This is a genomic window from uncultured Corynebacterium sp., from assembly GCF_946998835.1.
Lineage (GTDB): Bacteria > Actinomycetota > Actinomycetes > Mycobacteriales > Mycobacteriaceae > Corynebacterium.
Map to the genome: position 1 here is coordinate 56,050 of NZ_CAMQAZ010000006.1, position 53,112 is coordinate 109,161.

At 57.8% G+C, this 53,112-nt stretch carries 74 protein-coding genes (2 of these 74 cut by a window edge); 8 read left to right on the forward strand and 66 right to left on the reverse strand.

The genetic code is table 11. The features are described from left to right. The 16 genes from Q0U90_RS03310 to Q0U90_RS03380 form a co-directional block, all read right to left on the reverse strand. On the reverse strand, positions 1–235 hold the 5' portion of the coding sequence (locus Q0U90_RS03310) for a hypothetical protein (RefSeq protein ID WP_297451743.1). The gene continues 233 nt to the left of window position 1, outside the view; 235 of the gene's 468 nt are visible here — the first part of the coding sequence; it begins with the start codon at positions 233–235; its stop codon lies beyond the left edge, outside the window. A 10-nt stretch (positions 236–245) separates the two neighbouring features. Then, positions 246–533, reverse strand: a complete 288-nt coding sequence (locus Q0U90_RS03315) for a hypothetical protein (protein ID WP_297451746.1) — start codon at positions 531–533, stop codon at positions 246–248. Positions 534–603: 70 nt separating this feature from the next. Further along, positions 604–1,023 carry a single-stranded DNA-binding protein gene (gene ssb, locus Q0U90_RS03320; RefSeq protein ID WP_297451750.1) on the reverse strand — a complete coding sequence of 140 codons (420 nt, stop codon included), beginning with the start codon at positions 1,021–1,023 and terminating at the stop codon, positions 604–606. A 154-nt stretch (positions 1,024–1,177) separates the two neighbouring features. Next, positions 1,178–1,471: a hypothetical protein gene (locus Q0U90_RS03325; RefSeq protein WP_297451752.1), complete on the reverse strand. Its 294-nt coding sequence runs from the start codon at positions 1,469–1,471 to the stop codon at positions 1,178–1,180. Continuing rightward, complete coding sequence (locus Q0U90_RS03330) at positions 1,464–1,769, reverse strand: hypothetical protein (protein ID WP_297451754.1); 306 nt, start codon at positions 1,767–1,769, stop codon at positions 1,464–1,466. The genes Q0U90_RS03325 and Q0U90_RS03330 overlap by 8 nt, the downstream gene beginning before the upstream one ends. 14 nt (positions 1,770–1,783) lie before the next feature. After that, positions 1,784–2,086: a hypothetical protein gene (locus Q0U90_RS03335; protein ID WP_297451757.1), complete on the reverse strand. Its 303-nt coding sequence runs from the start codon at positions 2,084–2,086 to the stop codon at positions 1,784–1,786. 102 nt (positions 2,087–2,188) lie between these two features. After that, on the reverse strand, positions 2,189–2,503 hold the full coding sequence (locus Q0U90_RS03340; RefSeq protein ID WP_297451760.1) for a hypothetical protein: 315 nt from the start codon (positions 2,501–2,503) through the stop codon (positions 2,189–2,191). Further along, entirely contained in the window at positions 2,503–2,964 is a 462-nt protein-coding gene (locus Q0U90_RS03345; protein WP_297451763.1) for a hypothetical protein, read from the reverse strand. Before Q0U90_RS03345 ends, Q0U90_RS03340 begins: the two co-directional genes overlap by 1 nt. Beyond that, entirely contained in the window at positions 2,965–4,248 is a 1,284-nt protein-coding gene (locus tag Q0U90_RS03350) for a DNA methyltransferase (RefSeq protein ID WP_297451765.1), read from the reverse strand. It abuts the gene before it with no gap. 43 nt (positions 4,249–4,291) lie between these two features. Further along, entirely contained in the window at positions 4,292–4,672 is a 381-nt protein-coding gene (locus tag Q0U90_RS03355) for a hypothetical protein (RefSeq protein WP_297451768.1), read from the reverse strand. Continuing rightward, positions 4,669–5,052, reverse strand: coding sequence for a hypothetical protein (locus tag Q0U90_RS03360; RefSeq protein ID WP_297451769.1), 384 nt, complete (start codon positions 5,050–5,052; stop codon positions 4,669–4,671). The genes Q0U90_RS03355 and Q0U90_RS03360 overlap by 4 nt, the downstream gene beginning before the upstream one ends. Beyond that, the gene (locus Q0U90_RS03365; RefSeq protein WP_297451772.1) at positions 5,040–5,870 is read right to left on the reverse strand and encodes a helix-turn-helix domain-containing protein; all 831 of its coding nucleotides are present in this window, start codon (positions 5,868–5,870) and stop codon (positions 5,040–5,042) included. The genes Q0U90_RS03360 and Q0U90_RS03365 overlap by 13 nt, the downstream gene beginning before the upstream one ends. Continuing rightward, positions 5,860–6,171, reverse strand: a complete 312-nt coding sequence (locus Q0U90_RS11605; RefSeq protein WP_366516620.1) for a WhiB family transcriptional regulator — start codon at positions 6,169–6,171, stop codon at positions 5,860–5,862. The genes Q0U90_RS03365 and Q0U90_RS11605 overlap by 11 nt, the downstream gene beginning before the upstream one ends. Next, complete coding sequence (gene recT, locus Q0U90_RS03370; protein WP_297451776.1) at positions 6,168–6,998, reverse strand: recombination protein RecT; 831 nt, start codon at positions 6,996–6,998, stop codon at positions 6,168–6,170. The genes Q0U90_RS11605 and recT (Q0U90_RS03370) overlap by 4 nt, the downstream gene beginning before the upstream one ends. A 2-nt stretch (positions 6,999–7,000) precedes the next feature. Next, positions 7,001–7,996, reverse strand: a complete 996-nt coding sequence (locus tag Q0U90_RS03375) for a lambda-exonuclease family protein (RefSeq protein WP_297451779.1) — start codon at positions 7,994–7,996, stop codon at positions 7,001–7,003. Continuing rightward, entirely contained in the window at positions 7,996–8,247 is a 252-nt protein-coding gene (locus Q0U90_RS03380; RefSeq protein WP_297451782.1) for a helix-turn-helix domain-containing protein, read from the reverse strand. Before Q0U90_RS03380 ends, Q0U90_RS03375 begins: the two co-directional genes overlap by 1 nt. 169 nt (positions 8,248–8,416) lie before the next feature. On the opposite strand from Q0U90_RS03380, the gene Q0U90_RS03385 reads away from it, so the two are divergent. Genes Q0U90_RS03385 through Q0U90_RS03395 form a run of 3 tightly spaced genes read left to right on the forward strand, consistent with a single transcriptional unit; the run spans position 8,417 to position 10,514 of the window. Next, positions 8,417–8,878: a helix-turn-helix transcriptional regulator gene (locus tag Q0U90_RS03385; protein ID WP_297451785.1), complete on the forward strand. Its 462-nt coding sequence runs from the start codon at positions 8,417–8,419 to the stop codon at positions 8,876–8,878. Between the two features lie 59 nt (positions 8,879–8,937). Beyond that, positions 8,938–9,336: an ImmA/IrrE family metallo-endopeptidase gene (locus Q0U90_RS03390; RefSeq protein ID WP_297451788.1), complete on the forward strand. Its 399-nt coding sequence runs from the start codon at positions 8,938–8,940 to the stop codon at positions 9,334–9,336. Beyond that, positions 9,333–10,514: a tyrosine-type recombinase/integrase gene (locus tag Q0U90_RS03395; protein WP_297451791.1), complete on the forward strand. Its 1,182-nt coding sequence runs from the start codon at positions 9,333–9,335 to the stop codon at positions 10,512–10,514. The genes Q0U90_RS03390 and Q0U90_RS03395 overlap by 4 nt, the downstream gene beginning before the upstream one ends. Positions 10,515–11,362: 848 nt before the next feature. Here the strand turns inward: Q0U90_RS03395 and Q0U90_RS03400 are convergent. The 11 genes from Q0U90_RS03400 to Q0U90_RS03450 all read right to left on the reverse strand — a co-directional run bounded on the left by Q0U90_RS03400 (position 11,363) and on the right by Q0U90_RS03450 (position 25,910). Beyond that, complete coding sequence (locus tag Q0U90_RS03400) at positions 11,363–11,767, reverse strand: hypothetical protein (RefSeq protein ID WP_297451641.1); 405 nt, start codon at positions 11,765–11,767, stop codon at positions 11,363–11,365. Positions 11,768–11,778: 11 nt separating this feature from the next. Beyond that, positions 11,779–12,183, reverse strand: a complete 405-nt coding sequence (locus Q0U90_RS03405) for a hypothetical protein (protein ID WP_297451643.1) — start codon at positions 12,181–12,183, stop codon at positions 11,779–11,781. Continuing rightward, positions 12,180–13,745, reverse strand: coding sequence for a glycoside hydrolase domain-containing protein (locus Q0U90_RS03410; RefSeq protein ID WP_297451644.1), 1,566 nt, complete (start codon positions 13,743–13,745; stop codon positions 12,180–12,182). Before Q0U90_RS03410 ends, Q0U90_RS03405 begins: the two co-directional genes overlap by 4 nt. Positions 13,746–13,776: 31 nt before the next feature. Further along, complete coding sequence (locus Q0U90_RS03415; RefSeq protein WP_297451646.1) at positions 13,777–14,454, reverse strand: LamG domain-containing protein; 678 nt, start codon at positions 14,452–14,454, stop codon at positions 13,777–13,779. Position 14,455: 1 nt separating this feature from the next. Beyond that, positions 14,456–15,043, reverse strand: coding sequence for a hypothetical protein (locus Q0U90_RS03420; RefSeq protein WP_297451648.1), 588 nt, complete (start codon positions 15,041–15,043; stop codon positions 14,456–14,458). A gap of 15 nt (positions 15,044–15,058) precedes the next feature. Continuing rightward, complete coding sequence (locus tag Q0U90_RS03425) at positions 15,059–16,972, reverse strand: hypothetical protein (RefSeq protein WP_297451650.1); 1,914 nt, start codon at positions 16,970–16,972, stop codon at positions 15,059–15,061. A gap of 60 nt (positions 16,973–17,032) precedes the next feature. Further along, entirely contained in the window at positions 17,033–17,686 is a 654-nt protein-coding gene (locus tag Q0U90_RS03430; protein ID WP_297451652.1) for a hypothetical protein, read from the reverse strand. Next, the gene (locus tag Q0U90_RS03435; protein ID WP_297451654.1) at positions 17,686–17,904 is read right to left on the reverse strand and encodes a hypothetical protein; all 219 of its coding nucleotides are present in this window, start codon (positions 17,902–17,904) and stop codon (positions 17,686–17,688) included. The genes Q0U90_RS03430 and Q0U90_RS03435 overlap by 1 nt, the downstream gene beginning before the upstream one ends. Beyond that, a complete protein-coding gene (locus tag Q0U90_RS03440; RefSeq protein ID WP_297451656.1) occupies positions 17,901–19,046 on the reverse strand; it encodes a hypothetical protein in 1,146 nt (381 codons plus the stop codon). The genes Q0U90_RS03435 and Q0U90_RS03440 overlap by 4 nt, the downstream gene beginning before the upstream one ends. Further along, the gene (locus tag Q0U90_RS03445) at positions 19,046–20,278 is read right to left on the reverse strand and encodes a hypothetical protein (protein ID WP_297451659.1); all 1,233 of its coding nucleotides are present in this window, start codon (positions 20,276–20,278) and stop codon (positions 19,046–19,048) included. The genes Q0U90_RS03440 and Q0U90_RS03445 overlap by 1 nt, the downstream gene beginning before the upstream one ends. A 79-nt stretch (positions 20,279–20,357) precedes the next feature. Next, entirely contained in the window at positions 20,358–25,910 is a 5,553-nt protein-coding gene (locus Q0U90_RS03450; RefSeq protein WP_297451662.1) for a tape measure protein, read from the reverse strand. Between the two features lie 74 nt (positions 25,911–25,984). On the opposite strand from Q0U90_RS03450, the gene Q0U90_RS03455 reads away from it, so the two are divergent. From Q0U90_RS03455 to Q0U90_RS03465, 3 genes are all read left to right on the forward strand, one after another. After that, entirely contained in the window at positions 25,985–26,530 is a 546-nt protein-coding gene (locus Q0U90_RS03455) for a hypothetical protein (RefSeq protein ID WP_297451665.1), read from the forward strand. Positions 26,531–26,533: 3 nt separating this feature from the next. Then, positions 26,534–26,971: a hypothetical protein gene (locus Q0U90_RS03460; RefSeq protein WP_297451668.1), complete on the forward strand. Its 438-nt coding sequence runs from the start codon at positions 26,534–26,536 to the stop codon at positions 26,969–26,971. A 300-nt stretch (positions 26,972–27,271) separates the two neighbouring features. Further along, positions 27,272–28,030, forward strand: coding sequence for a phage antirepressor KilAC domain-containing protein (locus tag Q0U90_RS03465; protein WP_297451670.1), 759 nt, complete (start codon positions 27,272–27,274; stop codon positions 28,028–28,030). Positions 28,031–28,211: 181 nt separating this feature from the next. Here Q0U90_RS03465 and Q0U90_RS03470 read toward each other — a convergent pair whose 3' ends face one another. From Q0U90_RS03470 to Q0U90_RS03540, 15 genes are all read right to left on the reverse strand, one after another. Continuing rightward, positions 28,212–28,727, reverse strand: a complete 516-nt coding sequence (locus Q0U90_RS03470; protein WP_297451672.1) for a hypothetical protein — start codon at positions 28,725–28,727, stop codon at positions 28,212–28,214. A gap of 3 nt (positions 28,728–28,730) precedes the next feature. After that, positions 28,731–29,207 (reverse strand): hypothetical protein, encoded by a 477-nt coding sequence (locus Q0U90_RS03475; RefSeq protein ID WP_297451674.1) that lies wholly within the window; start codon positions 29,205–29,207, stop codon positions 28,731–28,733. A gap of 42 nt (positions 29,208–29,249) precedes the next feature. Next, positions 29,250–29,663 carry a hypothetical protein gene (locus tag Q0U90_RS03480; RefSeq protein WP_297451676.1) on the reverse strand — a complete coding sequence of 138 codons (414 nt, stop codon included), beginning with the start codon at positions 29,661–29,663 and terminating at the stop codon, positions 29,250–29,252. Positions 29,664–29,666: 3 nt separating this feature from the next. Beyond that, positions 29,667–29,828 carry a hypothetical protein gene (locus Q0U90_RS03485; RefSeq protein ID WP_297451679.1) on the reverse strand — a complete coding sequence of 54 codons (162 nt, stop codon included), beginning with the start codon at positions 29,826–29,828 and terminating at the stop codon, positions 29,667–29,669. An 11-nt stretch (positions 29,829–29,839) separates the two neighbouring features. Then, entirely contained in the window at positions 29,840–30,358 is a 519-nt protein-coding gene (locus Q0U90_RS03490; protein ID WP_297451683.1) for a hypothetical protein, read from the reverse strand. A gap of 7 nt (positions 30,359–30,365) precedes the next feature. Next, positions 30,366–31,046, reverse strand: coding sequence for a hypothetical protein (locus Q0U90_RS03495; protein ID WP_297451686.1), 681 nt, complete (start codon positions 31,044–31,046; stop codon positions 30,366–30,368). Positions 31,047–31,255: 209 nt separating this feature from the next. Further along, a complete protein-coding gene (locus tag Q0U90_RS03500; protein ID WP_297451690.1) occupies positions 31,256–32,032 on the reverse strand; it encodes a hypothetical protein in 777 nt (258 codons plus the stop codon). Between the two features lie 83 nt (positions 32,033–32,115). Continuing rightward, complete coding sequence (locus tag Q0U90_RS03505) at positions 32,116–32,331, reverse strand: hypothetical protein (protein ID WP_297451693.1); 216 nt, start codon at positions 32,329–32,331, stop codon at positions 32,116–32,118. Between the two features lie 2 nt (positions 32,332–32,333). Next, a complete protein-coding gene (locus tag Q0U90_RS03510; RefSeq protein ID WP_297451695.1) occupies positions 32,334–33,059 on the reverse strand; it encodes a hypothetical protein in 726 nt (241 codons plus the stop codon). An 81-nt stretch (positions 33,060–33,140) separates the two neighbouring features. Next, positions 33,141–34,790, reverse strand: a complete 1,650-nt coding sequence (locus Q0U90_RS03515) for a major capsid protein (RefSeq protein WP_297451698.1) — start codon at positions 34,788–34,790, stop codon at positions 33,141–33,143. An 85-nt stretch (positions 34,791–34,875) separates the two neighbouring features. Continuing rightward, positions 34,876–35,031, reverse strand: coding sequence for a hypothetical protein (locus Q0U90_RS03520; RefSeq protein ID WP_297451700.1), 156 nt, complete (start codon positions 35,029–35,031; stop codon positions 34,876–34,878). After that, positions 35,032–35,280: a glutaredoxin family protein gene (locus tag Q0U90_RS03525; RefSeq protein WP_297451703.1), complete on the reverse strand. Its 249-nt coding sequence runs from the start codon at positions 35,278–35,280 to the stop codon at positions 35,032–35,034. It lies immediately after the preceding gene. After that, complete coding sequence (locus tag Q0U90_RS03530; RefSeq protein ID WP_297451706.1) at positions 35,277–37,541, reverse strand: phage minor head protein; 2,265 nt, start codon at positions 37,539–37,541, stop codon at positions 35,277–35,279. Before Q0U90_RS03530 ends, Q0U90_RS03525 begins: the two co-directional genes overlap by 4 nt. Then, complete coding sequence (locus Q0U90_RS03535) at positions 37,538–39,031, reverse strand: hypothetical protein (protein ID WP_297451709.1); 1,494 nt, start codon at positions 39,029–39,031, stop codon at positions 37,538–37,540. Before Q0U90_RS03535 ends, Q0U90_RS03530 begins: the two co-directional genes overlap by 4 nt. Continuing rightward, a complete protein-coding gene (locus Q0U90_RS03540) occupies positions 39,032–39,349 on the reverse strand; it encodes a hypothetical protein (RefSeq protein WP_297451712.1) in 318 nt (105 codons plus the stop codon). It lies immediately after the preceding gene. A gap of 284 nt (positions 39,350–39,633) precedes the next feature. Here Q0U90_RS03540 and Q0U90_RS03545 point away from each other — a divergent pair, with 284 nt between their 5' ends. Next, positions 39,634–39,777 carry a hypothetical protein gene (locus tag Q0U90_RS03545; protein WP_297451715.1) on the forward strand — a complete coding sequence of 48 codons (144 nt, stop codon included), beginning with the start codon at positions 39,634–39,636 and terminating at the stop codon, positions 39,775–39,777. A 195-nt stretch (positions 39,778–39,972) separates the two neighbouring features. On the opposite strand, the gene Q0U90_RS03550 is transcribed toward Q0U90_RS03545, so the two are convergent. From Q0U90_RS03550 to Q0U90_RS03660, 24 genes are all read right to left on the reverse strand, one after another. Further along, a complete protein-coding gene (locus tag Q0U90_RS03550; protein WP_297451718.1) occupies positions 39,973–41,685 on the reverse strand; it encodes a terminase family protein in 1,713 nt (570 codons plus the stop codon). A 313-nt stretch (positions 41,686–41,998) separates the two neighbouring features. Beyond that, entirely contained in the window at positions 41,999–42,358 is a 360-nt protein-coding gene (locus tag Q0U90_RS03555) for a hypothetical protein (RefSeq protein WP_297451721.1), read from the reverse strand. Between the two features lie 57 nt (positions 42,359–42,415). Beyond that, a complete protein-coding gene (locus tag Q0U90_RS03560) occupies positions 42,416–42,688 on the reverse strand; it encodes a hypothetical protein (RefSeq protein ID WP_297451724.1) in 273 nt (90 codons plus the stop codon). Continuing rightward, a complete protein-coding gene (locus tag Q0U90_RS03565; RefSeq protein ID WP_297451727.1) occupies positions 42,675–42,926 on the reverse strand; it encodes a hypothetical protein in 252 nt (83 codons plus the stop codon). Before Q0U90_RS03565 ends, Q0U90_RS03560 begins: the two co-directional genes overlap by 14 nt. After that, positions 42,923–43,387, reverse strand: a complete 465-nt coding sequence (locus Q0U90_RS03570; protein WP_297451730.1) for a hypothetical protein — start codon at positions 43,385–43,387, stop codon at positions 42,923–42,925. Before Q0U90_RS03570 ends, Q0U90_RS03565 begins: the two co-directional genes overlap by 4 nt. Next, the gene (locus tag Q0U90_RS03575) at positions 43,371–43,739 is read right to left on the reverse strand and encodes a hypothetical protein (RefSeq protein ID WP_297451733.1); all 369 of its coding nucleotides are present in this window, start codon (positions 43,737–43,739) and stop codon (positions 43,371–43,373) included. Before Q0U90_RS03575 ends, Q0U90_RS03570 begins: the two co-directional genes overlap by 17 nt. Further along, entirely contained in the window at positions 43,736–43,885 is a 150-nt protein-coding gene (locus Q0U90_RS03580) for a hypothetical protein (protein WP_297451736.1), read from the reverse strand. Before Q0U90_RS03580 ends, Q0U90_RS03575 begins: the two co-directional genes overlap by 4 nt. Next, positions 43,872–44,363 (reverse strand): class I SAM-dependent methyltransferase, encoded by a 492-nt coding sequence (locus Q0U90_RS03585; protein WP_297451739.1) that lies wholly within the window; start codon positions 44,361–44,363, stop codon positions 43,872–43,874. The genes Q0U90_RS03580 and Q0U90_RS03585 overlap by 14 nt, the downstream gene beginning before the upstream one ends. Further along, a complete protein-coding gene (locus Q0U90_RS03590; protein ID WP_297451743.1) occupies positions 44,360–44,827 on the reverse strand; it encodes a hypothetical protein in 468 nt (155 codons plus the stop codon). Before Q0U90_RS03590 ends, Q0U90_RS03585 begins: the two co-directional genes overlap by 4 nt. Before the next feature lie 10 nt (positions 44,828–44,837). Then, on the reverse strand, positions 44,838–45,125 hold the full coding sequence (locus tag Q0U90_RS03595; protein ID WP_297451746.1) for a hypothetical protein: 288 nt from the start codon (positions 45,123–45,125) through the stop codon (positions 44,838–44,840). A 70-nt stretch (positions 45,126–45,195) separates the two neighbouring features. Further along, positions 45,196–45,615, reverse strand: a complete 420-nt coding sequence (gene ssb / locus Q0U90_RS03600; RefSeq protein WP_297451750.1) for a single-stranded DNA-binding protein — start codon at positions 45,613–45,615, stop codon at positions 45,196–45,198. Positions 45,616–45,769: 154 nt separating this feature from the next. Continuing rightward, positions 45,770–46,063, reverse strand: a complete 294-nt coding sequence (locus Q0U90_RS03605) for a hypothetical protein (RefSeq protein ID WP_297451752.1) — start codon at positions 46,061–46,063, stop codon at positions 45,770–45,772. Beyond that, entirely contained in the window at positions 46,056–46,361 is a 306-nt protein-coding gene (locus Q0U90_RS03610) for a hypothetical protein (protein WP_297451754.1), read from the reverse strand. The genes Q0U90_RS03605 and Q0U90_RS03610 overlap by 8 nt, the downstream gene beginning before the upstream one ends. Before the next feature lie 14 nt (positions 46,362–46,375). Then, on the reverse strand, positions 46,376–46,678 hold the full coding sequence (locus tag Q0U90_RS03615; RefSeq protein WP_297451757.1) for a hypothetical protein: 303 nt from the start codon (positions 46,676–46,678) through the stop codon (positions 46,376–46,378). Positions 46,679–46,780: 102 nt separating this feature from the next. Next, positions 46,781–47,095: a hypothetical protein gene (locus Q0U90_RS03620; protein ID WP_297451760.1), complete on the reverse strand. Its 315-nt coding sequence runs from the start codon at positions 47,093–47,095 to the stop codon at positions 46,781–46,783. Next, on the reverse strand, positions 47,095–47,556 hold the full coding sequence (locus Q0U90_RS03625; RefSeq protein WP_297451763.1) for a hypothetical protein: 462 nt from the start codon (positions 47,554–47,556) through the stop codon (positions 47,095–47,097). Before Q0U90_RS03625 ends, Q0U90_RS03620 begins: the two co-directional genes overlap by 1 nt. Beyond that, positions 47,557–48,840, reverse strand: a complete 1,284-nt coding sequence (locus tag Q0U90_RS03630; protein WP_297451765.1) for a DNA methyltransferase — start codon at positions 48,838–48,840, stop codon at positions 47,557–47,559. A 43-nt stretch (positions 48,841–48,883) separates the two neighbouring features. Further along, positions 48,884–49,264, reverse strand: coding sequence for a hypothetical protein (locus Q0U90_RS03635; protein WP_297451768.1), 381 nt, complete (start codon positions 49,262–49,264; stop codon positions 48,884–48,886). After that, the gene (locus Q0U90_RS03640) at positions 49,261–49,644 is read right to left on the reverse strand and encodes a hypothetical protein (protein WP_297451769.1); all 384 of its coding nucleotides are present in this window, start codon (positions 49,642–49,644) and stop codon (positions 49,261–49,263) included. The genes Q0U90_RS03635 and Q0U90_RS03640 overlap by 4 nt, the downstream gene beginning before the upstream one ends. After that, positions 49,632–50,462 carry a helix-turn-helix domain-containing protein gene (locus Q0U90_RS03645; RefSeq protein WP_297451772.1) on the reverse strand — a complete coding sequence of 277 codons (831 nt, stop codon included), beginning with the start codon at positions 50,460–50,462 and terminating at the stop codon, positions 49,632–49,634. Before Q0U90_RS03645 ends, Q0U90_RS03640 begins: the two co-directional genes overlap by 13 nt. Beyond that, entirely contained in the window at positions 50,452–50,763 is a 312-nt protein-coding gene (locus tag Q0U90_RS11610; protein ID WP_366516620.1) for a WhiB family transcriptional regulator, read from the reverse strand. Before Q0U90_RS11610 ends, Q0U90_RS03645 begins: the two co-directional genes overlap by 11 nt. Then, positions 50,760–51,590 (reverse strand): recombination protein RecT, encoded by an 831-nt coding sequence (gene recT / locus Q0U90_RS03650; protein WP_297451776.1) that lies wholly within the window; start codon positions 51,588–51,590, stop codon positions 50,760–50,762. The genes Q0U90_RS11610 and recT (Q0U90_RS03650) overlap by 4 nt, the downstream gene beginning before the upstream one ends. Positions 51,591–51,592: 2 nt before the next feature. Further along, on the reverse strand, positions 51,593–52,588 hold the full coding sequence (locus Q0U90_RS03655; protein WP_297451779.1) for a lambda-exonuclease family protein: 996 nt from the start codon (positions 52,586–52,588) through the stop codon (positions 51,593–51,595). Then, positions 52,588–52,839, reverse strand: a complete 252-nt coding sequence (locus Q0U90_RS03660) for a helix-turn-helix domain-containing protein (RefSeq protein WP_297451782.1) — start codon at positions 52,837–52,839, stop codon at positions 52,588–52,590. Before Q0U90_RS03660 ends, Q0U90_RS03655 begins: the two co-directional genes overlap by 1 nt. A gap of 169 nt (positions 52,840–53,008) precedes the next feature. Here Q0U90_RS03660 and Q0U90_RS03665 point away from each other — a divergent pair, with 169 nt between their 5' ends. After that, positions 53,009–53,112: the start of a helix-turn-helix transcriptional regulator gene (locus Q0U90_RS03665; protein WP_297451785.1), read on the forward strand. Its footprint extends 358 nt past the window's final position; the window shows 104 of its 462 coding nt (coding positions 1–104); it begins with the start codon at positions 53,009–53,011; its stop codon lies off the right edge, out of view.

The window sequence follows — 53,112 nt, forward strand, 5'->3', positions numbered from 1 at the left end:
CGCCCATCTCCCCGATGTAGTCAAGGTCTTCGAATGGAAACTCCCCTTCGTGGTAGTCGAACCTGCAAATGCTAGCGGGGGCGTGTTCGCCGACCCAATAGGTGACAGCGAGGGTAGAAACTTCGCTGTACTGCTGTTCATAGCCAGATGTGCCGCCTTCCTGGCATTCGTGATTAGCCTCCCGCGGGCCGGGTGTGGTGCCTTCGAGTAGTTTCCTGGCTTGTTCTGGTGTCATTGGTGTTCTCCTAGTCGTCGTGTTCTTCTGGGGTTTCCCAGGGGCCGCAGCAGTTCTGTGACCATCGGTTGCAGGTGAGACATGGCCAATCGTCATTGATGGCTTTTTTGATGGCGTCGACTGCGGCCTGGCTTTTTTGCTTCATGTCGGAGCAGTAGATGACGGGGGCTGATTCTTTCTTGTAGCCGTTGGCAGCGAGCTTGGCACCAATTTTTTCCCACCTAGCGGCATCGGCTTCCATGGTCTCGACGACATGGTCCGCGGTCTCGATGTTGAGAGGGACTGTAATGGGGCTCATTTTGAGTTCTCCTTTTTATGAGGTGCCTATAGTGCACTATTCAGTGTGATGGGTGTACGTGGGTGCGCCGCTAGAAGGGCGGCTCGTCGCTCTTAGTTGCTGCAGGCGAGGCTGCATTCCATGGGTCGGAGGATTCCTGGCGTGGCGCTGTTTTACGCGCCCAGCGATATGAAGGGCCAATGTCGTCGACGAGCAGTTCGATGGTGTATCGCTTTTCGCCGGTCTTGGTTTCGTACTGGCGCTGCTTTAATGCACCGTGGGCGATTACCCGGTCACCTTTGCGGAGCTTATCTTCGACTTCCTCTGCCTGCTCACGCCATACAGTGCACGGCAGGAAAATGGTGTCTCCGTCTTCCCAGCGTCCGTCGCGGTAGACGCGCTCGGCTTGCGCGATGCGGAAGTTTGCCACTGGGGTGCCGTTTTTGGTGTAGCTGAGTTCCGGGTCGCCGACTAGGTTGCCGATAATTGTTGTTTTGAGTTCTCCAGCCATGGGTGTTGTCCTTTTTCTCTAGAGTCGTGGTTTTTGCCGTGCTCTACAGCAGGGCGCAGATAGTAATCAGCATGAGGATTGCGCCACAGAAGATTGCATATGTACCGCATCCGAGCACTGGGGCATCGTCCGGGATGTGATTCGGGTCGGTCATCTACTTGCCTCCGCTAATCATCAGCGCAATGTCATGGGCCTGCGTGGCCATGCCCATTGACACTGCGGACACGATGATTGCTGCGGCTGAGATGGCCGAGGTGATGCGAGCTTCGGTGGCGCTGATCGCTGGCGGGCCCGCCGGGCGGGATGCCCTGCGTCGAGGGTTGCGCTTGACCGGCTTCTTGTGTGGTGGGATGTAGCGCGGTTCGCGGTTTCGTGGGCGCGGCTTGGCGTCGATAACTCCGACGGCGTAGGCGAGATCAAGAGCGTCATGGGGGAGTCGGTTAGACATTGTTGAATTCCTTAGTGGTCAAGTGTGTGCGGGGATTGGCGATGATGGCCTTGATGACGGTTGAGGAAATGCCGGCGGTTTCAGCAACTGCGATGGCTTCCCGAAGTTTTGCTTGAGCCTTGAGCGCGATATCGGCCCTTTCTCTGATGGTGAGGGGCTTGGTGTCAGTGTCGGGGATTTCTCCTCGGATGATGGCCATCCAGTGGGTGGAGAGTTCGTCGTCGAGTCGGATTAGGGCGTCGGTGTGGTCTGCGGAGGCTTTCCATAGGTTCGAGATAGCTGCTTGTGGGGTGCTCATGGTCTTGTGGTTTTCTATTCGGTTTCTTCCGCGATGATGGTGACCGTGATGGTGTTTACTGGCTCGCCTTCGTTGTAGACGTCGGTGATGTGTCCTGAGATAGTGATTTCAACGTAGCCGTCGTTTTCTGTCTCGCTGGATACTTCGAAGTCGTGGTGGGAGCCTTCGGCTTCGTTCCAGAATTCGATGGCATCGTCGATTACTTCTTGGAGGGTGTGTCCGTTGGTGTCGAAGCTGAGGCTGTAGTCGATGCCGTTGATGTCGTATCCGGCATGAATTTTGTGCGTATCGGCGCTGATTGTGGTGTAGGTGTTCATGTTGCCCTTTCTTTTAGTGTTCTATAGGTGACTATCTGGTTCCTCGTTTGCATGGCTCCAATAATCCCTAAAGAAGACTATAGGGCACTATAGTGCACTATGTCAATTCTTTTCCATCACCCTGTACGCAACCCGCAGTGCCTCCGCCTCACGAGCCTGAGCTTGCATGCGCGCCACCCGCTCAGCGGCGAATGCAATCATCACCTGCACCTCAATCCGTGCCCGAATTCTTTTCACGTGACGCCTCGTGCATCCCAGCATCGCGCCGATGATGTCCGATGAATACCCGCGCGCAGTCAAATCCGCGACCACCCACTGCGCCTCAACTCGCTCCAACCCCGATAAAACCCGACGCCCCGACAAAACCTCTTCCGTGAGCGCCGGGTCGGGCTCCCATCTCGCTTCGTAGTCAACCACTAGCTACCGCCATTAATCTCGGCTTGCGCATCCTGAAGGGCCTGCGCTCGGGCAAGCTCCATGATCTTCGCTGCCGTCCCGTCAAGGTCCACGTCCATCGTTGAGGCGACCTCTAGCTGCTGCGGCGCATCTAAACCGAGCAGCTTCGCGCGCCGGTCGATGATTTTCACGGACCGGTCGATCGCAGCTAGGTCGCCAGCCAGTGCCGCCGTCCAGCATGAACGCTGCAGGCGGTCGAGACGTGCAACTTCGATTGAGCGCAGCTGGCTGCGCTCCTCAGCACAAATGTCACTCAATGCGCTTCGGATGCGCATTCGTGCTGCGCTTGTTCCGCAGCCCATTGCTTCGCCAATCTCGGCGTATGTCGCTCCGGCAAGGCGCAGCTGCAACGCCTTTTTTCGCTCCTCTTCGCGCTCCATCTGCTTACGCGTTTTTAACGGGTCGAAAACCATCTCAACCACCTATTCTTTTTCGCAAAAATCAATCTTCTGACCATCACGAACTGGCAACTCGCCAGTTAGATGCTGCCAACGACGGCAAATAACATCCACGTATCGTGGATCAAGTTCCACAAGGCGTGCCGCCCCCCCCAGTTTCTCTGCAGCAACAAGCGTCGACCCAGAACCTCCGAAGATATCCAAAACAATTCCGTGTTTAGGGAGGGAATTCCGCAGCATGGCAGTAATCAGCTCGATTGGCTTCATGGTCGGATGGTCACCATTTCTGGCGGGCTTATCAACTTCGAAAACAGTCGTCTGAGAATCGTCCCCAAACCACCTTTCACCGCCTCGTCCAAGGCGACCTTCGCCGTCGGGTGTGAACCCATACAGAATTGGCTCATGCCTGTAGTGGTAATCCGACCGGCCAAGCACCAGTGTCGGCTTTACCCAGACAAGATTCTGGCGAACAATCAGCCCTGCATCCCGCATTGACTGTTCAAAAGTTATTCTTTCTGTGTCGGCGTGCGCTATATAGACGGGTGCTCCATGTTTACTCGCCTCAACTAATGTCTGGAATGCATCGTGCAGTAATGCACTCAACCCCTTTGAGCCGTCATTTTGGATTGTTAGTGCATCTTTCGTTTTTCCCACGTAGCTAACGCCATAAGGTGGATCTGTCCAAATGCAGTCCGCGAGCCCATCGTAGACAAGTCTGTCTATTATCTGTTGTGAGTCAGTTGAGTCGCCACACAGGACGCGATGATGCCCGAGCTCGAAAACATCTCCAAGTCGTGAAATCGGAGGGGTTGACTCGTCAGGTGTCGCGTCGAAATCCTCCTCGACAAAGCTTTCCGAAGCGCTCATGGAATCGAGTTCTCCAGCCAACTCGGCTAGGTCGTCGTAGCCATAGCCAGTTCCATCAAGGTCATGGTCGATTGATTCTAGGAGGTCGAACAACGTTTGATTGTCATAGTCGCCGAGGTCAGCCGTGCGGTTATCTGCGAGAACAATGCGGTTCGCCCGGTCGTTATCAACATCCACGATCCAGCAGTCAACCTGCCGGTACTCTGCACTATCTGGGTTCTGCTCTGTCAACAATCGCATCGCCTTTAGCGTGTGATTCCCGGCGAGAACCTCCATCGGCCGATTCGTGTACGTGCCGCGATTGACTACGATTGGCTTATATAGCCCATTCGCAGCGATACTAGCTGCGATTTCTGTTACGTTTCCGCGCCGTGGGTTCTTGTGAAAGTTATTGAGTTTGTCGATACGGATTGTCTCTGGTGTTCCGATTCCAGCTGTCATTATGTCGTCCAATCTGTAGTGCTCTATAGGTAACTATAGGTTTTTATGGTGAAACGGCTTCGATGGATACTCGCAGGCGAGCGTCAGTTTCATTCAAAGGCTCCTTGTGGGGCGTAATCGTCGGCATCCATTCAGTGACAAACGGCGGGCAATCGTCCGGTACGACACCCGCATCGACCAAGCCGTCCACGACCGCTTTTTGCGTCGGCATGAGGTTCGACGGGTCGCGCCGTCGCCTATCTCTCGGCAGGTACTCCATGCGTACGACGATTCGCTCTAGCGGGGGTATCTTCGCTGACTTGGCTAGCAGGAATGCGTCGCGTCTTATTTGCCGCGTAATCCGCGCCTTCTGCGCCCAATGCAGACGTTGATTCGCCGATAATGGCGGCTTCGAATAGGGCAGTACCAGTGTCCATGTCGTCACAGGTAGTCCTCTCGTTCTGGCTTGCGTGGGTAGTGGTCGCCCTCCGCCTCTGCGATGGCGCAGTCTTGCTCCCACCGGCGCATAGCGCGACGGAACTCGCCCTCTGGCCCTGACTCCTCCGCTCGACGCTTCCGCGCCCATTTTGCGCCTTCTAGAATCAGCCCTGGGGTGGGGGTTCGCCCGAATGTGTCAGTAGCGAAGAACTCGAGGACTCCTGCTTCCAGCTCCTCCCAGGTGTATCCGCGTCCATCGAATACGAGGAACCATCCTGTTGCCATCATGTCGCTGGGGACAGGGAACCGTGGGTCGATGGTGTGGCACTGGCTGAGGATGCGGCGGACATGCGCTAGGTCCTCTGGAGTGATGCTTATGTGAGGCATGGTTTTTCCCCTCTCTCCGCCACGCTGTCGGCCTGTGGCGGTTCATGTGAGTAGATGACTATAGGTAACTCTTCTGTGGTGTGTGCGTGGCGTACAGGCGTGTTTGCGCCCCATGGGTCATATTCTCCATGGCTGTCGGTGATGTCCTGCGGCGCGTCGCCCCAGGCTTCTTCGTAGACACGGTCTCGTTCTCGCTCATCTTCGGCAAGGAACCGCAACGCGTTCGGGTGGCGTATGTCAGATCGGTGGTGCCACTGCGCGGCAGCCCGCTGGATCTGCGACTCGGTGAACCCCTCTGCCGCGAGTCGCGTAGCGACCGTGGCGAGGGTTGTGGATGATTCTTCTCGCGCGCGCTGCATGCTTTTCTTTTTAGGTTTATTTTTTATCTTTTCTTTTTGTGTGCAACCGTTGCACCCCAAGGTGGAAATAGTTGCACCCCTGGGCATGCAATCATTGCACCCCTGGGACTTGCTAGAGGTGGCCTCATTGCACCCCTGGGCCGAGTTATCCACAGCCTCAGACTCCGGAGAATCAACCGGGATTCGCCACACAACTGGACGCCGGTTCGCTGGGATCGCAGACGCATACGCCTGCTCTCCGCGAATCAATAGACCACGGGCCTCCAGCTTCTTGATCACTGTCGCAACCGTCCGCGCTGACACGCATGCGTGGCCCGCAATTGTCGCCTTCGACACCCACACGCTGTGGTCGGCATCCGGGTTCGCGCGCCAGCACAGAAACTGAAACACTGCTACCTCCGATGGCGTTTCCAGCAAATGCACACGCTCCTGCATCCACGCCATTGCCTCAAAGCTCACTCGTCTTCCTTCTTTTCCGTGTCTCTTGACCTGCGATGAAAACCAGCTTTGCGCGATTATGGGCTGCGTTTTTCCCATCCCGCAGGACAACGCCCGCTCGAATCACGCCGACGTCCTGGTATTCGATTGCGTCAAGGGCGCATTCTCGTTTTACCGGGCAGCCAGAGCACACGTGTGTCGCGTGGGTCTCAGCCAGCCGCGGAAAAAGTTTTCTGTTAGTGAACCGCTCGGCTGCGAGCCAATCAAGATCCCATTCCCGCGGGTCACAACCGACACACTGTGCTCGCTCTACCCATGTCACTGGTCGGCATCACCTTCAGGGCTGTCAGCATCAATGACCGGCGGCTCTGCGGCTTCACCGTCCTCGTGTGAGGGGTAGTCAATTGCAGAGGGAGACAAATCGACTCGGACGCTGTTATCGGCATTGATGCCCTGGGCGAATTCGGTTGCCTTCGGCATCCACTTAGATAGCTGTCGAATCACGGTTTTGTGCGCCATCGCTTCGAAGTGATCAGCCCATGGGCCGACTACCCGGCCGTCACGGGTTTTCGCCATCGCGTTACGATCGCGGTAGGACAGCATTTCCTGCTGATTCATCACGTAGAATGCATGGCCTCCGCCAATGAGCTTGACGACCGCGTAGTAAGCGATTGGGGCGCCCTTGTCGCCGAAGATTGTCGGCTTGTGGATTAAGTTGTCGGAGAGCCCGTAGTCCACGTCGAATGTGTCATTTTCGTAGACCGTGCGGGCGCTGATTGACTGAATGGACCCGGAGCGGTGGGCCAGCTCGATGAGGCCCTGGTAGCCGATGACTAGCTGAGCTTCCATTTGCCCGCTCTTGTAGTTCTTAAATGGCAGCAGCCATGCGTGCCCGAGAACTCCCGGGCGCAGTCCTAGCTGTGCGCAGGTCATCAGGGCGCCGAGAACGCTTTGGGGGCTGCAGTTTGCCAGCCCCGGAGTTTGCCGAAGAAGTGTCAGTGCGTCGCGCACAAGTTGTGCAGCTTCCGCGCCGCGTGGCATAGCCAGCTGGAACTGGTTCTCCATCATCTTGATCTGGTCCATCAGTGTTGGAGAGGACGCGCGTGCTGGGGCTTTGTTTTCCAGACGCTGTTCGAGATTTTTAGCCATGGTTAGAGTCCTTTCGATATCTGCGGGCGAATGCTCACAGTTTGAAATTGGGTGTATAGGTCGGCCTGTTCTTCCTTGAAGCGCTCAAGGTCAAAAGCCGGTTTTGTCGTCATGTACTGCTCCACCAAGTCTGGGTGCGCACCGCGCAACTTGGACAGGCTGAGCTGCCCGCGCTGGGCTCGAGCGAGCAGTCGCTTGCCGTCCATGAGCCGGTCATGCCCTTCCATGAGCATCCCGATGTGCGCGGCGGCTTTTGTTTTCCTGGCCTTTGCGTCTGCTTCTTCCTGTTTTGCGTTGAGCCATTCGATGAGCCATGGCTCTACTTCGCTGGCCGCGATTTCTTTGGCTCCGGGGTGGTGCGCCCATTCTCGGGTGAGGGATTCCATGGTTCGCACGTGTCCGTCGAGCGGTGGGGGAGTGTCCTTTTCGACGTGCTCCCAGAATGCGGCTTCGGCTTCGGTGATGATGTCGACGACGTTGGGGTTGATGTCGATTTCGTGGATTGACAGTTCATTGCCGCCAATCAGTCCGGTGACGATCGCTCGATGCATTCCCGTTACTGCGGCGCCGTGATGTACTTGGATTTCTGCGTGGTCTGGGATTTGCCCATTCCACTCGGCAGTTTTGCGCCAGTGGACATTTTTTGCTTCGAAGATGCGCCCATCGCTGGTGATGCCGTCTGGGTTGAAGTGCTGCCAGGGGCGCTCGGTGCTTGCTAGGGCCACATCGTCTTTGGTGATGCTGATGCCGAGCTTCTGTGCGGTCAGGTCACGGATAACCGGCTCCATTGCATGGCCCATGTCGCGCAGCTCTTGCTGCCGGTCGCTGACTGGCGGGTCGAGTGGCGCGCGTCCAGTTTTGATCTCCCACAGCGAGTAGGGGCTTTGGTAGGGGGATAGTCCCATGATCGTTGATGCATCCGAGGAGCCGATACCTGTGTTGCGTTGTAGCAGCCAGTCGTATTCGGTCTCGGTTTTGGGCAGTTGGGTGTATGTCATTAGTTGACCTCGTTTTCCATCCACTCTTCGAGTGCTGCGATGGTGTAGAAGATTGGCCGGCCGAGTCGGTAGTGCTTGGGGCCGACACCGTCTCGTCGCCAGCGCTGCAGCGTCGAGTGGGGAACGCCGATGAATTTGGCGGCGTCCTTCTCGTTAAGGCTCATGGGCTGGCTTTGGTCGGTCTGATGTGCGCGTCCGAGTTCTTCTCGGACGACATGGCGGATGTCCTCAAGGGTGATGGGTGCTGTCATTTTCCTCACTTTTCCTGATGCGGGACTTACGGAACCTAAACACAATAGGTGTCTATAGGTACCTATAGTACACTATGGGTAGTGGGGTTCAAATAATCCGCGTTGCAAAATAGTGTTAATTAGTTACCTATAGAGTCCAATAAGGCGCGGTAGTCGCTACTATCGAGGTATGGACAACACCCACAATCTTCCACGCCCAGAAGAGTCGGAGCTTATTGAACGCGCTAGAAAGAGAATCATCCCCACCGTCTCTATCACGGAGGCTGCCAAGCGCGTCGGTCTGTCTCGAAACCGCTACTCGGACCTAGAAAAAGGCTTTAGATGGCTAGCTGCGGGGGAAATCGTTGAAAATGTCGCGCCAGCAGAAACGCTGGCCCGCATCGCCTCGGGTCTCGACATCTCCCCAAAGGAGCTCATCGCCGTAGGTCGCGCTGACGCTGCCAAAATCCGCAAGGCTGAGATTGAGTTCTTGGAAGCGAATCAAAAAATCTACGATGACATCACGGACATTCCAACTAGCGACCTCCTGGAAGAAATTAGACGCCGCATCGACGGCGACGCGCCAGCTAGTGCCGTTCCCCTTGTTGCGAGGACCGTGGATCGGCGTGACTCGTCCACATTCGAACAATAACGCACCCTTGTTCGAATAAAGTGAAATGCCAATCGAAACCATGTGCTACAAATACGGTCATGGACAACACAATCATTGACACCCCGCTTCCGGACGGAATCGCCGGACTCACCGACGGAAAAACAGTCTGGCTCAATAGCAAACTCACACCCCAAGGCCGCCGCTGCACACTGGCCCACGAACTCGCCCACATCAAACGCGGCATCATCCCCAACCTCCCCGCATACCTCTACGCCCGCGAAGAAAAGAAAGTCGACGAAGAAGCCGCCCGAAACCTCGTACCACTCGAACAACTCGTCGATGCCATCATCTGGGAAGGCTGCGACACAAAACACGCAGCCCTTGCCGAAGTCCTCGACATCGACCGCGACACTCTCACAGCACGACTTACCACCGCATCACCAGCTGAAGCCGCCATCATCTGCCGTGCCCTCCTCGATCTCCCACAGGTGCCATGATGACTGGCCGACCACGAACCCCAATCGGAACCTGGGGCGACATCGCCGTCATCGACATCAAGGGGAGGAAAGAAGCCCGCGCCCGGTTCCGCTTCGCCGATGGCAAACTCCGCCTCGTCTCCGCGCGCGGCGCTACAACAAACAAAGCGAAAGCGGCGCTCCGCGAACGACTCGCGACACTCAGCGCATCCGTGACGGCAGAAAACGGCATCACACGAACCACCACTATTAGCGAACTCACCGAGTACTGGCTAGAGCGGAAAACCGGTGTCGAGCCACAAACCATTGACGATTACCGCCAAACGATAAATGCCAGCATCAACCCAGTAATAGGAGAAATACGGCTAGAAGAAATCACGCCGGGCCGGATATCCACTGTCCTCGAGGGCATGAAACCCAGCGTGCGAATCCGCGCCAGCTCGATACTCCACCAGTCATTCGCCGCAGCAGTCGCGCACGATGCCATCTCAACGAACCCTGTCGCTAGCCTTCCGAAACCACGGCCACAGCGGAAACCCGTCGAGGTCATCACCATTGCTCAACTCGTCCACCTTCGCAAAATTGTCGAAGAATGGGCAGCCGGGCGTATCGATGACGCGGGGAATCCGAAGAAACCGGACGCACGCAGTGAGGGCAGAGCACACGACCTCCTGCAGTTCTTCGACCTGCTTTTGGCTACAGGATGCCGAACAGGGGAGCTAGCGGCGGTGAGGTGGTGTGACGTAGATATGCTCGCGCCGGCTCCCACGATGCTCATTGCTGCGACGATGGTGCGCCGCTCCGGCGAAGGTCTTGTGCGTCAGGCGTATACCAAGACGAAGAACCAGCGTGTGCTTACCCTGCCACCGTATGCAGTGCAGATCCTGGCAGTAATGCAACGGCAGCAAATCCACGCCAGCCCACTGTCGCCTATCTTCCCTTCGTCGAAGGGGACTTTCCGCGAACCAACGAACATCAATAAGCAGTGGCGGAGGGCACGCCACGCGGCGGGAATGGATAGTGTTCAGTTCCGTACTCTGCGGCGCACCGTGGCGACCTTAATTGACCGTGAAATCGGCGATGAGGAAGCGGCGGCACAGCTGGGGCACTCGAGCGTGTCAATGACTCGGAAGCACTACATTGCGGCGCGGGCTGCGCAGGCGCCAGACCTGACATCAGTGCTAGAGAAATTTGCCTAGATATAGCGAAACGCGGCCAGTGGTTACGCCAGCCGCGTTTCTTGGACAAAATGAGCGGTACACCCAACCGCACTTGAGCTCGAAAGGGAACTCGCTTTTAAATATACGCTGGTTGTCAAACTGATGGATAAATGATGTTTTTCGACTTTCAGGTCGCTTACCCATCGTTTGAACTGTTGTATACGTGCAGCGTATGCGGTGTTTTTAGCGCCCCAGAGAGGAATCGAACCTCCGACACCGGCTTTAGTGCGCAGCTGGGCGTGTAATGCACTATAGGGGAATATAGTGTTATAAATAACCCGTAAATGCGCACCATATAACACTATATTACACTGCGTCACACTCCATAACACTAAAAAAGCGCTACAAAGTGATGGATAAATGATGTGCTCCACACACAAGGCATGTACTCACAACAGCTACCGCTCACTGTCATCCACTACCCCCGGAGGATTACGGGCCGTCGGAGCTAAATACGACGACCTCAATACCTGAGCCAACCCGTCTACATCTGGAGTCGGCGGCGAAGAATGACGATCAGACCTAGCCCACTCAACGAAATCCTTTAGCGCCTCTAACGCCTCACGGAGAGCCAACCGCAATGAGTGCGATCGGTCCTCCTCGGCAAGCAGCAAGGCCCGCGTTTCCTGCAAGGAACTTTCGACGTCCTCCAACCTCGATTCCAACTTGTCTATCCGCGCAGCCTGTCCCTTTATTAAATTCTCATTCAGAGTGACACGTGAATTTTCCTTAGTCCCCTTAAACGTCACCCAGCCAGTGATTGACGCAACAATAACGGCAGGGACAGCCACCAGAAGGGAATTGACGTCGATGTTCACAACTTCCTCCTACGGCTGGTGGCGGCCCGCAACCCACGCAGACACCATCGACGCCAGCGCAAGAAATAAATAGTTCTTCCCAGAAATCCAGCCGCGTGAGCCGTCCACTACAGAATCCATGAAGTAGCTCAGTGACCACATCGTCAATATCAATGTCACAGAAATGATTCCAGCAGCCCGCAACAAACCTCCGCAGCGGTTAACAGCCCTGTTCCCACTAGGGACGGCCGCTCCAACGAGCAGGAATACTGCTGCTACCATCCACGCGAATGCGAGGCTCTCAGCAGGCATGATTTCTTCAATCGGAGTCAGTGCGGAAATACTTTTCCCGACATACCCATAGGCGGTTACAGCCGAAAAAATACCCCACACGGCTGCAACTATGCGTGGCGTGAGAATCCGTTGAATCAACATGACCTCACCTTTCACGATTGCGAATCGTCTCGTAGCGCGGCATCAAGCGGCGTTCCTGTAGACGATGGGGTAGTAACAGGCGCAGGTGCGCGGTTAATGACTTCTCGCGTGTTCTTCTCAATCTCCTGCGTCAAGTCGGTGAGATACCGTGTGGCTTCTCGGATATTTGCGGCGTGGCCGGCGACGTCCTCAGCAGGCACCACGACAGGGGCGTTATCAGATGCTGGGCCAGTCTTAACCGTCGCGAGACCAGATGCAATGGCCGTTACGATTCCAGCGAGCTGGTCCAGGTAATGCCCCCATCCGTCGACTGTCTCTGCGTCAGACTTTCCTGTGACTACCAGGATGATGCCAGCGACGAAGCCGATAGCGTAGATGCTCCGCCGGATAAGCCATGCTTGGTTTGGGCTAATCATCGCTGCACTTCCTTGCGGTCGCGGGCAATCGCCTCGTTAACGACAGCGTCGTAGTCGATACCTTGCTTCTTCGCGATTTCCTTGAGGATGACGCGGAATTCCCAGAGGTATGCGTCGGTGAGTCTGATCATGTGTCCGACGGTGAGCCAGACCTTTGGGTTGATGATTGACTGGAGCTTTTCATTAAGCATTTCTCGTTCCTTCTCTGCCGGTGTTGGTGCTGGCGCAGGGGGAGTGGGCGTCACTGAGGTCATGCGCTCACGAGTTTTCGCGAGTACAACGTCCCACGGGAACCCGCCTGCTGTTTTCGGCACGCCAGTAGAACCGTCGTATCCGCCGGGGTCCCAGTGCGTGGAGCCGCCGTAGAATTTCGAACAGTCCCAATGCCCGCAAATACCGGTGACGCCGGACTGCGTCATCTGGGGTGGGGCGACGCGCTGCACCGCGATGTTATGGAACCGGCAGTAGTGGGCCAGAACGTCCGCGAGTTTTTGCAGCTGCTTTGCGCCCCAGGTCAGCCACTGTTGGCGGGTTTGGAACGCGGTGCCAGTCAGGCACACGTGGAAGGCCTGATCGTTGCCGATGCTGCCAACCGACCAGGTGCCGTACACGTCGTCGTTTTGGCGACAGGTGTCTCCGCTACGACCGATACCGACGTGGTAGGAGCCGCCGGAGATGTCACGGCGGCGGTTGTATTCAGCTAGTTGCTTTGCTGTCCAGGCGGTATCGCGGACTTGCCGGGTGGCGTAGTTGTAGCCGGACTCGTCGGTATGGATGACAATGAACCGGCGCTTGTGTCGGCTAATGCCGTTATCACGCCAGGTCAGCAAGTCGGTGTCGCACTTGAATTGCGCAGTTGGCTTTGGGGCGGGTTTCAGCGCGGGTGCTTCCGGTATCGCTACCGGGTCTGTAGTCGGTGCCCCGGCTGCTTGGTCTGGCCGTGGTGGATGCTGGCCCCAGTAGGTATGAAGCACCTGGTTAACGTCGACCTGTAGGCCTGTAGGTCCGGTAACGTTGTGCTTGGACTGTAGAAGAACCGCGTGCGGTGATACATGACCGTCGGACCAGCTGGTTGTCTGCCACTGCAGGAATTTTCCTTCGCCAGCAGACCCGATGACCCCGTCCTCGCGTGCCCAATCACAGACGCGACTGTGGCCGTAGATGCCGACGCGTTCCCGGCCTAGCACCTCACACGCGGCCTTGAAATAGTTGACCGCAACCGCGTTCCACTGCGCCAGTGTGATGTCGAAATCGACAGCGAAAAACACCGGGTATCCAGTGCGTTTAATCGCCTTGAGTTGCTTGTCGGCTGCTTTCGCGTCCTGCTTACCGCCCTTAAAACCACGCATACAGTCAGGGTTCGCTACACCCCCGTACTGCCACACAAACGCGGTGTCCAGCGCGTTCGCCTTGAAGTCCGCGACCTCATCAGCGGTGGCGGGTTTGCCCTTCATCCACTGCTCACGAGCTGGGGAAATATAGCGGATCGCACCAAGATGCCCAGCAGCACGAATCAACGCCGCGGGGATCGCCTGCGCTGAATAATCAAGAATCGTTGCCATGCTCCTGACACAACACGCCAGGGGTGACTATCTAGAGTATGATTCCCCAACCAACCTGCGACGATGTATTACCAGGCCGCGCCCCCCACCGCGCTGCTAACACCCCATCGGCAAGCGGTTGCGTATGCCACGCAACCGCGAGCACATCACCATTCATCGTGGCCCCATCACGGCCACCAACACCGATAGCCGTCGTCATATCAAAGTTCGGTCGCGCAGCAAACAATCCCGGTGAAATCGTGCCCGGGCGCGACAAAACACCATCCACCCACAGCGAAAAGGTGATGACGCCAAACCACCCGTACTCCGCACGGACAGCGATGTGATGCCATAGACCATCGTCCAACCGATTCGTCCCGTTGAGCGTCAGCCTGTAACCACCCTGTGCAGACGAGGCATAGAAACGCGGCGTCCCATCAGCAAGAACAGTCAACGACAGCTCGGTTTCACCATTGAGTCGCGACCACACCGGACGCGCACGGCCCCCCTTAGAGACACGTATCCAAGCCTCAACAGTGAAATCATCACCGGACAAGCTCGGCACCCCAGACACTGTCAGATAACCACTCGTCGAACGAACCGCGCGTTCAGTCCCCACAGCGACTGTCGTGACCATCCCAATGGAGGTAGCACTGCCACGAGTCGCATACGGGCCAGAATCATATGCCCCGACAAGCAGCGCCGCGGAACTCATCGCCTCGACCGTCATTTTATTTCTCCTCTAGGCGGAGCGAAACGAGAATCCCAGCGGCGTCAGTAGCCGCGACACGAAGAGCAATTGTGGACCCTGCGGCCTTCGCAAGACTTGTACGGAATGACTTTGACGCGCTACCCGCACTCAGCGTAAACGGCGTGCCGTCAATGGTGGCTTTCACCGGCAGGGAACCCGTCGACACTGCTGTGATATTGACCCGCGTAATCACCGAATCCACATCAACCATGACCAGAGGAGCTGAAATAGTGTCACTAGGAGCCTCCATGACCGTGAAGTCATGCGAAATCGCCACCGGTTTACGGTCCGCGGTTTTTGCATACGCATCCAGGATTGCCGTTAGCTCTTGTGCAGTGACGAGTGAAGAAATCGCGCCGATCGCCTGGAGGTCACTGATTGTCTGACGGATTTCCTGGGAGAGATCGATGGTCACATCGCGTTCAAGAGTGCCGCCTCCCGTCAACCCGTGGCCTGCGATTATCCTACGTGTCATGGGGATGTTCTCGTCGATTCCTTGCAAATCACGAAGCCGCTGGATCATCTCCAGAACAATCTCAGATTCACGATTATCTAATTCACCGGACATGAAAACCTCCTAGGTCTAGGTCGGATATTTGATGTACCCGGTCAGTGATGACCCGAATGCATCCCATTTGAAATCGGGGTTCGCCGGAACTCCGGTATGGTCTCTCTTCCCGTCCTGAATACGCATTGGCTTCATGATGGAGGTATTCCCATGCTCAGGTGCCCAGAACACAATCTCCGAGGCCCCCTCTTTGATGGCTGGTTGAACCTGCATATAGATGCCCGGGACCGCCCCCTGGAGCCACAATGAGGCGTTGCCGTAGTACTCCTTGCACGCAAAGAAATTAGGTCGGAAAGGAAGATTTGTGATACGCAGCGGCCCTCCGCCAGAACTAGGGTTCGTTCCCCAAACAATTCGGAAAAATAGCTCACAAAAACCTCTGTCCCAGCGGTATCGGTAGATTTGCTGGCCCCCAGCACCTAGGTTAATGGAGCCGTTATCACGGATACGGCAGGAGCCGGTCGACCATAAAGGATGTTCGTAATCTTTTCCGGGTGGGCCTACCGGCCCCTGCGGCCCCATCGGGCCACGCGGCCCCGCCTCCCCAGGGTCGCCCTTCGGGATACGGAGATTCAGCACCGGCGCGGCGGAGGAACCGGTGATAGTCGCGTCCGCCCTGGAATCGGCCTGCACAGAACCAATAGTGAAATGCGGGGTTACACCGTCCGCCCCAGCAGCACCAGTCGGACCAGCAGCACCAGTCGGACCAGCCGGGCCGGTATCACCCTTCGGTAGCACCAGGTTCAGCGAGTACAGCCCCGATTGGTTCGTCAGCGTAGCCGAAGGGTTCTCGCCCTTGGATACAACACCTATTTTCAACTGTGGGGACACGCCCGCCGGTCCAGCGTCTCCAGGCTCACCCTTCGGCCCTGCGTCACCCTGCGGTCCCTGCGGACCTTGCGGCCCCGCCTGCCCAGGTTGCCCCGGTTCCCCTCTATCCCCCTTGGGTCCAGGGTCGCCCTTCTCCCCCGGGGCACCCTTCGGGCCGTGCGGTCCACGAATCAGGCCGACATCTACCCACTCCGTGCCAGCCCACACATGCAAATGACCATCGACGATGTAACCATCACCCCGCGCCGCGCCTGAAGGCAATTCGCCAGTCGTCTGTACGGTGCCCTGAATATTCACCGAGGTGCCGTCCTTACCCGGCTCACCAGTATCACCCTTCGGCCCCGGCACACCCTGCGGCCCCGGGTCGCCGGTAGCGCCCCGCGCACCAGTCGCCCCTTGCGGCCCCGGCACACCCTGCAAACCACGCGGGCCTTCCGGCCCCTGCTCCCCACGCAGAGACTCAAGCCACTGTGTAGGGGTGCCTACAAACCCGTCTTCAACAGCGATTTGGTAAGCGGATTTACCGGCGTTTCCCGCTGTCCGTTTTGCTTCTTCCGCCGCGTCTAACGCAATCTTCGCCGCCGCCGATGCGATACCGTTGTAGCCAATCAGCTGGTCTTTCAGCAACTCAATACCGGCTTCAAGTTTCACCACAGCCGTGTCGGCAAGCTCGCGCGTGTTGTCGCGCAGATTCACAGCCTCGGTGAGAATCGTTGACAGCTCTGGCCATTCAACACTGAGTTCACGCGTCGACGCTAAATCGACGCCAACGATCATTGTCAGCGTTGTTTCTGTCGCGCGGAGCCCAAAAATCCGCTCACCCGGAAGTGTCGTCGCAGCGCGCTCAATCAGATTCCAGACCTCGGCCATGGTGGGGAAGTACTCGCTGGCAGCTGGTTCTTCCACTAGCCCTACAATGTCGACGAAGTTGCGGACAACGAAATCTGCCCAGAAATCACTCCATCGGATAACCATCGTCTCACCACGGCGGAGATAGGTCGTGGAGATAAGTCCGCGAATCCGGACAGTCTCACCGACCTTAGGCAGATGATAATAGTCGCTGATTTTCGGTGTGTTTTGAATATTCGGGCTGGTCACAATGCGCCCCCTAGATAGATTCGTTGAGTGTTCTACCTGGCAGGTTATGGGCTGCGGGTGCTATACCGGCTGGGGGAAAGCCCTTAATTGGATCGTGTTAGAGAAGATTTGCATCTCCGCAATGTACCCAGTGATGGTTGAAGGCATCCACCAATCGTGAGCTGTGATTAGAGATGCTCGGAACCGGACATCGAGAGATTGTCCTGCCCCTACACGAATCGGGTCGAGAGTCAGCGTTGACTCTGGCTGTGATGCCCGATAGTGAGCCTGGTTTGGTTTGCCATCAGTGAATCCAGTCCAGATTCCGCCGCCCCATTCCGTGTTCCACACCTTCGTGGGGTCAGGGTCTGCAGCCATGACATTCTTGGGCGAGTCGTAGCCAACCGCGGTGGTATATCGTTCTCGGATGAACGCAAAATTTGGGGCAGACAGCACCATTGTGCGACGCTGACGCTGGATCTGGACCTCAACGTCCACGGGGATACCGTAGTCGTTCTTCCAGTGGACACGCTGGTCAATCATAGTTTTCATCGAATGCGACACATTGTCCCACTCCTCAGGCGGGAACACCCGATTCGGCATCGCCGCCTGAAACGGCCCATCGCCGGTGGACTCGACGCGGGAACGCGCGACAATCCGGCTAAACGCAGTTCGGTCAAGCCCGAGAATGCCGCCGTTGGTTGTGAACTGCGAGGTGGTGCATTGGGTAGCCATTACTCGGTCTCCATTCCCTTGTGAATCTCATCGGCGTTAGCGATGATTCTGCGCCGACCCGTAGGGATGTGGTCGGCTACTAGGTCACCGGTGTGCTCGGACACGTGGATGGACCATGTGCCGAGGATTACCTGGCGTGGGTGCTCTAAGCGGCGCAAGCGACGGTCAACGTCGCGTGCCCACTCTGCGTCGCTGTGAGGAGTCTTGCCAAGGGTCATGCTGGTGGCCTTCCGACTTCTTCGGTTTCTTGCTTTTCGCCGGAACCAGCGCCGGAGAAGTTCTTTGATGCGAGTTCCTTTTCCCAGGGGGAGCGCATGTCGATTTTCGCCGGGTCCGGCATACTTGTCACCTCATTTGTGACCTTCGTCTCAGTTAGGGTGACTTTAATCTGTTCTCCCTTATCCCCAACTCGGACCTTCACCGACTTAATTGCCATCACCGACGCCACATTCACGCCAGTCACCGTAGACGCCACCGGCACCTTCACCCCAGGGACAAGCTCATCAACCTGCACCGGAGCCGTTGGCAACAGCTGTGAATCGCCAGGGATTACCAGACGCCGTGGCGTGACGGCAGACTCCTTCACTCGCCGCTCCGCCTGCTGCTGGCACTCCTCCTCACGGACAGCACCGTCAGCTTTTTCAATCGACTGCACCAATCCCAACGGGGAGTCCTCCCGGAACTGCCCCCATACGCCCTTGCCCTTGACATGGCAGTCGGTGACGACATCTGAGCCGTCCTTAATCACAGTGAACTCGCCCGAGAGATCCTTATCTGACAATTGCGCCGTCGTGTACTGCCCCGGCAGCGGGCCAATAATCAATGTGCCGGCATTAATCGTCCATACAAGTCCTTGCTCAACTAGGTCATCGATAACCTCATCGACCATGCACTCGGCAGGAGTGTACGCCGCGTTAACCCAGATGCGGGACTCGTAGGTGACCATGTTTTCGACCATGGAGCAGGCATCTGCGAAGCCGCATGAATCCTCCACGTGAGTCCGCATGATTTGTGTCGCATCATGCTGCTGCCAGAGTCGGTGCAGGGGCACGCGGCGGTGCTTGAAGAACTTCGCGCCGTCAGCGGCCTCAACTTCGACTATTCCTGCTTTCGCTGTTGTTGAAATGACGATGCCGAACCATACCAGTTCGCCGTTGCGGTAGATTCCCATTGTGTGAGCCCACGGCTCGAGCCCATTAATCACTGCGTCCGGCGCGGCGATCGTTACTGACGCCTTCGACATTTCATTGAGCTCACGCGCCCAGTCCACATCAATCAATGCGCCTTCGGGGGACTGCCAGAACATACGCTCGGCATGCCAGTCACCAAAAACAACCGCATAATCACCACTGCCCAGCATTATGCTCTCCTCGTCACAGCATCAACATCAACCTTCATGCCTGAGTGCACGGTCCGTTCGACATCAATCAGCAAGGTGTATTCGCGACCGCATCGAAGCACAGGGGGCCGCCATGGACCGCCGAAACGACCGGTCACGAGATGGGACGCGTCCAATGACAAACCATCGGAAGTCACGGCTGTCGCCAGGCCTGTTACCGCGTCCAGGGTGAGACGAGCTCCGGCGGGGATATATCCAATCATGGCTTCGCCAACCGTGGAGCAGGCGATACTCTGCTCTGCGTCCGGTGGTCCCTCCACCCACTGGATACGAACATTGCGCTCTTCCTGCGGGCCAGTACGAATCGTGACTGTCGGCATCGCTTCGCCCCACTGGGGTAGGCGTCCGGCTTCCAGCACCCATGTGAGCCTGCGGGTTTCGAACGTGGTGCAGCCTGCGACAACGGCGGGAGTCACAGGGCGAGGGATCGACACCGCAGGTTTCGCTAGAGGGTCAGTGAGCACTGTTTTCTGGGTCGAGCAAATTGATGGGCACGAACCGTCCGACCCAGCGTTTTCAAACCTCACAGTGTCGTTAACACCCCAGATTGGCTGCAAATCGCTCACAAGTCGGGTCGGTAGTGACCACACCCACGGCACAGCAGCTGTGAGCTCAAATGACACACGTGTCATCGTGGCCTGACGGTTCTCTGCGGACCACACTCCAAACCGCTCGTCAACCTTTAGCGGCTCAGTTAGCGCAACCTGTGACATCATCCTCGACTCTGCGTTACCAAGCTTCGCGACATTCTCCGCAGTCAGACTGCCATCGGTTTTCGGGGCAGACTGCAAGAACAAAAGTTGACGGGCCTTCTCCACGTCGCCACACAAATCGTTGCGGAGAACACCTGCGAGCCACCCTAAGCCATACTCGAGCCCAGCCGGAGTGCCGCCGATTACCAGTGCCTCAATCGCCATCTTCCGTGGCGGGGTACGAGTCACGCCGAACCCGCCACCGATGCGCGTGGCGTGAATAACATCGCGGTCTAGCGGCGCAGAATCAGCGCCGTCAATCGACATGATCCACACCCCGGCGAACTCAGCCGACGCCGGGTCGCGGGGGTCATACCATGGGCAATCTGCATCCTCCCATGGCGACAGGTAGTCAGTGGCGCGCCCCTGCCACCTCCATAGATCGTCCCACCCGTCGTTTGTCACGATTTCCGCAGTGCCGTTGCGGACTCCTCGGAGCATGTATCGCACGCATCGGGAGGTGTTAGCTATCTCGGTTTGTCCGAGCTGCAGCCAACCTCTGAACATTTTTCCTCCCGGGTTACATAAGCGCCATGAGGCGGTTTTCTACCTCGTCCGCCGTGCGCTGCGGGTCAGTGGCGACGATGTTTTGGGTAACAATAATTTGCCGTGTGGTTCGTGGTTGACCATATTGGTCGGTGGTGCCACGAGATGACGTGACCTCCGGCAACGTAATACCCCCGTCGAGCCAATCAACTAGGCGGTCAAACGATGTAGTCTGCTCCGGGCTGAGGACCCGCTCCGGCTTAAATGCTGTCTTGTGGAAAATGCCCTGTCCAACTCCCATAAGCCCGCCGTGCTCATAGCCACCGGCTCGGCCGTACCCTGCAGGCAGAGAACCATAGGTGCGCATGGTGTACCGCATAGACGCGGCGATATTCGCCTTCGGGTCCCAAATATCATTCGGGAAACGAGGGTCACGGTGCGCCGCGAACGTGCTACCAATAACCTGCATAAGCCCCTTCGAAGGGTCGCCCCTCCTCGCGTTAATGTCCCAGTTGTTGATAGCGCGTGGGTTACCGCCCGACTCCTGATTCATACGCTTTAGCGTGATACCGAGCCACGATGCGGGGTGCCCATACAGCCGCAACAGTTGCGAAACCAAGGGTGCCCATCGCTGCACACCTGTTCCGCCCGGGTCCGCCGACGACTCCGCCATTTTCTTATCAATCATGGCGCGGGCCTTAGAGTCCATCGCCTTATCAACCGCGCTCGGTAAAGTGTTGATAATTCCCGGTTTGCCAGCCCAACTACGCAGCGCCGTTTGAGTACGGTCGCGGAAAGGTTTCACCGCCTCCGCAATCATCTCGCCCATCGACACGCCGGAACCCATACCCGGCACGAACCTACCGCCGTCGACGACGCGGAGGTGGTGGTGCTGGTTGAAATACGAGTCCGTAGCACCGACAGCACCGGCACCGAACTTCACCCTGGACGGGGAACCACCCGACTCAACATTCACCGCGGGGATACCCTCAACACCGCCGATTGTGCCAGCAGTGTGCCCACCACCGGGGCCGCCATTTCTGATACCTACGGAGAAACCAGCGGACAAACCACGCGCCCACGCGCCCCGCTGCCCAGCCGGGAAATTACCCGTAGCCCACTGGCGGGCACCGTTACCGCCCAGAATCACATCCGCGATACCAGACATGTAACCCGAGCAGTCAGTACCGCCCGCGCCGTGTGCCGAGCCACCAAACACATAGGGTCGGCCGCTACGGGAACGCGCCCAGTTATAGCCGCGCAAAAGGTCACGCCACGCCGGAGAACCCTTCACAATGCCACCACCCGCATAACGGGAGGCGATTTGCTTAAACGTGTGGTCATTCAGCATTTCCCGCTGCTGTTTCGTGGACCGCAGACTATTCGGGGTCGCAGACACCGCACCGGAGTTCATCGCGTCTAGATTCTGAACCCCGATTTTGTCCACGGCCTTAGCCGTCATAACGTACTCACCGTTCGACAACAGGGCAGGAATTTTATCGTCCGTCGGCCCACCCGGCCCAGACACAAAACCACCGGTCGCGAACCGCAGCGGATACGGTGCCATCTTCTTCGTGCCAATCAGTTCCGACACGCTATTCCACATACCGACCAGGCCGTTATTGAAAACAGTGCCAATCGTGAAGCGGACCGGTGCTGCTGTGAGCTCTCGGATACGAGCCCAGGCCGAACCGATGGAATTAACCGCCCAGGTAAACGAGTTCGTCACCCACTGGAGTGAATTTACGATGGTGGTAAACACCGGAGTTACACCAGTGCTCAGAGCCCAGAAGAGCATCTGCACAAAGTAGGACAGCCCAGCTCGGATAGGCCCGGCTATCTGCCCCCATACCGTGGTCGCCATCATCGTCGCTGATTGACCAGTTGCCAACATAGTAGGGGTGATAACACCCGCCTGCGTATTTGCCATCCCCGCCGCCATACTCATAAATGCGGGCAGGGCAACCCCACCTGTCTGCGCTGCGACGGTGTTCGCAAACCCGATGGTTGCGCCATCGAGCATTCCGAACATTGGAATCAGCGTGCCCGTTGCCGTCGAATCTATCTGTGATGCGGCCGACTCGAACGAATACGGCGTAGACGATGCCATGTCTGGGGCGGTTACAGACATGGCAGGCAGGGGCGGCGATACCCGGGGAGCGACGTCTACCGCGTTAGTGGTGACGTTCGCGTTAACATTCACTCTGGCGGTCGTTGAGGACGCAGCCGCCATTTCTGCTGCTGCAGCGGTCACTGCCGGCTGCATAGCCTGGATACCAGCAACCATGCCCTCACCAACGTTATGGCCGATAGCCTGGAACTCGCGCGACGGCGAGTGGATACCAAGGGCGTTCTTGGCTGCTGAGATTGCTTTTCCTGCGAACCCCGTGACAGTACTAATAAGTGTGCTGATCATAGAGTTGATGCCGTTGATCATGCCTTGCACAATCTGGCGTCCAGCGTTGACAAGCCAGGTTCCAGCATCGGAGACAGCGCCGATAACCTTGTTTTTCCACCCGGTGATAGTGTCCTTCACGCGGTTGAACCCATTGATGACTGATTGAACCATCGGGGCCACATATTGTGAATAAAGGTTGGAGCATGCTTGGCCGAACTCGTTAACCTTGCCGCGCACCCAGTCCATCGCAGAGCTGATGCCAGATCGAACCCAGTCAAATGCGGCAATAACACCATTGACAACCGGCATGATTACCAAGTTGTAGACCAGCTGCACGCCTTGCCACAGGAAGTTCCACCCGGTTGCAATCCACCCGAAAATGATTTGCAGACCGTCCCACATTGCTTGGAATACCCATACAATGCCGTCAACTATTGGCTGGCCGACTGCCTGCCACGCAATCTGCAGCCAGCCCCAGAGCTCATTCCACGCCCCGACGAGCGAGTCCCACCCGGCCTTCAGCCAACCGACGAAGGTATCGAACGCCATGGTGATCCAGTCCACGACTGGCTGCCCGTAGGTATCCCAGCTGGATTGCAACCATTGCCATACCGCGTCCCAGGCGAGTTTGATTCCTTCCCACGCCAGAATCAGCGTTCCGATGAAGAAGAGGAAAACATCGCCGATGAAATCTAGAACCGGTTGGCCGTAGGTTTCCCACGAGGTTTGGAGCCACTGCCAAATGGAATCCCACCCAGACTTCAGCCCATCCCACACGGCGGTGAGGGTATCACCGAAACCTGTAAAGAAGTCGATGATTCCCGCGATTAGGCCGCCGACCCACTCCACGAACGCGCCGATTGCGGCGCCGAGTTTTTCGGCAATCCAGGAGATAACCGTGCCGATAACACTGATGAGCGGCGACAGGACATTCTCCGTGAGCCAGGAGATAACCTTTGCGACGCCCTCGAATGCGAAAGCCAGAACACGCAGGGCGCCAACGAGCAGGAATACTGCCGCCACAGCAACGCCGCCGATAACCATAAGCAGTGGCTTGAGGAGCGGCCACAATGCTTTCCCAATATCGAACAGTGCCTTCGCGAGGGCTGCGACAACATCCCACACGGCCTTAAAAATCGCGATGAGCGCATGCCACCCTGCAGACAGTACGGCCCCGGCGACGTCCTGGAATGCGTGCCCTAACGACTTAATGCCTTCCCACACGCTACGGACAGCGTCTCCCAACACGCGGTAGAAACTGATAACAGTTTGCGCGGCCGGGCCGCCAATCATCTTGGTCAGAGAATCAGCGTCTCCGTCTTTCCCTCGGATAGCGTCCCATGCCTCGGACGCTGCTCCCTTGAAGCTGGTTAGGATATCGAACACGCGGTTAGCGTTATCCCCACCGATGAGAGACACCAGCGCCCCACTCGACTTAAACCCTTCTGGGTTCAACACAGCGTTTTTAACGTCTGACCACGCGTTCTTTACTGTGCTGATGGTGTTCTGAATTCCCGCGACTCTGTCGGCTCCGATGAGCTTCGACAACGGCGATGCGGCATCCACCGGGGTGCCTCGGATAACGGAGACGAGGTTATCCCACAGCCCCTTGACGAAGTCCACCGCCGGGGCAACAGCGTTCTTGACGGACTCCCACATCCCAATCCAGAAATTACGGAACGCCTCCGAGTGCCGCCACAGCAACGCCACAGCCACTACCAACGCAGTAATCCCGGCAATGACGGCCCCCACAGGTGTGAACAAGAAACCAAGGTTCAGTGCCTGCCATACCTTCGTCAGCAACCCCAGGGCATTCACAGTACCAATGAGCGCACCTACTACTGCTGCTGCGCCAATTCCCGCCAGTGCAGCCGCGAAAATATCTGCTGTGACGCTCCCAGACTTCATCCACTTGGCAAAATCTTTAATTGGGCCGACTGCCCACTTCACAATCGCGGTTCCAAACTCCACCGCCGCAGTGATGCCAGGGATAAACGGCTCAATAATCGACGCGCCGAGGTTAAACAGCGCCGTTTTCATATTCGACAGTTTCGCCGGCAGCGTCTGGCCCATTTGTTTTGCAAGGTCGCCGGTGCCCATGTTCACGGCTTTGACGAAGTCCTCGAAGGACACCTTTCCGTCACTGATAGCCTTCTTCACTTCGGCTTGTGACATGCCCATCGAGTCGGCGAGGTACTTTGTCGCGTTGACTCCAGCGTCGGCCATCTGCGCCATGTCCTCACCAGTGACCTTGCCCTGCGCACTAATCTGCTGCATGACACGACCAACATCAACGCCGGAGCCTTCCGCGATGGAGGATAGGGCAGTAAACGCTTGAATCGCGCTGTCCATCGGCTTACCGAGCTGAACACCGGCCTGGGCGAACATCGCAGAGTACTTCGCTGCGTCAGACAGACTCACTGATGTACCCGTGACCTGCTCTGTCAGTTTCGCCATTTGGTTCTTGGTTTGCTCCGCAGATAGGCCCACGGATTGGAACATGATTTCCGCGCGCTGGATATTCATCAGACGGTCGAACCCACCTTTGAGGACCACGGCCGGGCCCGCGATCGCTGCGATGGCACCGCCGATACGCCCAAATGCGCTTGGCAGCTCATTGGCGTCACGTTTGACTGACTCCAAGGCCTCGCCGATGTTTCGACGGATACTGCTTCCAACTTCAGCGGCGCGTTGCCCGAGCGCAGTGAATGCCCCGCCAGATATGCTCCCCATCGCGTTTTTTGCGGCTGCGACACCGGAGCTAATCCCAGATGCGATGGATGAACCCGCGTGAGCTGCCATTTCGCCAATACGCGATAGAGAGGAGCCGCTGACTGTCCCTAGTGCCGCGTCCGCCTTTGATGCGCCGGAGGAAATGGAGGACGCTACCTGAGCCCCAGCCTCAGCAGCCTTCTTCGTAATCTTGGTCAGGCCGTTGCCGTCTACAGCATCGAGGGCTTTATCCGCTTTATCGGCGCCACGCTGGATTTCGGAGCCGATAGCGTCACCAGCTTGCGACGCCTCCTGTTGCGCAGACTTAGGGAGCTTGCCGAGGATACCGTCGATTTTCGCTAGGGCGCGTTCTACCTGCTGGGTGAGCTTATCTGTGACGTCACTCGCGTCCGCTTCGAAGGTGACTTTTGCTTTACCGACTGCCATGGTCACATATTCGCCATTCCGGGTGTCCATACATGACATAGAGTACTATAGTTAACTATATTGCGTTACTGTGTAGTATTACGAAGTGAAGAAAGGATGACATCATGGAGCCAGTAAAGAAGAAGAAATGGCCATGGATAGTTGGAGGACTCTTCCTCGTTGGACTAGTCGGCTCGATAATCGATCCGGTAGAGAAGCAATCAAACACGCCCGAAACATCCGTCACAACTACCACGGAATCAAAAATAGAACAGCCATATAAAGAGCGGACCCGGGCCTCAATGACAGCCTCGGAAAAGGGGACTGAAGAAACATTCAACGCCGGAGCGCAGTTCGAAAAGTGGTATCTCGGACAGTACGACGAACATAGTTGGGACTATGTTTGCGGCAAGTACGGCGGCTGGGAATGTAACGTGCTTGACGTCGACTCCCCGGCAGGGCTTGATGGCACCATCGTCATCGTAACGACCTTGTCGAAAGATAATCCCGAAGGAAAGCAGCGCGCAGAAGGTGCCGTTAAGTCTATCCAGAACCTAGCCGATCTCGAACCGGAGATGAAAGACGCTATTGGAGGGAAAGCTGACTACGTTCAGGTGTGGGACGCGCAAGGTAATGTGCTCGCAAGCGGCAATATCAACTACGGGGCGTAGCCAATGCGCGACGAAGATATTTCAGAGCAGGACTTGCGGATTCTTCGCGCGGAAGCGGCGTCGATGGTCCGTGGGAGGCGTCAATCCGAGTGGTGGGAGGAAGTAGAGCGCCTCACTGCAGGTGAGAAGTTCGCGGAAGCGGAAGAATTACTTGTTGAGATGCGGGATGCGGCCGCTGAGTCTACGCGTATTGCGGGGTGGACGGTGCCGTTCGCCCCCACGCAGGGACTTTTGTCTATCTACCTTAAGCAAGGGCGTATCGGGGACGCTGACCAGGTGCTTGCTGACTACCTGGACTGTCTCCAGGAGTATCGGATATTCGTGCCCGAGGGCGGGGATACTGGTGAGCGTAGGGCGCGTGAATGGGTGGAGGCTCTGTCCGATCCTAAGGCTCGTGCGCACTGGAAAGAACAAGGGGGTGAATGTAATGGAGGAAAGTGAGAGGGCGCGCCTTCTGGCTGAATGTGCTCAAGCACAAAAGAATTATGAGTGGAGTAAGCAGCGCCGGAAGGATGCCTTTATAGCAGCAATGCGGACGCCCATTAGTGCCCGTGAGATTTCCGAAGTGACTGGGCTTCCTAGGACAACTATTAGCGGCATAGTCAATCGGTAAATAGTGTATTGACCGTTTTTAGTCATTGTGTGGTAGTATTCTAAATGTAAAGCAAAAGCTTTATATAAAAAGCCACCGCGTAGCTGGGACTACCGGTGGCACGGACTCAACTACTAAGGAGTTGAATCATGGTTAATACTGCCATGCCCGCCACGGGAACCGCAAACCCGCTCATCCCACTCACCGAGAACTCCGACGGAATTCAGGCTGTCATGGGACGAGACCTACACGCCTTCCTTGAGGTCCAGTCGAACTACACAACCTGGATTAATCGGCTGATAGAAAAATATAGGTTCATTGCAGGTCAGGACTTTATTCCAAAAATGGAAGAAAGTTCAGGTGGACGCCCGTCTGAGAATCACATCCTCACCTTGGATATGGCAAAAGAACTGTCCATGGTGCAAAACAATCAAAAGGGACGCGAAGCCCGCCAGTACTTCATCGAATGTGAGAAACAAGCACAATCGAAAAAGGCTAATGGTGGTGAACTATCGCGGCTCGAACTTCTTCAGCTCGCAATGAACGCCGAAACAGAGCGTCTCGCACTCGAGGTAAAGAACAAAGAACTCGAGCCGAAAGCAAAAGCCTATGATCAGTTCATTGACGCAGACGGAACCTATAGCGTCGGCAATGTCGCAAAGATGCTCGGGCTAAGCCAAAACAAGCTCTTCACAAAGCTCCGCCAACACGGAATTCTCATCTCCAAAGGAGCAATGCGGAACACGCCTTACCAAAAATACATGCACCACTTCGCAGTCAAAGCCTACGACTACCAGCGCAGCGATGGTTCAACACACACAAGCTACACAACCCGTGTACTCCCCTCAGGAATCGGTTTCATACAAATGAAACTCAACCCTGAAACAAAGACGGAGGTATCCGCGTAATGAACGGAACAGTGAACGGATACTTCGAGGACCATGCCGTATCCTGCATCGTTACCCCAGACATTGTACGTGACAAGGTAATCGGGCTAACCATAGATATTCTCGGAGAGAGCTTCGCACATACGCTCGCCTTTGATGGTGATGATATGTCTGAGTTCCTTACGAAATTGACTATGCGTAGCTAGAGGTCAATCCCCTCGAACCCCTCGAAACCTTCTTCCCATCCGGGTGGGGGAGCCATCGGGTTGTCACGCCGGTACAAATCCCGGATGATTTTCTCCCGCTCCTCATCATCTTTCGCCGAGTCGAGAATCATTACCTCGACGACATCCAGCAGCGCCGTTAGTGACGGCAGTTGTCGGAGCGGGTCAGAAATCCCCTTCTCAATTAGCCGTCCACGGATCATTGACCACTGCTGTACAGTCGCCCGCGATAGCGCAACAGTCGTTTTCCACGGCCGAGCCGTACCCTCCCTCAAAATACCGGCCATTAAATCCAACAAGTCCGGTTCGCCCCCGTCATAGTGGAACACCACCGGAAGCAGCTCATCCAGGCTAATCCCGGCAGTAGAAGCAATCTCCGTGCATGCCTGCAGACTCTCCCCAGGGACATCGCTTGCAAGCCTAGAGACGACAAGAGCGGCAGACGGAGGAAGCTCACTGACCTCCCACTGCCTGCCGCACCAATCAACAAACACCAGCTACCTGCGTGGGCCGGTAGTTGGAGCGTTCATCTCCGGCGACTCTTCTGCCGCCTTCACCATAGCCTCGATAATGTCCCCCATAGACTCATCGGTGATAGGAGACTCGGGGTCCATCATCTTTTCGAGGAACATCTCAAAGTCATCGGCGACAAGGTGGAACTTCAGGAACATGCGAAGCGATGCGATTGACAGCTCACCATCGGACTTCGCGGACGCGCCGAGGGAAAACGCCAGCAGAGCAGCGCGCTTCGGGACATGGAAGCGGAAAGTAACCCCTTCTACTTCCACAGAATGCGAAGCTTCAACCTCTGCATCGGAACTATTAGACGGGTCGATGATTGCAACCTCAGGCTCATCGGCGATAGCACCCGGTTTCTTAGTCGCTTCAAGCTCTGCGAGACGTGCCTTCAGCTTCGCGGTTTCGTCCTCGCGGTTCGCATCGGCTTCGAAAGCTGCGGTGGAATCAGTAGTCACAGTGTTGTCCTTTCAGATCGCTGTTCGGTGACAAAGTTTGTTCTATTCCCCTGCGGTGACCTCAAACCCCAACGCTCCGGCACCTGTCTTTAGAGCGTTGAGGAGCCAGGGCCTCTTTTTTGCGCCGGGGTGGTTCACCGAGCGGGCGAACACCATGCCGTTTGTTCCGCGCCATGCGAGCACTTTCGCTCGCCGTGGCCGAATGACATGAGGGCGGGACCCTTCATGCACGGCCAGCGAGTAGTCAGCGGAAGCCTCGATATCAGATGTTGCACGGCCGTTGCTGTAGGTGATTGCCCCTTGGGTGTGTGAATTACGCAAAGCCCCCGTATCGACGGGGGAGGTTACCTTCGCCTGGTTCAGGGTTGCGCGTTGAGCCTTACGTACCAGAAGGGTCGTTTCATGCTGTAATACAGCATTCATTTCGCCATAGTTGATTGTGAACTCAGATGACATGATTTACTCGACTATTTCCACGACACCGAGGGATAGGAGATTGCGCACCACTTCTGTCACAGTGACGGTTGTTTCCTGGCCGCGCGCAAGATACACGGTGTTGCACACACCTCGGATAGTGATTGTCTCTGGTTCCTGTGTCTTCTTTGGTCGACGGGTAGCCATTTTTCTTCTCCTTACAGTTGAACGTTGATTGTTTTCACCCATGCGAGGATTCCCCCCTGCGGGCCGATGGGTTCCGACGAGCCGACAACCGTTCCGTTAGCGAGGTTCAGTCGGTCTATTTCCCGCGACGCTATACAGAGTGCTTTCTCCAGCCGGTCGGCATCATCTAACCCGACGAGCGCGTCGTATTCCATCGCGTCCGGTGGCGGCGGGTAGCCCTGCGCGTCGACGGTGGACACGCACCGGGCGGCACCAACCTGGATAACGACAGCTAGCGCTCCATGACAGGGGTGGATACCTCCGTCGTCCTCATTCGGCCACACAGTGGTTCGGTACATGCGCAGGACATTTACCCATACGATTCCGGTGCAATTCTCGTACTGAAGGCCATCGAGAGCAACGTCTGCCCCTGGCCGGTGCTCAATCGTCGGGACGACTCCGCCCAGTGGGGCAGTGGCGGCGTCACTGGTGAACTGCGAACGCATCGCCTCAATTACCTGCCCGACAACAGCGACAGTTTTATTCATCATGCGGCTCCTACCAGATGGGCAGATCAGGTGACCAGATAGTGGCCGGTTCTGACATTCGGTTCGGGTTGTGAGCGCGAATCCAAATATCAACCTCCGTTAGTCCAGTCGCGCCGCTGGCATAGATGTCTTGCGGGTCAACGGCGGTGACTGTGACACCCTGGCGCTGGACTTGCTGGACGCGGCGAGGGAGCTGGCAGCGCCCACCGGTGCAGGCTGCGTAGAACTCTTTCGCCAGCAGCGCCGCGCACCGCGAACCGCCGGGTGGCACCGGAATGCCTTTCAGGTAGGTGATGCTCCATCCGCCGGGCTCCGTGTCCGCCACGTTGAGGTTCTGGTCCGGCCACGGTTCACCCGCGTGTCGGTAGATACGGTCACCGTCAACAATTAGCGAGGACAGGTCAATGTTCTGCCCAGCTACGGTGAACCCCGTGACCTTGTACACAGGGCCCGGCAGTTGGATTGAGCCGGAGCGGGAACAGTGAAGATACGTTGCTCCAGGGGTGGGGCAAATCCCAGCTGTTTGCGGTGGGCACGGCCGAACAGTGGTCGGGCAGATAGTGAATCGTCGCCCAGTGAGCGCCCAGAGGATTCCAACGGCGGTATCTACGCACTCGCGAATGATGATTGGGTCTGCATTGTCGGGAAGGCAATAGTCGTCGACTGGCCAGGTGCATAGTGCTTCGCTCATGTCGGTAGCGTCCCACTGTGAGGTGACTAGCTGGATAGGCAAACCCCACCCGAGGCGGCCTGTGCAACCGTCCCCGGGCGGGGCTTGTTATTGCGGAGTGACTGTCGCGAAAGTGGTACTCCGGGGCCCGAACAGCGGAGCGCATTTGGACAACATCGCCACCCCGAAGCACCACACCAGTACTACTACCTACCCTCGGTGACCGGAACTTACTGGTCTCCCACCGTGACCACACCAGCGGCTACAGCAGCGGACTCTCCAAAGTACGGCTGCGGCAAAGTCAATGCCTGCGGCTCGGCGGTAACCTCCGGAGGGGCAATAGTCGTCGACTGGAAATGTAGGTGCTCCATCCCCATCGGGGTAAGAAGACGACCAGGCGTGTTCTTCGCGTCAGTCGGCACGACGTTGTACGGGCCGCGACCCCAGTTCGGTCCAGCACCAGTGATGCCGGAGATAGTGAACGTTGCGACCGACGCTCCTAGTTCAAAATCACCCATCGTTGCTTCCTTCAGCCAGGGCATCAGGAAGTACCCGTAACGGGCAGCTGCAGCAGCTGCCCCTGGAGCCAGCACAGTATCATCAGTCGGGATTGTGCAGTCATCGGAGCCGGTACCGGTCCATAGCTCCAGTGCCGCGCCCTCGGTGACCTTGACCCGCTTGGACGAGCGGAAACCAACCGGCTTCTGCATATAATCCAGGACCAGCGGGTCATCGGTGAAGAAGGACAGGAGCAGCGGGTCAACGCGGCAGAATTCCATCTCGACTTCCCACCACTTCAGCTCCGGTGGGGTGCGGTCTGCGACGCACACCTGCCCATCCGCGTTGGTCTGCTCTAAGTCTTCGGCGTCCTTCATGGACTTGCTCATCTTCACGGTGACGAAGCCGTCGGTGACGATGGTCGATGCTTCACCGGCCTTTGGCAGGCCGCAGTTTCCGACGCGGGTTGCGCGGAGTCGCTTACCACGCACGATGCTTGTTGCTACCATTTTGGAAAATCCTCCAATGTTTGTGGTTGTGGCAGCGCCCCACGCGGGGCGTGCATGTCTTATTCGTATGTCCGGCGGGTGACCTATAGAAGGCCCGCAGACTTTGCGACAGCGGCAGGCACTACCCACCCGTTCGGGGCCGTGATAGTGCGCACCATCCCAGTTTTGTCCGCGCTGACCAGCGCGGAGGCGATGGTTTCTGTGTCTCCCGCGGCTACGGGATACACCTCGATGCGCCCGTCTGGGCGTTCTACCGTTGTGGCCGGAAGCTTCTTCTTCCGGGGCGTTCGTGCAGCCATGATTAGCCTCCAATCTTTACGAGAGTCATTGGTGCTTCAACTGCGACTGTGAGGGTGCGTTCCGCGACCGCTAAGCGGGTATTCGTCTGCAGCGCTGTTGCCACGGATGTTGCTACCGGGTCGCGCTGCACCACGACACGCCCGGTTGCCACGATCGCTGTTCCCAGCTCCTCATAGCCGCTGCCGAACACCCATCGGTGCCCACCTGGAGTGAACAGCGCCTGACCCTGGCGAATCACACCACCAGCCTTCTCAATCGCTGGGAGTAGCCAACGAGCAGCATGCACCACACCGGGTGCGTTCGTCGTGGCTAGTGCCTTCTCCGCTTCGCCGACCTGGGTGAGGATATTCGCGGCCGTTACCGACGGTGCTGCCGCAAGCCGTACCGCGAGGTGCTTCTCAGCCTCCAGTGGTTCACGTACTCTCAACGCAGCCACCGCGCGGGCGGTGGCCATATCGTCCGAGTAACCCACGGTTTTGCACTCGTGGGCTGCCCACACGCCGAACGCCCCGGCGGATGCTGGCTCAGCTACTGCGCCGGCCTTCGGTTGATTCGGGGTAGTTGGATTGCATGAGGTATCCCACTGCCCGGACGCTACTCCGTCTGGCTCAATGAGAACGCCACCACGGACGGTGGGCACATCCTGCACAATCGCGGCGTCATACAGCCCATAGGGCAGTGGATTCTGGTCTGGAAGCTTCACAAGGTTCGCTGGAATCCCAGCCATAATGTTTCCTCCGTTTCGGATAGAAAAAGCGAGGGACGGGGCACTATTACCCACGCCCCTCGCCATCGGGTTAGCTAGGAACTAGCCAGCAGCAGCACCAGCTGCCGGGCCACGCACACCGACCATGCCGTCGACCTTCACCGGGATAGTGACAAGGCGAGACTCGAAGCCGCGCTTGCCAACCAGTACACCGTCCTCGGTGAACAACTCGACACGCTTGTTGGTCTTCAACAGGGCGTGATCGTAATTGATACCAAGGTTGATGACCGGCTCCACAGCACTAATCCATGTGCCGGACGGGTACAGAGCAACCTTGACTTCGGTCGGCCATGCGGTTGCCGGCTTATCGCCGCCGATGACATCGGTCTGCCAGTCGACAACGAACTGAAGATTGATGCCGCGCTTACGGAACCACTCAAGAATCTGCTCGTCGCTAACATCCTTGACCTCGACACCCTGCTGGAATGCCATGTCGGCGCGCATGAGCTCAATGGACCAGGCTGGGGCGAAGCCCTCAATCGACTGGGTGCGCGGGATACGGTGCTTGACTCGAATGTCGGTAGCCTGCAACGCAATGCCGTTGAGGAGCGCGCCGGAGCCTGCGAACACGCCGGTGACAGTCACAGCGGGGGAGCCTGCAGAAATCTTGTCAATCTTGTATGCAGACAGGCGGTGCTGGTGGGCGCGGACGACCTCGTTGATGTACTTCGCGGTCTGCTCCGGCCATGCCTTGGATTGCAGGATACCGGAAGTGATGCACTGGCCGATGACATCCATGCGGAGTTCCTCGAACTCGTCGCACGGGATTTCCACGCAGGTCTTTTCGGTGTTGGCCTGCGCCTGCGTTTCGGTCTGCTGGAAACCTGGGAAGTTCTTGTAGATGTCTGCGAAGGACGGCTCCTTCGGGAACTTCAGGCCGCCTCGGGTGGCGGTGACTTCAGGAAGAGACAGCAAGTCGGTGGCCTGCAGGGTCGGGAGGAAATCGTAGATGGTTTCCGACGGTGCGCACCAGCCTCCAGCTGCGGTGAGGGAACCACCGTTGAGGTTGGTTTCGTCGGCTGCAAATGCCATGACAGCTTCAGCTCGGCCAGCGTCGTTGGCGTCGTCGATGGTGTACTCGGCGGGCATGTCGCGGTCGAGGTAGGCGAAGGTAGTGGATGCGGCACCACCGGAGCCGGAGACGACTCGGGCGGAGTGTCCGTGGGCAAGATTGGCGAATTCGGTGGCGACGCGAGTGACGTCCACAACGCCGGTTTCGTAGTTCTGGGCGCTGGTGGTGAGCCGGAAGCCGACGTTGCGGCGGGGAAGCTCGGGGTTGGTGGTGCCTGCTGCGTTAGCGAAGCGGGTCTTTGCGGATGCGGTCACAGCGGTGTCCTTTTCCTCGTCCTTGTCAGTAGTGTCCTCCGCCGTGTCGTGTGGCTCGGGGTCTGCGTCGCCGTCTGTGTCGTTGTTAGTGTCGTTGGCTGGCTCGGTGTCAGCGTCAGTGGCTTCGTCTGCGGTCTCGGCGTTGAACTTCTCGGCTAGCTCGTCGGCCTCTGCGGCGGTCTTCGCGTCGGCGATTGCGGTATCGACGGTTTCCAGGTTGTTCGACAGTTCCTGAAGCGTGGCGAGCTTCTCTGCGGTCACATCCTTACCGTCGCTGTACAGCGTGTTGAACGCGGTGACGATTTCGGCTCGTAGCTCGGTGAGCTCGCCTGTCGTTGCTGGCAGGTTCTCGGGTAGCGTAAACATTCCCGCTCTTCTCCTTTACAAGTGTTGCGGTCCCCGAGAAGCTGCATTTTCGGGGTCGCTATTAGTCGTATGTGGGGGAGGTGACCTACGTGTTTTCCACGCGGGTGATGTGCCCGCCACCGGCGTTGGTCGCCGCGATTCGGGCTTCTGTTTCGGACAAGTAAATCCGTTCGCTGCCGTCGTCGAAAGTGACTTTGTACTGTGCGGGGCGGTAGGAACCCCCGCATGCGCCACATGACATTTATGCCTCCATGCCTTTTATGTTCTTGATTCGTTCGACCCTGAACTCTGCCCAATGGTCAATGAGGTCACCGTCAGGGCTGGTGACTGTCACCACCGGCAGGGCCGTGTACCCGAGACCCCGGATGTGTTTCATGTGTTCTGGGTGCTCGGCAAGGTCGATGTATTGGAATGGTGTGTTCTGCTTGGCGAGGACGCGGCGGGTAGCTCGGCAGGACTGGCAGCCGGGTTTGCCGTAGACGGTAATCACTGCTGGTTCACCTGACTTGCGAGCACCTTGGCGGCTAGGGCCGCGGCGTTGTTCTCCCGGCTGCGGGCCGCGAAGTGGTTATTGACTGCGCGCTCCACCATGCCTTCGATGGTTTCCTGGCAGTGATGTCGACCCATGACACCGGAGGCGACGAGCGCGCTCATGGTTTCCGGGGTGGTTGAGTAGGAGCGTGGCACAGGAAACCCGGGGGTGTTTACTGACAGTGCGGCGACAAGTTCGAGGTTGCCGCCGACGTTGCGCCAGTCGCCGGAAAGCGGGGCCGATGCGCCTGCGGTAATGGCGGTGGAGTCCGCGTCAGGATTGACGACGCCTGCCACCCAAATGCCGTGTTCGTCTTCCCCGGCCTTCACGAATGCCCATGTGGTGCCCACGGTGTCGTAGTGGTCGGCGGCAGCGCGCATCCCCATCCGTGTGTCTGCGTGGCCACAGCCGACAGTTAAGCGCCCAACTGATATTGGCCCCTCGTCGGTGTGCAGGGTGGAGACGTGAAAAAGAGCGTAGTTGGTGTTGGAGTGCGGCGGTGTCACACCACGGCCAACGCCGATGTGCTCGGTCCCCCATAGCGCGAGGTGGCCGTAGACACGGCCGTCTGGTTCGACGGTCAGCGCAGTGGGGCCAGTGAATTGTGGGTTCTTAAAACACTCAATGCTGGGCATGGGGTCCTCACTCATTACAGAGGCGACAAGGGCGGTGTCCTCATCGGTTGGTTGCTGATTTTCCTCCGGATCGCCCAAGGTGATGCTGGTTCCCTCGAATGCTGGGGTGGACACGAGCGTCGCACCGGCAAGGGCGCCGGATGTGATGGTGGCGATAATGCGACCGGCGTCCGGGGTGGTCTCCCAGTCTTCTTCGCTGGTTTGGTTTCCGTCTGCGTCGTAAAAGTCCCATCGCAGTTCCACGTCCACAAGGTCCACGGAGGGGCGAATGACCTCGTCGTCGAGGAGTGCTTGTGCCTCCATTGCTTCTGGGGTGTCGAAGATGATGCCGGTGGCTCGGACCGCGTCGTCGCTGATGTCAACGGCGTCAATCTTTCCGATGATGACGCTGGTGTCGTGCCCGCCGGTGGTGGTCTTTTGCCACATCAGTGGTAGTGGGAGTTCGCGGTGTGTGATGGTGGCATCAGGTGCGATAGAGCGGTCATCGCCGGTTCGCTGCCCGATGGGGGCGAGGATTCCTGACCAGGTTCGTCGCATGGGTCGTGTCCCTTCCAGTGCTGCAGTAATCGTGGGTTCATCGTCACGCGCACGGGTGACTCCCTGCTTGGCGCGACGCGCGACTTCCTCGGCTGGTGAGTGGATAGTCCCGTCGGCGCGTTCCCGTTCGGTTTGCCTATCGGCTTCCCCTGGGAGCGGTTCGTCCTCACCGAGGATCATCAGTGAGCAGCGGCAGTTGATGCACTCGTGGGCTGGGAGGTTCTGGTCGCCGGGGTGTTCTGCTTCCCACCCGCCGACGGGAAACTTCCCATCGAGTGGTAGACGCATGCCGTCGAGAGCGAAATGAGAGTCGCGGGTGCGGCTGTCCATGGTTGCTACCCAGGCTTTATGGAGAGTTTCGCCGGTGATGGCTTGCTCTTCTTTCGCTGCCTGCAGCGTTCCGAGGTTCATGGCGTTGTTGGTTTCGGTGCGGCCGATGCGGTTCGCGCGAATCATCCACTGCTCGTAGCCGCCTTCGTCGTCCATGTTGAGGTATGCGCGGACGATGCGGGCGCGTTCGAAGAGGGACAGGTCCCCGTCGACGGTGGCCTGCATGAGGCTTGTGATCAGGTCGCGGTACACGCTTTCTGGCATGCCAACGACTTTGTTCACCGCGTTGCGGGTGTAGATACTGATCGCGTCTTGCCATGTTGGGAGTGTGAGGACAGCTTCGGCTGTGGTGGCTATATCGGCTGGCAGTTTCATCGCGGCCAGGGCTGCTTTGGTGTCGGTGAGGATTTCCTGCAGGGATTCCAGCATCTCCACATCGTGGGGGGTCAGTGTCACGCCCCGGACGGCTAGCGTTGCTGCTTCCGATGCCGCAGCTGCTGCCGCTACTGCTGGTGATGCTTCTTTCTCCCAAATGTCGAGCCATTCCATTGTGGCGGCGAGGATTGCTTCAAGGTTGATGGTGACGTTGTCGTCCCCGGCGGCGGTGACGGTGGGGAACACCTGGGGGGTGATGGTGCCCACCCAGGTGCGTATGGCGCGTTCAGTTGCTGCGGTTAGTCCTCGCTCGATGGCGTCAAACAATTCGCTGGGGTTCATCGTGTGCCGTCCTGTGTTGGCTGTGTTTGTGGTGCTGGCCTGTCCTCGGTGCCCGGCGCGGATTGTTGCGCCGTGTTGGCAAGCGGCTGGGTGAGGTCGGCGTTGATTCCGATGACGTTGGCGAGCATGGGGAAGAGGCTGGGGGCCTTGGTGACGAGTTGGATTGCTAGTGCCCGGTCGAAGTCTGGGTCTTGGTCGGCTGCGTCGAGTTCGTCGAACTGCAGTTCTCGGCGCAGGGCAATGGAGCTGATTGCTCCACGGTCGAAGGCATCGATGGCGTCTTTTTCGCGGTTGGATTTTGTTTTCAGCGGGGAGGAGTCGAACCATACGACGTAGTCCTCTGGATGTGGGTGTCCGCTTGCTTCGAGGAGTGGTCGGAGCACTGCGGTGGTGAGCGCGTCGCAGATGAGGGTCATCAGTGGCTCAATATGTGCCTTGATGCCGGACTCGTCGATGGCCCATGCTGACCAGTGGTTGGTGGAGCCGATGCCGGTGAGGACTTCGGCGGGGACATCGAGGGCCATGGCGAGGCGTCGGATTGCGCGGTCTCGGGTTTCCAGGTTGGTTTGGGTGACGTCGGAGTCGAGTTTGATGTGTCGGATTTTGTCGAGTGCGTCCGCCGGGGCTTTGATGACGATGGGCACCATGGATGCGGCGCTGGTGGGGTCGGCGATGGCGGTAGTCATCACCTGCTGTAGTTGCTGCATTATGTCGGCAGCGGTGACTGGTTGGTCGATGGTGACGGGTTCTTGGGGGAGTCCGGGGGCATCTGGGTTGGCGCGGGGTGGGGTGGCGACGGGCATGCTGATTTCTTGGGGGACCAGGAGGAGGCCGTTTCCTGCTAGTCGTGATTTGCCTGCGCCGTCGATGGCCGCGGTGGTGCGTTCGATTTCAGCGAGGATTGGTAGGGCGCTGCGGGTGAGGCTGTAGGAGTCGCGCCCGTTTCGAGGGTGTGGGCGGTGGACGCGGAAGAGGACGTCTTGTGTGGGGTTGAAGGTGTGGTCGGTGCCGTCGTCGAGTTGGAGGGTGATGTTTGTTCCGCGGTCGTTGATTTCGTCGGCAGCGAGGACGTGCCATTCTTCGACAGTGGTGCTGGCGGTTTCACGGACAATCATGGCTATCCAGGCTTCGCCGGGGACTGTGAGTCCGGTGGCGATTCGGCGGAGCATGGTGGCTTGTCCTGCGGGGCCGCCTGCGATGTCGGTGACGATTTGAGCGACGTGGGGGTCGTCGCATTCCATGGTGGGTTGTCCCGTGTCTGGGTTGATGCTGGAAGGGATGATGCGGACGCGAGATAGCGATGCGCCAATCCATTCGCAGACGTAGCCGAGTTCGCCGATGGCGTCGTAGTAGTGCCAGGCGCGGCGGGTCCAGTCGTTGTGGCCGGTGTGTTTTTTGATTTGGTTGTGGGTGCCGGTGATGGTGAGTTTTGTGGCTGCGGCGGTGAGGGTGGGGGCTGCGATTTCTGTGGGGCGTTGTGTGATGCGCATTTAGTGGTCCTCGAGGTTGGTGAGGGTGTATCCGGTGATGTAGGCCAGTGCTGACCATGCGGCGATGAAGCCGATGACGGTTGGTAGTCCGGTGAGAGCGGCGGCGTCAGTGAATGCCCAGAGGGTTCCTGTGGCGGGGAGGGCTACCCAGTAGCCGGTGCACCATGGGCAGTGCATGAGGAAGGTGAACCAGCCGGTTTCGCCGTTGCGTTGTGTGACCCATGTGCGGAGTGGTTCGCCTATTTTGTCGGTGGTGATGAGGCGAGTGATGCGGATGGTGGCGAGGGCGGTGATGATGGTGGCGATGAGTGTTGTCATGGCCACCATGGTGCGTGTGGTGGGTGACGTTTTGACGATTTGCCAATACATACTACAGTATGTATAATGGGTTATAGAAAGGAGGTGATGTTATGGACTGGATAGCAATCGTGATCACAATCCTCATCGGATGGCACGAAGCAAATAGGACCCTAGAGCTAATCCTCTATAGGCCAGAAAGGAAGAAAATAACGAAGAAAAAGTAAGAACCCCGCCCCGGATAGAGGGACTATCCGGGGAGGGGTTCCCTCCCCACCTTACCCCACAAAACGAAAGGAAAAACAATGAAGGACGTCATCTTCTACGGAATCATCGGCATAGCACTTCTGTCCCTCCATGCCAGCCCACTTGCGTGGACAATTTTCACAGTTGGCATCATCTACGCAGTCGCGCTTACCATCTACAAAAACCGGACTGACGTATGCTAGTCATCCTCGATACCGGCACTGGCGACCGATACTGGATTGGCCGCCAGTGCGCGGACCACATCGGAGTTCAACTGCGAACATGGCTTGCCTATGTCACTAGGGGCCAAGCTCCCGCACCGGTCAGGCATCTAGATTCCAGAACCGCGTTATGGCTAGAAAAAGATATTCTCGAATGGTCGCAAAACCGGCCACGCGCTAACCGATAGTCGATGCCCAAAACCCAGCGCCCGGCGCGGGAGAAACCGTATCGGTCGGCGTCGCAATCTGCGTGCGGCCTCCGACTAGCTGCATGCAGCGTTCAAAGCCATTGACGAGAGCGTCCATGCGGTCCGGGGAGTGCTGGCCTGGCAGCCACGACACGGCCTGGTTTTCCAGCTCGGGTTGTGTGCCGACGATGCGGAGTCTGCCGGTTGATGCTGCCTGGCGGGTACCTGCGGCGCGGGCGACCTTGTCACCTTTTGCTCGCCACGGTTGGATACGAAACGGGGGGCTGTCCTGGTTGGGAACTGCCACCATGGATACTTCATTGAGAGCGCGGTAGCAGTCCGCGGGGCGCTGCGGGTCGTCAGCGTAGGCAATCGCGGCGTCCGCTACATCGCCATCGGACGCGCGAAGCAAAAGAGATTCCTTGCGCACGCGCTCCCAGGCGTTACTAATTACCCGCTCGTATGTCTGCCCCGTGGTAAAAGCTTCGAAAAGGATTTCCCCGGCGCGAAGCTCTAGCGCCAGGAGCACCGCCGCGCGCGCCCACTCGTCCGACTGCATCCGACCCGAGCGGTCATCTGTCACCCATGCGACGCTGTCGCTTGTGACGGATAGGCCGATTATTCCAGCTTCGTCGCGTCGCCCGGTTTCTGCTGGGTCGATGCTGACTATGGTGGCCGCCACTCCACTGTTAGGCAGTGATGGGGCGCGGTGGCGTGCGAACCATTCAGCTGAGAAAAGGCCACCGCCGGCAGGTGTTGGTCGGCCGAGATACAGCGCTGACCACACTCGCTCACCAACGTCATCACGGATACGCTCAAAATCCTCCACGGTTCTCCCGCGCGCTGACTCCATCGCCACACCAGGGGCGCGCCCCAGCGCGTCCGGCACCCCAGGCGTGGCTATCGCCGGGATATTCACCACACGCCACGTATCCGCACCCTTCGCCTGGTCCTGCTTCACCAAATGCCCCACAAGGTCATCTTCATGCCAGCGGGTCATGATGATAATTACCGGTGCGCCGGGGGCGAGTCGGGTTTGTGCCACGGATTCCCACCATGTGATGACCTTCTGGCGCTCGATGACACTGTCGGCCTCCAGCATGCCCTTGACTGGGTCGTCAATGATGAGCACGTCTGCTCGTTCACCGGTCAGTGAGCCGCCGACGCCGACGGCGTACATTCCTCCTCTATGGCCGCGGATTGACCATGATGATGCGGAAGCGTTGTCTTCTGCCAGGGAGATTCCCAGGCGGTCGGGCAGTGGGGCTCCTGTCAGGCTGTCGCGTGCGCCGGTGCCGTATTCGCGGATGATATTGCGGGCGGCGCGAGCTGTGTTTCTTGCGAGGTTGACGCTGTAGGAGGCTAGGACGATGCGCCGGTCGGGGTTTTCGATGAGGGCGTGGAGGACGCCCCAGATGCCGACGCGGGTGGTCTTGCCCTCCTGGGGGCTGATGCTAATCGCTAGGCGCGCGTCTGGTGTGGTGAGCGCCCATCTGAGTTGATGGTCGATTAGTTTTAGGGCTGGGGTTTGGATTGTTTTTGGGTCGATTGCTTGGGCTAGGTCGCCTGGGGTGGGGTAGTCGTGGGTGACGCTTTGGCGTGTTGTTTCTGCTTGGATGCGTTGGGTGAGGGCGTGTTTTTGGGCGGGGGTCCATCCTGTGGTGTGTTGGTTGATGAGGTGGGTGAGGTGGTTGGTTGTCATGTGTTTGCTTGGATGGTTTCGTGTATGAATGTTTTTGTGAGTGTGAGGGCGTGGCTTGCAGAGATATTGTTATCGCGTAGTTCGTGATAGAACGCGGCGATGGTGCTGGCGTAGCTCTTTATTGCGGCGTTGTCTTGGTCTTGCTGGGTGAAGCCGTGGTTTTCGAGGAAGTCTGGCATGGTGGGGTTTTCTTTTGTGGGGGAATAAGTAAAGCCCAGACTATGCCTGTGTGGTGGCAGTCTGGGCTGTGCGCGCTGGTTCACGAGCGGTGTCCGGATGCGTGCGGCATCTAAACGGTGAACCGTGGTTTATTTTAGCAGTTATTTCCCGTATCGCCAGGCGATGATTTCACTGAGGCCTCCTTGTTGTCCTGATACCACACCCGGTGGTGTTCCCCGCTGGTTGGGTGCCATGGCCTGGTGTCTTCGTGTGTGATGGCGAGTTGCCCGTTAGCGTTCGACCACTGGGTTTTATCGTGGTCGGGTGTGCCGTCGGGGTTCATGCGGTGTGGCCGGGTGCGCACCCAGGTGTCACCGCGACGGACGTATTCGGGGTGTGTGTTCCCGAATGTGTCCATGAGCGTTGTGGCGTCACCGCAGACTCGGACGGGCGGGTGTTCGGCGGTGACGCCGGTGAGGTCGTTGATGGTGCAAGTGTGCAGCCACGCGGTCAATGTTTCTCCTATCGTGCTTCGCATACCCAGTCAGTGCGGTCTCGCTTGGTGGCTGGGTCACTTGGCTTCTTTTCTTGCTTTTTCGATAGCGGAAAGGGCGTAGGTGAGTCCGACGCATTTTTGGGTGTAAATCGTCATTCCTACCTTGTCCCCGAGCGCATGTTCTCTGTCCCATTGGGACATCGCGTTATCCATGTGTTTTTGGGTGATGTCCTCGGCGCGGTTGAGTGCCCCTTGCCATTTCCGGCGGTTGTCCTGCTCTGCGGCGAGCGCTGCGCGTAGCCGGGTGTTTTCTTCTTCTAGAGCGCGTACCTGGTCAGACAGTCTCATTTGTTTTCTCCCATTCAACAGCGGATTTCAGTGCCGCAATGAGTGACGGAGCCTCACATGCGGGGATTGTGATGTGCTGGCCTGCGTCTGCCGAGTAGATAGTTATTTCGTCGTCTTTGTGGCCGGTCGCGTATCGCCGGTTCACGTTTTGCCATTTGTTTTCATCACCGAAGTCCCATTCGGCCCATGTGGTGCGGTGATATCCGGTGATGCTTTCTCGGTCTGGTTCGCGTCTCATTGTCCGTTCCCCCATCGGATAACGCGGCACGGGGGCATTGTGGTGGGATTTGCTTCGACGTTGTCGCCGGCCACCCACCACCGCCCCCCGTCATTGACGTATACGTCGCGGGGTTCCGTGGTGGCTTCGGCGATGGTGCCTTCTGGCGCGTCCTCGAAGTCCTCGGCAGTGCTGAGGGTCGCCGGGTCAAGGTCGAAGGATTCAGGGCGGTCGAAACGTGTCGCGCCGTCCGGGTAACTGCCGCTTCGGCAGGCGAACCGCACTTCTCCGTCACCGTCGGGCTCGCTGGAGATAATGATTCCACGCCCGTATTCCGGGTGTGTTGCCCAGCGCCCGAACAGTGACTCCGGCTCCGGCTCCGGCTGCTCTTGCTGTTTGAGCGATTCGAGTTCCGCCGAGAGCGCTTCGAGCACAGCTTCCGCGCTGTTGATGCGCTCCTCAAGATCAGCGATGTTGCTCATTGGGTTCTCCCCTCTTGTGGTCTATCCACGCGACTGTGTTGTCGTCGCCGTTGGCTAGGCAGTGGTTGCGGTATTCGTCGGCGATTTCCTCAAGGTTGGTGGTGTGCCCGCGTGCTGGCGTGCCGTCCGGGTTCCACGCCCGGGGTAGGTCATAGCGCAGGGTGAGGATTGCGGCGGGTGTAAAAGCGGTTTGCGTACCACCCCCGGCGCGTGGCCACATGATGCGGGCCTTGACCCCGCCGGTGCTGTGTGAGATGGCTCGGAGGATGCCGAGGGTGCCGTGTGGGTTTTCGACCCACATTCCGGTCAGGTTCTCCCACTGGTCTGGTGGGCACTGGTCGAGTGTGGTCATTGCATGTCCTTGGCGTGTTGGATGAGGGCTGTGGCGAGGGCTTCGAGGTCACATGCGCGGGGTTCGGTGTATGGGAGCCATGCGGTGCCGAGGTCGCCCGCGTCGAATTCGATGCCGTCATCGTCCGGGAGCTCAATCACGGTCATAGTCGTTCCTTTCGTCCTTCATGAATGCAATCCAATGGGTCTTGCTGGCACGCCCCGATCGGTGCCCATACAGGGGCTTGGCGTCGGTCAGTGCCAGCACCTCGCTGACGGGGATCTGGTACTCGTTCCACTTGAAGATCAGCGTCCCGCCGGGGCGGAGCACGCGGAAACACTCGGAGAACCCGGCGGCGAGGTCATCGCGCCACGTCGGAAAAAGTGCGCCGTACTTCACGCGGGTCCACGAGGTTTCGCCGAGGCGCTTGAGGTGCGGCGGGTCGAAGACGACGTGGGAGAACTGCTCGTCGGGGAACGGCAGGTTCCGGAAGTCGGCCTGGACGTCGGGGCGGACGGTGACGGTCCGACCGTCGCAGACCTCCGTGGACTCGACGCGTTCGTCGACGAACAGCGCGCGGGCGTCGTCCGGGTCGAACCACATCATGCGGGAGCCGCACGTCACGTCGAGGACGGGCGCGGTCACTGGTCTTCTCCTAGTGGTTGTGGTGCGGTGACAAATCGGCGGACGATGTTTGCGTCGTAACCGTCGCGCCGCCAAGCGTCTCTGTGTTCCCGTGCGGTTTCGTAGGAACTCCACCCCACGCCGACGAGTTCCCCGTTTGGTATCTGCACCGCGTACTCGGTGGTCATTCCGGCGATCATTGCGGCCATGCCCGGGGCGGCTGCCATGAGTTCCGCGTCCTTCCGCATGTCGCCCATCTCCCCGATGTAGTCAAGGTCTTCGAATGGAAACTCCCCTTCGTGGTAGTCGAACCTGCAAATGCTAGCGGGGGCGTGTTCGCCGACCCAATAGGTGACAGCGAGGGTAGAAACTTCGCTGTACTGCTGTTCATAGCCAGATGTGCCGCCTTCCTGGCATTCGTGATTAGCCTCCCGCGGGCCGGGTGTGGTGCCTTCGAGTAGTTTCCTGGCTTGTTCTGGTGTCATTGGTGTTCTCCTAGTCGTCGTGTTCTTCTGGGGTTTCCCAGGGGCCGCAGCAGTTCTGTGACCATCGGTTGCAGGTGAGACATGGCCAATCGTCATTGATGGCTTTTTTGATGGCGTCGACTGCGGCCTGGCTTTTTTGCTTCATGTCGGAGCAGTAGATGACGGGGGCTGATTCTTTCTTGTAGCCGTTGGCAGCGAGCTTGGCACCAATTTTTTCCCACCTAGCGGCATCGGCTTCCATGGTCTCGACGACATGGTCCGCGGTCTCGATGTTGAGAGGGACTGTAATGGGGCTCATTTTGAGTTCTCCTTTTTATGAGGTGCCTATAGTGCACTATTCAGTGTGATGGGTGTACGTGGGTGCGCCGCTAGAAGGGCGGCTCGTCGCTCTTAGTTGCTGCAGGCGAGGCTGCATTCCATGGGTCGGAGGATTCCTGGCGTGGCGCTGTTTTACGCGCCCAGCGATATGAAGGGCCAATGTCGTCGACGAGCAGTTCGATGGTGTATCGCTTTTCGCCGGTCTTGGTTTCGTACTGGCGCTGCTTTAATGCACCGTGGGCGATTACCCGGTCACCTTTGCGGAGCTTATCTTCGACTTCCTCTGCCTGCTCACGCCATACAGTGCACGGCAGGAAAATGGTGTCTCCGTCTTCCCAGCGTCCGTCGCGGTAGACGCGCTCGGCTTGCGCGATGCGGAAGTTTGCCACTGGGGTGCCGTTTTTGGTGTAGCTGAGTTCCGGGTCGCCGACTAGGTTGCCGATAATTGTTGTTTTGAGTTCTCCAGCCATGGGTGTTGTCCTTTTTCTCTAGAGTCGTGGTTTTTGCCGTGCTCTACAGCAGGGCGCAGATAGTAATCAGCATGAGGATTGCGCCACAGAAGATTGCATATGTACCGCATCCGAGCACTGGGGCATCGTCCGGGATGTGATTCGGGTCGGTCATCTACTTGCCTCCGCTAATCATCAGCGCAATGTCATGGGCCTGCGTGGCCATGCCCATTGACACTGCGGACACGATGATTGCTGCGGCTGAGATGGCCGAGGTGATGCGAGCTTCGGTGGCGCTGATCGCTGGCGGGCCCGCCGGGCGGGATGCCCTGCGTCGAGGGTTGCGCTTGACCGGCTTCTTGTGTGGTGGGATGTAGCGCGGTTCGCGGTTTCGTGGGCGCGGCTTGGCGTCGATAACTCCGACGGCGTAGGCGAGATCAAGAGCGTCATGGGGGAGTCGGTTAGACATTGTTGAATTCCTTAGTGGTCAAGTGTGTGCGGGGATTGGCGATGATGGCCTTGATGACGGTTGAGGAAATGCCGGCGGTTTCAGCAACTGCGATGGCTTCCCGAAGTTTTGCTTGAGCCTTGAGCGCGATATCGGCCCTTTCTCTGATGGTGAGGGGCTTGGTGTCAGTGTCGGGGATTTCTCCTCGGATGATGGCCATCCAGTGGGTGGAGAGTTCGTCGTCGAGTCGGATTAGGGCGTCGGTGTGGTCTGCGGAGGCTTTCCATAGGTTCGAGATAGCTGCTTGTGGGGTGCTCATGGTCTTGTGGTTTTCTATTCGGTTTCTTCCGCGATGATGGTGACCGTGATGGTGTTTACTGGCTCGCCTTCGTTGTAGACGTCGGTGATGTGTCCTGAGATAGTGATTTCAACGTAGCCGTCGTTTTCTGTCTCGCTGGATACTTCGAAGTCGTGGTGGGAGCCTTCGGCTTCGTTCCAGAATTCGATGGCATCGTCGATTACTTCTTGGAGGGTGTGTCCGTTGGTGTCGAAGCTGAGGCTGTAGTCGATGCCGTTGATGTCGTATCCGGCATGAATTTTGTGCGTATCGGCGCTGATTGTGGTGTAGGTGTTCATGTTGCCCTTTCTTTTAGTGTTCTATAGGTGACTATCTGGTTCCTCGTTTGCATGGCTCCAATAATCCCTAAAGAAGACTATAGGGCACTATAGTGCACTATGTCAATTCTTTTCCATCACCCTGTACGCAACCCGCAGTGCCTCCGCCTCACGAGCCTGAGCTTGCATGCGCGCCACCCGCTCAGCGGCGAATGCAATCATCACCTGCACCTCAATCCGTGCCCGAATTCTTTTCACGTGACGCCTCGTGCATCCCAGCATCGCGCCGATGATGTCCGATGAATACCCGCGCGCAGTCAAATCCGCGACCACCCACTGCGCCTCAACTCGCTCCAACCCCGATAAAACCCGACGCCCCGACAAAACCTCTTCCGTGAGCGCCGGGTCGGGCTCCCATCTCGCTTCGTAGTCAACCACTAGCTACCGCCATTAATCTCGGCTTGCGCATCCTGAAGGGCCTGCGCTCGGGCAAGCTCCATGATCTTCGCTGCCGTCCCGTCAAGGTCCACGTCCATCGTTGAGGCGACCTCTAGCTGCTGCGGCGCATCTAAACCGAGCAGCTTCGCGCGCCGGTCGATGATTTTCACGGACCGGTCGATCGCAGCTAGGTCGCCAGCCAGTGCCGCCGTCCAGCATGAACGCTGCAGGCGGTCGAGACGTGCAACTTCGATTGAGCGCAGCTGGCTGCGCTCCTCAGCACAAATGTCACTCAATGCGCTTCGGATGCGCATTCGTGCTGCGCTTGTTCCGCAGCCCATTGCTTCGCCAATCTCGGCGTATGTCGCTCCGGCAAGGCGCAGCTGCAACGCCTTTTTTCGCTCCTCTTCGCGCTCCATCTGCTTACGCGTTTTTAACGGGTCGAAAACCATCTCAACCACCTATTCTTTTTCGCAAAAATCAATCTTCTGACCATCACGAACTGGCAACTCGCCAGTTAGATGCTGCCAACGACGGCAAATAACATCCACGTATCGTGGATCAAGTTCCACAAGGCGTGCCGCCCCCCCCAGTTTCTCTGCAGCAACAAGCGTCGACCCAGAACCTCCGAAGATATCCAAAACAATTCCGTGTTTAGGGAGGGAATTCCGCAGCATGGCAGTAATCAGCTCGATTGGCTTCATGGTCGGATGGTCACCATTTCTGGCGGGCTTATCAACTTCGAAAACAGTCGTCTGAGAATCGTCCCCAAACCACCTTTCACCGCCTCGTCCAAGGCGACCTTCGCCGTCGGGTGTGAACCCATACAGAATTGGCTCATGCCTGTAGTGGTAATCCGACCGGCCAAGCACCAGTGTCGGCTTTACCCAGACAAGATTCTGGCGAACAATCAGCCCTGCATCCCGCATTGACTGTTCAAAAGTTATTCTTTCTGTGTCGGCGTGCGCTATATAGACGGGTGCTCCATGTTTACTCGCCTCAACTAATGTCTGGAATGCATCGTGCAGTAATGCACTCAACCCCTTTGAGCCGTCATTTTGGATTGTTAGTGCATCTTTCGTTTTTCCCACGTAGCTAACGCCATAAGGTGGATCTGTCCAAATGCAGTCCGCGAGCCCATCGTAGACAAGTCTGTCTATTATCTGTTGTGAGTCAGTTGAGTCGCCACACAGGACGCGATGATGCCCGAGCTCGAAAACATCTCCAAGTCGTGAAATCGGAGGGGTTGACTCGTCAGGTGTCGCGTCGAAATCCTCCTCGACAAAGCTTTCCGAAGCGCTCATGGAATCGAGTTCTCCAGCCAACTCGGCTAGGTCGTCGTAGCCATAGCCAGTTCCATCAAGGTCATGGTCGATTGATTCTAGGAGGTCGAACAACGTTTGATTGTCATAGTCGCCGAGGTCAGCCGTGCGGTTATCTGCGAGAACAATGCGGTTCGCCCGGTCGTTATCAACATCCACGATCCAGCAGTCAACCTGCCGGTACTCTGCACTATCTGGGTTCTGCTCTGTCAACAATCGCATCGCCTTTAGCGTGTGATTCCCGGCGAGAACCTCCATCGGCCGATTCGTGTACGTGCCGCGATTGACTACGATTGGCTTATATAGCCCATTCGCAGCGATACTAGCTGCGATTTCTGTTACGTTTCCGCGCCGTGGGTTCTTGTGAAAGTTATTGAGTTTGTCGATACGGATTGTCTCTGGTGTTCCGATTCCAGCTGTCATTATGTCGTCCAATCTGTAGTGCTCTATAGGTAACTATAGGTTTTTATGGTGAAACGGCTTCGATGGATACTCGCAGGCGAGCGTCAGTTTCATTCAAAGGCTCCTTGTGGGGCGTAATCGTCGGCATCCATTCAGTGACAAACGGCGGGCAATCGTCCGGTACGACACCCGCATCGACCAAGCCGTCCACGACCGCTTTTTGCGTCGGCATGAGGTTCGACGGGTCGCGCCGTCGCCTATCTCTCGGCAGGTACTCCATGCGTACGACGATTCGCTCTAGCGGGGGTATCTTCGCTGACTTGGCTAGCAGGAATGCGTCGCGTCTTATTTGCCGCGTAATCCGCGCCTTCTGCGCCCAATGCAGACGTTGATTCGCCGATAATGGCGGCTTCGAATAGGGCAGTACCAGTGTCCATGTCGTCACAGGTAGTCCTCTCGTTCTGGCTTGCGTGGGTAGTGGTCGCCCTCCGCCTCTGCGATGGCGCAGTCTTGCTCCCACCGGCGCATAGCGCGACGGAACTCGCCCTCTGGCCCTGACTCCTCCGCTCGACGCTTCCGCGCCCATTTTGCGCCTTCTAGAATCAGCCCTGGGGTGGGGGTTCGCCCGAATGTGTCAGTAGCGAAGAACTCGAGGACTCCTGCTTCCAGCTCCTCCCAGGTGTATCCGCGTCCATCGAATACGAGGAACCATCCTGTTGCCATCATGTCGCTGGGGACAGGGAACCGTGGGTCGATGGTGTGGCACTGGCTGAGGATGCGGCGGACATGCGCTAGGTCCTCTGGAGTGATGCTTATGTGAGGCATGGTTTTTCCCCTCTCTCCGCCACGCTGTCGGCCTGTGGCGGTTCATGTGAGTAGATGACTATAGGTAACTCTTCTGTGGTGTGTGCGTGGCGTACAGGCGTGTTTGCGCCCCATGGGTCATATTCTCCATGGCTGTCGGTGATGTCCTGCGGCGCGTCGCCCCAGGCTTCTTCGTAGACACGGTCTCGTTCTCGCTCATCTTCGGCAAGGAACCGCAACGCGTTCGGGTGGCGTATGTCAGATCGGTGGTGCCACTGCGCGGCAGCCCGCTGGATCTGCGACTCGGTGAACCCCTCTGCCGCGAGTCGCGTAGCGACCGTGGCGAGGGTTGTGGATGATTCTTCTCGCGCGCGCTGCATGCTTTTCTTTTTAGGTTTATTTTTTATCTTTTCTTTTTGTGTGCAACCGTTGCACCCCAAGGTGGAAATAGTTGCACCCCTGGGCATGCAATCATTGCACCCCTGGGACTTGCTAGAGGTGGCCTCATTGCACCCCTGGGCCGAGTTATCCACAGCCTCAGACTCCGGAGAATCAACCGGGATTCGCCACACAACTGGACGCCGGTTCGCTGGGATCGCAGACGCATACGCCTGCTCTCCGCGAATCAATAGACCACGGGCCTCCAGCTTCTTGATCACTGTCGCAACCGTCCGCGCTGACACGCATGCGTGGCCCGCAATTGTCGCCTTCGACACCCACACGCTGTGGTCGGCATCCGGGTTCGCGCGCCAGCACAGAAACTGAAACACTGCTACCTCCGATGGCGTTTCCAGCAAATGCACACGCTCCTGCATCCACGCCATTGCCTCAAAGCTCACTCGTCTTCCTTCTTTTCCGTGTCTCTTGACCTGCGATGAAAACCAGCTTTGCGCGATTATGGGCTGCGTTTTTCCCATCCCGCAGGACAACGCCCGCTCGAATCACGCCGACGTCCTGGTATTCGATTGCGTCAAGGGCGCATTCTCGTTTTACCGGGCAGCCAGAGCACACGTGTGTCGCGTGGGTCTCAGCCAGCCGCGGAAAAAGTTTTCTGTTAGTGAACCGCTCGGCTGCGAGCCAATCAAGATCCCATTCCCGCGGGTCACAACCGACACACTGTGCTCGCTCTACCCATGTCACTGGTCGGCATCACCTTCAGGGCTGTCAGCATCAATGACCGGCGGCTCTGCGGCTTCACCGTCCTCGTGTGAGGGGTAGTCAATTGCAGAGGGAGACAAATCGACTCGGACGCTGTTATCGGCATTGATGCCCTGGGCGAATTCGGTTGCCTTCGGCATCCACTTAGATAGCTGTCGAATCACGGTTTTGTGCGCCATCGCTTCGAAGTGATCAGCCCATGGGCCGACTACCCGGCCGTCACGGGTTTTCGCCATCGCGTTACGATCGCGGTAGGACAGCATTTCCTGCTGATTCATCACGTAGAATGCATGGCCTCCGCCAATGAGCTTGACGACCGCGTAGTAAGCGATTGGGGCGCCCTTGTCGCCGAAGATTGTCGGCTTGTGGATTAAGTTGTCGGAGAGCCCGTAGTCCACGTCGAATGTGTCATTTTCGTAGACCGTGCGGGCGCTGATTGACTGAATGGACCCGGAGCGGTGGGCCAGCTCGATGAGGCCCTGGTAGCCGATGACTAGCTGAGCTTCCATTTGCCCGCTCTTGTAGTTCTTAAATGGCAGCAGCCATGCGTGCCCGAGAACTCCCGGGCGCAGTCCTAGCTGTGCGCAGGTCATCAGGGCGCCGAGAACGCTTTGGGGGCTGCAGTTTGCCAGCCCCGGAGTTTGCCGAAGAAGTGTCAGTGCGTCGCGCACAAGTTGTGCAGCTTCCGCGCCGCGTGGCATAGCCAGCTGGAACTGGTTCTCCATCATCTTGATCTGGTCCATCAGTGTTGGAGAGGACGCGCGTGCTGGGGCTTTGTTTTCCAGACGCTGTTCGAGATTTTTAGCCATGGTTAGAGTCCTTTCGATATCTGCGGGCGAATGCTCACAGTTTGAAATTGGGTGTATAGGTCGGCCTGTTCTTCCTTGAAGCGCTCAAGGTCAAAAGCCGGTTTTGTCGTCATGTACTGCTCCACCAAGTCTGGGTGCGCACCGCGCAACTTGGACAGGCTGAGCTGCCCGCGCTGGGCTCGAGCGAGCAGTCGCTTGCCGTCCATGAGCCGGTCATGCCCTTCCATGAGCATCCCGATGTGCGCGGCGGCTTTTGTTTTCCTGGCCTTTGCGTCTGCTTCTTCCTGTTTTGCGTTGAGCCATTCGATGAGCCATGGCTCTACTTCGCTGGCCGCGATTTCTTTGGCTCCGGGGTGGTGCGCCCATTCTCGGGTGAGGGATTCCATGGTTCGCACGTGTCCGTCGAGCGGTGGGGGAGTGTCCTTTTCGACGTGCTCCCAGAATGCGGCTTCGGCTTCGGTGATGATGTCGACGACGTTGGGGTTGATGTCGATTTCGTGGATTGACAGTTCATTGCCGCCAATCAGTCCGGTGACGATCGCTCGATGCATTCCCGTTACTGCGGCGCCGTGATGTACTTGGATTTCTGCGTGGTCTGGGATTTGCCCATTCCACTCGGCAGTTTTGCGCCAGTGGACATTTTTTGCTTCGAAGATGCGCCCATCGCTGGTGATGCCGTCTGGGTTGAAGTGCTGCCAGGGGCGCTCGGTGCTTGCTAGGGCCACATCGTCTTTGGTGATGCTGATGCCGAGCTTCTGTGCGGTCAGGTCACGGATAACCGGCTCCATTGCATGGCCCATGTCGCGCAGCTCTTGCTGCCGGTCGCTGACTGGCGGGTCGAGTGGCGCGCGTCCAGTTTTGATCTCCCACAGCGAGTAGGGGCTTTGGTAGGGGGATAGTCCCATGATCGTTGATGCATCCGAGGAGCCGATACCTGTGTTGCGTTGTAGCAGCCAGTCGTATTCGGTCTCGGTTTTGGGCAGTTGGGTGTATGTCATTAGTTGACCTCGTTTTCCATCCACTCTTCGAGTGCTGCGATGGTGTAGAAGATTGGCCGGCCGAGTCGGTAGTGCTTGGGGCCGACACCGTCTCGTCGCCAGCGCTGCAGCGTCGAGTGGGGAACGCCGATGAATTTGGCGGCGTCCTTCTCGTTAAGGCTCATGGGCTGGCTTTGGTCGGTCTGATGTGCGCGTCCGAGTTCTTCTCGGACGACATGGCGGATGTCCTCAAGGGTGATGGGTGCTGTCATTTTCCTCACTTTTCCTGATGCGGGACTTACGGAACCTAAACACAATAGGTGTCTATAGGTACCTATAGTACACTATGGGTAGTGGGGTTCAAATAATCCGCGTTGCAAAATAGTGTTAATTAGTTACCTATAGAGTCCAATAAGGCGCGGTAGTCGCTACTATCGAGGTATGGACAACACCCACAATCTTCCACGCCCAGAAGAGTCGGAGCTTATTGAACGCGCTAGAAAGAGAATCATCCCCACCGTCTCTATCACGGAGGCTGCCAAGCG

What these genes read in the sequence shown, in the direction of transcription:
- Q0U90_RS03315 (WP_297451746.1), bottom strand. Translation starts at nt 533, where the DNA reads ATGAGCCCCATTACAGTCCCTCTCAACATCGAGACCGCGGACCATGTC.
- ssb (WP_297451750.1), bottom strand. Translation starts at nt 1,023, where the DNA reads ATGGCTGGAGAACTCAAAACAACAATTATCGGCAACCTAGTCGGCGAC.
- Q0U90_RS03325 (WP_297451752.1), bottom strand. Translation starts at nt 1,471, where the DNA reads ATGTCTAACCGACTCCCCCATGACGCTCTTGATCTCGCCTACGCCGTC.
- Q0U90_RS03330 (WP_297451754.1), bottom strand. Translation starts at nt 1,769, where the DNA reads ATGAGCACCCCACAAGCAGCTATCTCGAACCTATGGAAAGCCTCCGCA.
- Q0U90_RS03335 (WP_297451757.1), bottom strand. Translation starts at nt 2,086, where the DNA reads ATGAACACCTACACCACAATCAGCGCCGATACGCACAAAATTCATGCC.
- Q0U90_RS03350 (WP_297451765.1), bottom strand. Translation starts at nt 4,248, where the DNA reads ATGACAGCTGGAATCGGAACACCAGAGACAATCCGTATCGACAAACTC.
- Q0U90_RS03360 (WP_297451769.1), bottom strand. Translation starts at nt 5,052, where the DNA reads ATGCCTCACATAAGCATCACTCCAGAGGACCTAGCGCATGTCCGCCGC.
- recT (WP_297451776.1), bottom strand. Translation starts at nt 6,998, where the DNA reads ATGGCTAAAAATCTCGAACAGCGTCTGGAAAACAAAGCCCCAGCACGC.
- Q0U90_RS03375 (WP_297451779.1), bottom strand. Translation starts at nt 7,996, where the DNA reads ATGACATACACCCAACTGCCCAAAACCGAGACCGAATACGACTGGCTG.
- Q0U90_RS03380 (WP_297451782.1), bottom strand. Translation starts at nt 8,247, where the DNA reads ATGACAGCACCCATCACCCTTGAGGACATCCGCCATGTCGTCCGAGAA.
- Q0U90_RS03385 (WP_297451785.1), top strand. Translation starts at nt 8,417, where the DNA reads ATGGACAACACCCACAATCTTCCACGCCCAGAAGAGTCGGAGCTTATT.
- Q0U90_RS03390 (WP_297451788.1), top strand. Translation starts at nt 8,938, where the DNA reads ATGGACAACACAATCATTGACACCCCGCTTCCGGACGGAATCGCCGGA.
- Q0U90_RS03395 (WP_297451791.1), top strand. Translation starts at nt 9,333, where the DNA reads ATGATGACTGGCCGACCACGAACCCCAATCGGAACCTGGGGCGACATC.
- Q0U90_RS03400 (WP_297451641.1), bottom strand. Translation starts at nt 11,767, where the DNA reads ATGTTGATTCAACGGATTCTCACGCCACGCATAGTTGCAGCCGTGTGG.
- Q0U90_RS03405 (WP_297451643.1), bottom strand. Translation starts at nt 12,183, where the DNA reads ATGATTAGCCCAAACCAAGCATGGCTTATCCGGCGGAGCATCTACGCT.
- Q0U90_RS03410 (WP_297451644.1), bottom strand. Translation starts at nt 13,745, where the DNA reads ATGGCAACGATTCTTGATTATTCAGCGCAGGCGATCCCCGCGGCGTTG.
- Q0U90_RS03415 (WP_297451646.1), bottom strand. Translation starts at nt 14,454, where the DNA reads ATGACGGTCGAGGCGATGAGTTCCGCGGCGCTGCTTGTCGGGGCATAT.
- Q0U90_RS03420 (WP_297451648.1), bottom strand. Translation starts at nt 15,043, where the DNA reads ATGTCCGGTGAATTAGATAATCGTGAATCTGAGATTGTTCTGGAGATG.
- Q0U90_RS03430 (WP_297451652.1), bottom strand. Translation starts at nt 17,686, where the DNA reads ATGGCTACCCAATGCACCACCTCGCAGTTCACAACCAACGGCGGCATT.
- Q0U90_RS03435 (WP_297451654.1), bottom strand. Translation starts at nt 17,904, where the DNA reads ATGACCCTTGGCAAGACTCCTCACAGCGACGCAGAGTGGGCACGCGAC.
- Q0U90_RS03440 (WP_297451656.1), bottom strand. Translation starts at nt 19,046, where the DNA reads ATGCTGGGCAGTGGTGATTATGCGGTTGTTTTTGGTGACTGGCATGCC.
- Q0U90_RS03445 (WP_297451659.1), bottom strand. Translation starts at nt 20,278, where the DNA reads ATGCTCCGAGGAGTCCGCAACGGCACTGCGGAAATCGTGACAAACGAC.
- Q0U90_RS03450 (WP_297451662.1), bottom strand. Translation starts at nt 25,910, where the DNA reads ATGGACACCCGGAATGGCGAATATGTGACCATGGCAGTCGGTAAAGCA.
- Q0U90_RS03455 (WP_297451665.1), top strand. Translation starts at nt 25,985, where the DNA reads ATGGAGCCAGTAAAGAAGAAGAAATGGCCATGGATAGTTGGAGGACTC.
- Q0U90_RS03460 (WP_297451668.1), top strand. Translation starts at nt 26,534, where the DNA reads ATGCGCGACGAAGATATTTCAGAGCAGGACTTGCGGATTCTTCGCGCG.
- Q0U90_RS03465 (WP_297451670.1), top strand. Translation starts at nt 27,272, where the DNA reads ATGGTTAATACTGCCATGCCCGCCACGGGAACCGCAAACCCGCTCATC.
- Q0U90_RS03480 (WP_297451676.1), bottom strand. Translation starts at nt 29,663, where the DNA reads ATGTCATCTGAGTTCACAATCAACTATGGCGAAATGAATGCTGTATTA.
- Q0U90_RS03485 (WP_297451679.1), bottom strand. Translation starts at nt 29,828, where the DNA reads ATGGCTACCCGTCGACCAAAGAAGACACAGGAACCAGAGACAATCACT.
- Q0U90_RS03490 (WP_297451683.1), bottom strand. Translation starts at nt 30,358, where the DNA reads ATGATGAATAAAACTGTCGCTGTTGTCGGGCAGGTAATTGAGGCGATG.
- Q0U90_RS03495 (WP_297451686.1), bottom strand. Translation starts at nt 31,046, where the DNA reads ATGAGCGAAGCACTATGCACCTGGCCAGTCGACGACTATTGCCTTCCC.
- Q0U90_RS03500 (WP_297451690.1), bottom strand. Translation starts at nt 32,032, where the DNA reads ATGGTAGCAACAAGCATCGTGCGTGGTAAGCGACTCCGCGCAACCCGC.
- Q0U90_RS03505 (WP_297451693.1), bottom strand. Translation starts at nt 32,331, where the DNA reads ATGGCTGCACGAACGCCCCGGAAGAAGAAGCTTCCGGCCACAACGGTA.
- Q0U90_RS03510 (WP_297451695.1), bottom strand. Translation starts at nt 33,059, where the DNA reads ATGGCTGGGATTCCAGCGAACCTTGTGAAGCTTCCAGACCAGAATCCA.
- Q0U90_RS03515 (WP_297451698.1), bottom strand. Translation starts at nt 34,790, where the DNA reads ATGTTTACGCTACCCGAGAACCTGCCAGCAACGACAGGCGAGCTCACC.
- Q0U90_RS03520 (WP_297451700.1), bottom strand. Translation starts at nt 35,031, where the DNA reads ATGTCATGTGGCGCATGCGGGGGTTCCTACCGCCCCGCACAGTACAAA.
- Q0U90_RS03530 (WP_297451706.1), bottom strand. Translation starts at nt 37,541, where the DNA reads ATGAACCCCAGCGAATTGTTTGACGCCATCGAGCGAGGACTAACCGCA.
- Q0U90_RS03535 (WP_297451709.1), bottom strand. Translation starts at nt 39,031, where the DNA reads ATGCGCATCACACAACGCCCCACAGAAATCGCAGCCCCCACCCTCACC.
- Q0U90_RS03540 (WP_297451712.1), bottom strand. Translation starts at nt 39,349, where the DNA reads ATGACAACACTCATCGCCACCATCATCACCGCCCTCGCCACCATCCGC.
- Q0U90_RS03545 (WP_297451715.1), top strand. Translation starts at nt 39,634, where the DNA reads ATGAAGGACGTCATCTTCTACGGAATCATCGGCATAGCACTTCTGTCC.
- Q0U90_RS03550 (WP_297451718.1), bottom strand. Translation starts at nt 41,685, where the DNA reads ATGACAACCAACCACCTCACCCACCTCATCAACCAACACACCACAGGA.
- Q0U90_RS03560 (WP_297451724.1), bottom strand. Translation starts at nt 42,688, where the DNA reads ATGAGACTGTCTGACCAGGTACGCGCTCTAGAAGAAGAAAACACCCGG.
- Q0U90_RS03565 (WP_297451727.1), bottom strand. Translation starts at nt 42,926, where the DNA reads ATGAGACGCGAACCAGACCGAGAAAGCATCACCGGATATCACCGCACC.
- Q0U90_RS03570 (WP_297451730.1), bottom strand. Translation starts at nt 43,387, where the DNA reads ATGAGCAACATCGCTGATCTTGAGGAGCGCATCAACAGCGCGGAAGCT.
- Q0U90_RS03575 (WP_297451733.1), bottom strand. Translation starts at nt 43,739, where the DNA reads ATGACCACACTCGACCAGTGCCCACCAGACCAGTGGGAGAACCTGACC.
- Q0U90_RS03580 (WP_297451736.1), bottom strand. Translation starts at nt 43,885, where the DNA reads ATGACCGTGATTGAGCTCCCGGACGATGACGGCATCGAATTCGACGCG.
- Q0U90_RS03590 (WP_297451743.1), bottom strand. Translation starts at nt 44,827, where the DNA reads ATGACACCAGAACAAGCCAGGAAACTACTCGAAGGCACCACACCCGGC.
- Q0U90_RS03595 (WP_297451746.1), bottom strand. Translation starts at nt 45,125, where the DNA reads ATGAGCCCCATTACAGTCCCTCTCAACATCGAGACCGCGGACCATGTC.
- ssb (WP_297451750.1), bottom strand. Translation starts at nt 45,615, where the DNA reads ATGGCTGGAGAACTCAAAACAACAATTATCGGCAACCTAGTCGGCGAC.
- Q0U90_RS03605 (WP_297451752.1), bottom strand. Translation starts at nt 46,063, where the DNA reads ATGTCTAACCGACTCCCCCATGACGCTCTTGATCTCGCCTACGCCGTC.
- Q0U90_RS03610 (WP_297451754.1), bottom strand. Translation starts at nt 46,361, where the DNA reads ATGAGCACCCCACAAGCAGCTATCTCGAACCTATGGAAAGCCTCCGCA.
- Q0U90_RS03615 (WP_297451757.1), bottom strand. Translation starts at nt 46,678, where the DNA reads ATGAACACCTACACCACAATCAGCGCCGATACGCACAAAATTCATGCC.
- Q0U90_RS03630 (WP_297451765.1), bottom strand. Translation starts at nt 48,840, where the DNA reads ATGACAGCTGGAATCGGAACACCAGAGACAATCCGTATCGACAAACTC.
- Q0U90_RS03640 (WP_297451769.1), bottom strand. Translation starts at nt 49,644, where the DNA reads ATGCCTCACATAAGCATCACTCCAGAGGACCTAGCGCATGTCCGCCGC.
- recT (WP_297451776.1), bottom strand. Translation starts at nt 51,590, where the DNA reads ATGGCTAAAAATCTCGAACAGCGTCTGGAAAACAAAGCCCCAGCACGC.
- Q0U90_RS03655 (WP_297451779.1), bottom strand. Translation starts at nt 52,588, where the DNA reads ATGACATACACCCAACTGCCCAAAACCGAGACCGAATACGACTGGCTG.
- Q0U90_RS03660 (WP_297451782.1), bottom strand. Translation starts at nt 52,839, where the DNA reads ATGACAGCACCCATCACCCTTGAGGACATCCGCCATGTCGTCCGAGAA.